The following is a 40,927-nucleotide window of genomic DNA, read 5'->3' as shown; positions in this document are numbered from 1 at the left end:
GGGGGGGGGGGGGGGGGGGGGGGGGGGGGGGGGGGGGGGGGGGGGGGGGGGGGGCCGGGGGGGGGGGGGGGGGCGGGGGGGGGGGGGGGGGCCGGGGTCATACGCCTGGCCGGAGGCGGATGCGGGGCCGCCGAATACGGGGCCGCCGGATACGGGGGCAGGGCCAGAAGCGAGGCCGGGGCCGGAGCCGGATGCGGGGCCGAGGCCAGAAGCGGGGCTGGAGCCGGACACATGGGTGGGGCCGGAGCCGGAGCCGGAGTCAGGGGTGCGTTCGTGCTCGTCTCGGCCTGTCGAAGACACCTCGCGCAACGCAGCCCAGCGGGCCGCGCGGGAGTCCGGGTCCCAGACGGGCGGGAGCACGGGGGCGGCGGACTCATAGGCGTACGGATCGAGGGCGTCGTACGGAGCAACGACGCCGCTGCGACTGACGCTGGGGCCGGAGCCGACACTGGGGCTGGACCCAAGGCCGGAACCGACGCCGGCGCTGGCCCCAAGGCTCGTGCCGACGCCGGCGCTGGACCCAAGGCTCGTGCCGACGGCGCCGAGGGTGGACGTGGGGTCGGTCGGCGTCGGCCGCTCGGCCGGACGCCGCTTCGCTCTGGAGAGCCACGCAGCGAACCGGCGTGAGTGCTTCGGAAGGGGTTGAGACTGTGGCAAGAGGGTCGACGCCGTTGGCTGATCGGCGGCTCGGGACCCGGTTCGGGGCTCACCCCGCGCTCCCACCGGCGTCACATCCTGCCCGTGGCGCCCACCCGGGAACGCCTCGGCAGCTGCCGTCCGCCGGTCGCCGAGGAGCTCCCCACCCACGGTCGCCCTCGGCCCGCGCCGGAACCCCCCGGACGCCGCCGACCTCTTCCGCTGTCCAGGCCCCTCGGCCCCCGGCACCGCCGACCTCTTCCCCGGCCCGGTCCCCCTGGCCACAGGCACCGCCGACGCCTTCTTCCGCGCGCCCCCCTCGACCACATCCGCTCCCTTCCGGGCCCGCACCCGCCACCACCGCGCCACCAGCGCCACCGGCACACCCACCACGCCCACCCAGGCCCCGGCCGCGCCGCCCGCCTGCCACCACACCGGTCCGAAGTCGGCCAGAGCGGCGACGCCGAGGGAGCCGCCGGCGAGGAGGGTGAGGAGGGCGAAGGCCGCTGCGGAGACGAGGGCCGCAAGGAGGGCCGCGGCGGCCGTCCGTCGCGCGGACCACGGCGCCGTCCGGTCGGCGTCGGCCCGCGCGGCGATGAACCAGCCGACCGTCACGCCCGCGGCGAGGGGCACCGCACCCACCGCCCAGTACACCGGCGTACCCCCGCCCGCCGGGACGGCCGCGAGCAGGGGGAACGGGGGCAGGAGGACGGCCGGGGCGGCGGCGTACAGCGGGGCGGTGGTGTGTCCTGCGCCCAGCACGAAGCCGGGGCCGAGGGCGTAGGCCGCCGCCCACAGCGCCGCGTTCGGGATGAGGGCGAGACAGAGCAGCAGCACGGCGAAACGCCCGGACAGTCCCTCGGTGAGCTGGAGGAAGGAGTCACGGGCCGCGCCACCGTGCCAGACCAGGGACACGGCCACCAACAGTGCGCCGCCACCGGCCAGCACGAGCACGCCCGCCCCGCCGGCCCGTCCGGCGGCGGCCGCGAGGTGCCGTCGGCCCTCCGTCTCCGGGGCACGGAGGAACGCGGGCAGGGGCAACCGGGGGCGCCCGCGCGCCGCCCACACTCCCGTGCCCGCCGCGAGCGCCGCGAGCAGCGGTACACACAGCGTGGCCCACAGCCACGACGGCCGCAGCACACCACCCGAGGCGTACAACGTGACCGCCGCGCCGACGGTCGCGTAACCGATGACGAGCCCGGCCCACGTCGCACGGGCGCTCACCCCGGAACCGTCGCCCGCGTGGTCGCGGGCCGAACGGTGCAGCAGGACCGCCGGCAGGGCGAGCAGGAGGAGAGGGACGAGGCCGACCGGGGCGGGGTCGCCGGAGAGCGTGTCGGTGCGGACGAGTTCCACGCCGTGGGAGAGCAGCCACAGCGCCGCCGCCACGTGCAGCGCCCCGCCGGGCCCGCTGTCCGGGTACGGCGAACTGATCCACAGCACCGTCAGGAGGGCGACGAACGCCCCGAGTCCGAGCCCCGCCGCCAGGGCCCCGCCCAGCACCCCGTTCACGAGCTTGGACGACCGGCCGCGCGCCCGCCTCAGCAGCAGGGACAGCGGAGACCGTGGCGACGACGAGTACAGGGATGCCGTCGTCGCCATGGGCCTCATGGGCGCCCCGGATGCCGTGGGAGGTGCCGCCCGGCCGTGGTCGGCGGGGTGGTGGCCCGGCCCCGCGGTCGGGTCGGTCGGGTCGGTCGGGTCGGTCGCGTGTGTCACGTCGGCCATGCTCCCAACGACACGCGCTTTACCGGCGTAACGAAGGATTCGCGCACGTGTCGCTCAATATGTGCTTATGTGCTTTTTCGTACGAGGGTTGGTCCGTCGGGGGTCTGTACGGCGTGAGGCAATCCGGTGACCGAGGCGGGGGCCGGAGCCGGGGAAGGGGCCGGGACCGGGACCGGAGCCGGGGCGGAGGCCTCCGGCGAACCGTCCGTCCGGAGCGGGACCGAGTGGTACCAGCAGCCCCTCGGCGCGGACGACGGCGCCGACGATCCGGACCTGGCCCCGCCGCCCCTGACGCCCGGCCAGGCCTTCGACGCGCTCTACGCGTACTGCGCCCCCACCCTCGTACAGCAGACCTATCTGCTCACCGGGCGGCGCCTCCTCGCGCGCGAGGCGGTGGAGCGCGCCTTCCAGCTCGCCTGGCACCACTGGCCGGAGGTGGCCGTCGACCGCGACCCGGCGGGCTGGGTGCGGGCGGCGGCCCACGAGTACGCCCTCTCCCCCTGGCACCGCCTGCGCCCCCGCCCCCGCCAACGCCTCGAACCACAGCCGACCGACCCCACCGGCCGCGCGCTGCTGACCTCGCTCCTGGAACTACCGCCCCCGTACCGCCGCACCCTGCTCCTCTACGACGGTGTCGGCCTCGACCTGCCCGACACGGCCGCCGAGACGGAGGCGAGCACGCCCGCTGCGGCGGGCCGACTGCTCTACGCCCGCGCGGCCGTCACGGCGCGCCTCCCGGAGCCGGTCGCACCCGACGACCTCAACCGCCTCCTGGTCCGGCTCCCTTCCGACATCCACCCGGGCCCCACCAGACCGCTCGCCCTCCGCGCCCGAGCCGACCTACGCGCCCGCCGCTGGATTCACGCCGCCATCGCCTTCACCACTCTCCTCCTCACCACCACCGCCCTCACCCTCCACACCGCCCCCGACCACTACGAACCCCCGATCCCTCCAGGCGCCCCGGTCCACGGCATCCCCCCGAAAGCAGCCCCCGGCCCCCTCTCCCAGCCCCAACAAAAACTCCGAGCGAAACTCAGATCAGAAACAGCCACCGGCCCAGAACGCCTGCACCCGGAAGCCCGCTGAGCCTCGCACCCGTCGCGCCCCAACTGTGAGCAGTCGTGTTACGCCCCGCTCCTCCACCCACTCCAGTGGAGCGCGCCGCGCAACCGAGCCGCACCCGGAAACGCCAGCGGGCCCGCACCCCAGACAAGGGGTACGGGCCCACAAGAGGCTCAGCCGAGCAGAAGATCAGCCGCCGAGGATCTCGCGCGCGAGCTTCGCCGTCTCGGTAGGCGTCTTGCCCACCTTGACGCCCGCGGCCTCGAGGGCCTCCTTCTTCGCGGCGGCCGTACCGGAGGACCCGGAGACGATGGCACCGGCGTGGCCCATGGTCTTGCCCTCGGGCGCGGTGAAGCCGGCGACGTAACCGACGACCGGCTTCTTCACGTTCGCCTTGATGAAGTCGGCGGCCCGCTCCTCCGCGTCGCCACCGATCTCACCGATCATCACGATGAGGTCCGTGTCGGGGTCGGCCTCGAACGCGGCGAGCGCGTCGATGTGCGTCGTACCGATGACCGGGTCGCCACCGATGCCGACGGCCGACGAGAAGCCGAGGTCACGGAGCTCGTACATCATCTGGTACGTCAGCGTGCCGGACTTCGAGACGAGACCGATACGGCCCGGCTTGGTGATGTCACCGGGGATGATGCCGGCGTTCGACTGACCGGGGGTGATCAGACCCGGGCAGTTCGGGCCGATGATCCGGGTCTTGTTGCCCTGCGACACGGCGTACGCGTAGAACGCGGCGGAGTCGTGGACCGCGATGCCCTCGGTGATGACGACCGCGAGCGGGATCTCGGCGTCGATGGCCTCGACGACGGCGGCCTTGGCGAAGGCCGGCGGTACGAAGAGGACGGACACGTTGGCGCCCGTCTTCTCGATCGCCTCGGCGACGGTGCCGAAGACCGGGATCTCGGTGCCGTCGACGTCGACGGTCGTGCCCGCCTTACGGGGGTTCACGCCACCGACGATGTTCGAGCCGTCGGCCAGCATGAGCTTGGTGTGCTTCATGCCCGTGGCACCGGTCATGCCCTGGACGATGACCTTGGAGTCCTTGTTGAGGAAGATAGCCATGGCTGTTCTGTCCCTCGTCCCTTACTTCGCAGCCGCGAGCTCGGCGGCCTTGTCGGCCGCGCCGTCCATGGTGTCCACGCGCTGGACCAGCGGGTGGTTGGCGTCGGAGAGGATCTTGCGACCCAGCTCGGCGTTGTTGCCGTCGAGGCGGACGACGAGGGGCTTGGTGACTTCCTCGCCCTTGTCCGCGAGCAGCTGCAGCGCCTGCACGATGCCGTTGGCGACCTCGTCACAGGCGGTGATGCCACCGAAGACGTTGACGAACACGGACTTGACGTCCGGGTCGCCGAGGATGATCTCCAGGCCGTTCGCCATGACGGCGGCGGAGGCGCCACCGCCGATGTCGAGGAAGTTGGCGGGCTTGACGCCACCGTGCGCCTCACCGGCGTACGCGACGACGTCCAGGGTGCTCATGACGAGACCCGCGCCGTTGCCGATGATGCCGACCTCACCGTCGAGCTTGACGTAGTTGAGGTTCTTCTCCTTGGCCGCGGCCTCGAGGGGGTTCGCGGCCGCGTGGTCGACGAGCTCCTCGTGGTCGGGGTGGCGGAAGTCCGCGTTCTCGTCCAGGGAGACCTTGCCGTCGAGGGCGATGACGTCGCCGGAGGCGACCTTCGCCAGCGGGTTGACCTCGACGAGGAGGGCGTCCTCCTCGATGAAGGTCTTCCACAGCGTCACCAGGACGTTGACGATCTTGTCGGCGACCTCGGCCGGGAACTTCGCGGCCTCGACGATCTCGCGGGCCTTCTCGGGGGTCACACCCTCGTTTGCGTCGATCGGCGTCTTGGCGACGGCCTCGGGGCGGGTGGCCGCCACCTCCTCGATCTCCATGCCACCCTCGACGGAGGCGATGGAGAGGAAGGTGCGGTTGGTCCGGTCGAGGAGGTACGAGACGTAGTACTCCTCGACGATCTCCGGAGCGGTCTCGGCGATCATCACCTTGTGGACCGTGTGGCCCTTGATGTCCATGCCGAGGATGTCCGTCGCGCGAGCGACGGCCTCGTCCGGGGTCGCCGCCAGCTTCACGCCGCCGGCCTTGCCGCGGCCACCGACCTTCACCTGGGCCTTGACGACGGACTTGCCACCGAGACGCTCGGTGGCTGCGCGGGCCGCCTCAGGCGTGTCGATGACTTCACCGGCCAGCACCGGTACATCGTGCTTGGCGAAGAGGTCCCTCGCCTGGTACTCGAACAGGTCCACGCGCGTCCGTCCCTATCAGTGAGCTAGCGGTTCGTTGGATGCGTGGGCGTGCCGCGAAGGGCAACGTGACGTCCGCCGAGAGTCACAAGGGAGGCGCACACGATGTCCGAGCGCGCGGCATGTCCGTCTCGCAGGTTATCGCTGCTTCCGGGAGCCCCCTAAATCGCGGGTCACACCTGAGCGGTGATACCTGTCACATGATGCCGCACTCACTGGCACCGCGTGCCGCGCATGCGGGACCTCACCGGACGGGGGTACGTCCGGTGAGGTCCCTACGAGGCCCTTCACCGACTCCGAAGGGCCCCCGGCGGGTGATCTTCTCCCCATCGGAGACCACCCGCCACCATCCCCCGGCGTCCACCCGGACCAGGCCGACGGCTTTCGGCCGTCCGGGTTTCAGCCGGAGGATCGGTTGTCCGTTACCGCCCCTACGGGGGCAGAGCCCGCGCTCCGGCGGCTGTCACGGCGGAGCGGCGGATGTTCTGGTTCACGCGTGCGTCAGTTCCTTCGGGAATCCGGGTCATGGGGAGCCGGGTGGGGGCCGTGGCCGGTGACGCCGCCTGGCGTCGGTGGTCCTGGAGTCCGGGACCCCCGGCTGTGCACCCGGCGCCATCGCGCCGTCATTTCGACGAGGTCGCGGTTCCGGCTCCGAGGGGCTGCCGTCCGGACCTCCGGAAGCCGGGTCTCCGTAAGAGGGAGGGACCTCCGGACGGCGGGCAGACCTGATTCGCCCCCGCGCGCCAGATACGGCGGGGGAAGAAGCCCGGCCCTAGCCGGGGAACTCGGGGATGTCCCGGTGCCGGTCCCGGGTCCCGTCCGCGGCGTCGACCGCGGGGGCGCCGGGCACGAGGCTCAGCGGTGCCCGGTCGAGAGAGGCGAGGGCGTACGGCTCGGCGTGCCGCGGCCCGCCGTTGTCGACGGTGGAATGCCGGCCGAGGGCGCCCGTCGGAAGACCGTCGGGGTTCTGCTGCGCGGGCACCCGCACGATGGGCGGGTCCCCGGCACCGGCGTCCGGGTGCGGAGCCGTGACGACCACCGCACCGCCGACCACCGCACCGCCGACCACGGCATTCGGCCCGTACACGACGGAAGCCGGACCGGAAGCCCGCTCGCCGTCACTCCCACTGTCACCGTCCTCGATCGGGCCCGGCCTCTCGGCCCCCGCCCGACCCGACTCCTGCGGCGTCACATCGACGGGCAGCGTCTGCACCGGCAACGTGGTCCACCCGGGCAGTTCCGGCAACTCCGGAAGCCCCGGCACCCAGGGCAGCGACGGCATCCCGTTCACCGGCGGAAGCTGCGACGGCACCCCGGCCAGTCCTTCGGTGACCGACTCCACGAGATCGCCCACCGGCACCACGACGTGCTCGACGACCGGCCGCAACACCGGATCGGTGACCGGCCGCAACACCGGATCGACGACCGGCTGCACGACGTTCTCGACGACCGGCTGCACGACCTGCCCGGTGACCGGCTGCACGACCTGCCCGGTGACCGGCTGCACGACCTGCCCGGTGACCGGCCGTACTACGTGCTCGGTCACCGGCCGCGACACCGGGTCGGCCACCGGCTGTACGACGTCTTCGTCGACCGGTCGAGCAACCTGCTCGATGACCGGCCGTACGGCCCGTTCGGTGACCGGCGCGACCACGTGCCGCGCGACCGGCTCGACGACATGTTCGTCGACCGGCGGCACCGCGTGGCCGACCGCCCCGAGAACTTCGGTGACGGCAGCGGAGAGGGGCGGCGAAGTCGGCGCCCCGTCCGCAGCGCTCGCCCGCGCTCCGCAGAGAACGCCCAGCACGAACAGCCCGCCCGCCAACACCGCCACCCGCACCAGACGGCGCCCGGCGGCCCCGCGCACCACGCGCAGGACGGCACCGGCACCGGGAAGCGCGGCTGCTGAAGTCAAGACCGGGACGACCCTCCCGTGCGGCGGAACGGCGGAGTACGGGGCGAAGATGCGCGAAATGCGAACACCGGTGTGAAGGCTGTGAAGCGTTGCCGATCCTCGCACGGGACTCCCGCCGTCGCGCAAGCCCCATGTCACCGACGCGTTCTCATGTCCGCTTTTCAACCTCCCTTGTCCGGTTACAGACTGCCGCCACGGTCACAGCCCCCGTCACACGCGACCCGCCCGAGCCGCGCACCCCGGCACGGCCGAACGCTCCGCCCCCGCGCACACCTTCACGCACTGTCCGGTATCGGCAACGGCCGCTTCTCGATCGCCGCCGCCATCACCTCCGGGAAGAGGTCGGGTGTGCAGGCGAACGCCGGTGCGCCGAGGGCCGCGAGGGCCGCCGCGTGCTCGCGGTCGTACGCCGGCGCCCCTTCATCGGAGAGCGCGAGCAGCGTCACGAACTGCACCCCCGACGCCTTCATCGCCGCCACCCGCTTCAGCATCTCCTCGCGTATCCCGCCCTCGTAGAGGTCGCTGATCAGCACGACCACGGTGTCCGCGGGCCGGGTGATCTGCGACTGGCAGTACGCGAGCGCCCTGTTGATGTCCGTGCCGCCGCCGAGCTGGGTGCCGAAGAGGACGTCGACCGGGTCGTCGAGCTGGTCGGTGAGGTCGACGACGGCCGTGTCGAAGACGACGAGCCGGGTGCTGATGGACCGCATGGACGCCAGCACCGCCCCGAACACGGACGCGTAGACGACGGACGCCGCCATCGACCCCGACTGGTCGATGCAGAGGACGACCTCCTTCTTCACCGACTGCGAGGCCCGCCCGTACCCGATGAGCCGCTCGGGCACGACCGTCCGGTACTCCGGCAGGTAGTTCTTGAGGTTGGCCGCGATCGTGCGGTTCCAGTCGATGTCGTGGTGGCGCGGCCGGTTGACGCGGGCGCTGCGGTCGAGGGCGCCGGTGAGGGTGGCCCGGGTGCGGGTCGCGAGCCGCTTCTCCAGGTCCTCGACGACCTTCCGTACGACGGCTCGCGCGGTCTCCTTCGTCGTCTCCGGCATGGCCTTGTTGAGGGAGAGGAGGGTGCCGACGAGGTGGACGTCCGCCTCCACCGCCTCCAGCATCTCCGGCTCCAGCAGCAGCGCGGACAGTCCGAGCCGGTCGATGGCGTCCCGCTGCATGACCTGGACGACGGAGGAGGGGAAATACGTCCGGATGTCGCCGAGCCAGCGCGCCACGGACGGCGCCGACGCCCCGAGCCCCGCCGAACGGTCCTGCCCCGCCCGCGACTTGTCCCCCTTCCCGTACAGCGCGGTCAACGCCTGGTCCATCGCCGCGTCCCGCCCGCCGAGCGCACACCCGGTACCGTCCGCCGAGTCCCCGCCGAGCACGAGCCGCCACCGCCGCAACCGCTCGTCGACCACGTCCGGGTGCGGGCTCAGAGCCGATTCCGGCCTCGCCGCTTGCGTCGCCCCTGTCGCCCCGGTCGTCATCCGCGCACCCCCGTACGAGGCCGGGCCCAGAGCGGGATCACCGGCACGGTCGTCGTGGGTGCGGCGCCGGACCGGAACCCGTTCCGCTGCCCGCACCCGCCCCCGGCATCCACTGTCGCGGCGGCCTGCCTCGGCGCGCTCGGTCCGTCGGTCGTCGTCATCCCGCCACCCCCACAAGGTCGTTGTCGTCGGAGTTCTCCAGGCCGTTGTTCTTCTCCAGGCCGTTGTTCTCCAGGCCGTTGTTCTCCAGGCCGTTGTTCTCCAGGTCTCCGTCCAGCCCCAGCAGCAGCCGCACCACCGGCAGCACCGCGTCCGCGCGACCGATGTCGAGCCCGTCGGCGAAGCCCGGTATGCCGGACCCGCCGGCCGCCGCGCTCTCCCGTTGCCCCGGCCCGCGTCGCACCAGCTCACCGAGTGTCCGGCGCGCCCCCGGCTCGTACGCCGAGAACGTCCGCCGCAGCAACGGCAGTACGTCCGTGAACGCGTCCCCCGGCACCCCGGTCAGCCAGGCGTCCACCAGGCCGAGGAGCCGTTCGTCGTGCACGAGCAGCATTCCGCCGCCGGAGCCGCCGCCGACGAACCCCTCGATCCACGCCGCCGCGTCCGCCGGCGCCGTACCCGGCGACAGCACGAGCCCCATGAGCCGCGCCGCCTCGTCCTGCGCCAACTTCCCGTCGTCCAGCAGGAGTCGCACGGCTCGCCCCCGGATGACACCCGGCACCGTGTCCCGCCCGGAGAGGATGTGGAGCACCGTGTGCCAACGGCCCCGTATGCCGCCGTTCGGGCCGGTGTGCTCCCCCGTGACGGCGTCGCCGAGCAGTCCCACCGCCCCGTGCACGGCGTCCACATGGCGGCGCATCTCCTGTGCCGCCTCCGTGTCGAGCGCGGCGCAGGCGGGCGGCAGCCCGACGAAGACGCGCTCGGCGAGTCCGGCGGCGACCTCGGCCAGCGCCCGGGTGTCGGTGGCGCGGACGTCGCCGTAGCGGAGGGAGCGGACCAGGGCCGGCAGCGCCTGAGCGAGGTGGCCGACGTCGGCGTCGAGGGCGGCGCGGTCGGCGAGCACGCGCATCACCACGGGCAGGGCGTCGGGGAGTTCGGCGAGGAGGCAGCGCTCGGCGAGGCCGGTCACGTCGGCGAGCGAACGGGCCGTGACGGCGTCCGCCTCGGCCTTGGCGGTCGTCGCGGAGAGCACGGTGGTCCCCCAGACCCCGGCCTCGGCGACCCGCACCGACAGCTCCGGCTCCCAGCACAGCCGCCAGGTCTCCCGGAACGTGCCCGTGCTGCCGCGCGAGGCCGTCGGCTCGCCCCACTCGACGCCGAGCAGCCGCAACCGGTGCAGCAGACGGCTGCGCTCCGCGTCGTTCTCCTTCCGCAGGTCGAGCTCCAACTCCCGCTCCAGCGCCTCCGGCTTGAGCCGCAGCCGCCGCTGCAGCCGCGTGAGGTCCCGCTGCAACGGCACCGCCGGTGCCGACTCGGGCACCTCTCCCAGGACGTCGCCGACCACCAGCCGGTCGTGCACCAGCGACAGCGGGACGTCCGAGCCGTCGCACATCACCGCCCGTACGGCGTCGGTGGTCTCGGTCAGGCCCGGCAGCGGGCGCCCGCGCATCGCGGCGAGCGTCTCGGCCAGCCGTACCGCCTCGATGACATGCGCGGAGGAGACGATCCGGTCCTCCTCGCGCAGCAGCCCCGCCACCTTGGTCAGCCACCGCTCCACGGGACGGTCGGGCGCGCCGAACAGATGCCCGTACCAGCCCGGCGAGTCGATCCCCGCCCCGTAACCACTGGCCCGGGCGAGTCTCCGGTTCGTCCACGGCACCCAGGTCATGTCGGCCTTGACCTTGGGCAGCCCCTTCAGCAGTGCCCGGTCGGCGGCCACGGTCCGCTTCTCCCGCAGCGCGGGCACATGCCAGGCCCCGCACACGACGGCCACGCCGTCGTCCCCGAACTCCTTCTGCGCGGCCCGCATCTGCAGCCGCATGTACGCCTCGCGCACCGGATCCCGGTCGCGCCCCCCGGTCCCGAACACCTCCCGCAGCGCCCCCATGGCCTCCTCCAGCACGGCGAACGGCGCGAAGACGTCCCCGCCCGTCCCCCTGTGCTCGACCACGTCCTCCCACCACCGCTCGGCGTCGTCATAGCCGGCGGCTTCAGCGAGCGCGGCGAGCGGATCACCCCGAACAGCCTCTTCCGCGGCCCTCTCAGCCGAAACAGCCTCTTCGCCCGCTTCCCCGGGCGGGGCCACCTCCTGGGGCGCCGCCTCGCCCAAGCCTTCACCCAAGTCCTCGGTCGAGACCGCCCGGTCAGCCGATTCCCCTGCCCCGGTCGGCCCCTTGCCCGGTGCCGTTCCCTCGGTCGCCACCTGCGGCCGCGTGGTCCGCCCGTTCGGCTCGGTGGCGGCGGCCTCCTCCCTCCCCCGAGCCAGCGAGTGCGTGGCCGGCAGGTCGATGAAGCGGGCCGGAACGCTGTTGGCCAGGGCCCAGCGGATGGCCACCCACTCCGGGGAGAACTCGGCGAGGGGCCAGAAGGCGGAACGGCCGGGCTCGTCGACCGCGTGGGCGAGGAGGGCGACCGGGGGCCGCATGTCCTCGTCGGCGGCGAGCGGGATGAGCGCGTCCGCCTCCGGAGGCCCCTCGATCAGCACGACCCGGGGCCGGGCCGCGTCCAGCGCGGCCCGCACCGCCCGCGCCGACCCCGGCCCGTGATGCCGCACACCGAGCAACAACGCCCCACTACCGACCGCCCGCACCCCGCCGTCCGCCCCCGCCTCGACGTGCGCCGCCTCCGCGCCGCCGACCGCATCCGCCCCGCCGTACGTCTCCACCTCAGCGGGTGTCTTCAGCCTGCGATCCGCCTCGCCTTCGGCGTGCGACTCCACCCCGCCACGCACGCCCACCCCGCCACACGCCTCTGCTCCGGCCGCCCGGCCCGCCCCGTCGGCCGGAACGCCGCCGGCCTTCCCCGTCGCTCCCTCGCCTCGCCCCGTCACGCGCTCGCCTCGCGGCAGGCGCGGTAGAAGTCCGTCCAGCCCTCGCGCTCGCGAACGACCGCCTCCAGGTACTCCTGCCAGATGACGCGGTCGGCGGCCGGGTCGCGGACGACGGCGCCGAGGATGCCGGCGGCGACGTCGGAGGCGCGCAGGACGCCGTCGCCGAAGTGGGCGGCGAGAGCGAGCCCGTTGGTGACGACGGAGATCGCCTCGGCGGTGGACAGCGTGCCGCTGGGCGACTTCAGCTTCGTACGGCCGTCCGTCGTGATGCCGTCGCGCAGCTCGCGGAAGACCGTGACGACACGGCGGATCTCGTCGACGCCGTCGGGCACGGCCGGCAGGTCGAGGGAGCGGCCGAGCTGGTCGACGCGGCGCGAGACGATGTCGACCTCGGCGTCGGCGCTCTCCGGCAGCGGCAGCACGACGGTGTTGAAACGGCGGCGCAGGGCGCTCGACAGGTCGTTCACCCCGCGGTCGCGGTCGTTGGCCGTGGCGATGAGGTTGAAGCCCCGGACGGCCTGCACCTCCTGCCCCAACTCCGGTATCGGCAGCGTCTTCTCGGACAGGATCGTGATCAGTGTGTCCTGGACGTCGGCCGGGATGCGGGTCAGCTCTTCGACGCGGGCCGTCATGCCCTCCGACATGGCCCGCATGACGGGGCTGGGCACGAGGGCGTCGCGGCTCGGGCCGTGGGCGAGCAGCCGCGCGTAGTTCCAGCCGTAGCGGATCGCCTCCTCCGGTGTGCCCGCCGTGCCCTGCACGAGCAGTGTGGAGTCGCCGCTGACGGCCGCCGCCAGGTGCTCGGACACCCAGGTCTTGGCGGTACCGGGCACCCCGAGCAGGAGCAGGGCGCGGTCGGTGGCGAGGGTGGTGACGGCGACCTCGACGATACGGCGCGGCCCGACGTACTTCGGCGTGATCACCGTGCCGTCCGGGAGCGTCCCGCCGAGCAGATACGTGGCGACGGCCCACGGCGAGAGCTTCCAGCGGGCGGGCCTGGGCCGGTCGTCCTGGGCGGCCAGCGCGGTCAGTTCACCGGCGAAGGCGTGCTCGGCATGCGCCCGCAGCACCTCGCCGCCCGTACGCGCGTTCGCGGGCGCGGACTGGTTGTGGCTCGGGTCGACAGTGGTCGTTCCAACGGACGCAGGCATGGCTGAGTCCCCCTCCAGCTCGGCCGGTTCGGATCTGCTGACCACACTGCACCACGCCACTGACAATCCAGTCTGACCTGCGGAAATTGGATCGCGCAAGCCAATTGTCAGTGGTGGGATCTACCTTCAGAACATGACTCAGCAGGGGGTGCGCTGGACGGCTGAGCAGGTGCTGGCATTGGCACCTGACGCCACGTCGCGCAAAGCCGGAAGCAAACTCGGCGCGGCCGGGCCGTGGTCGGAAGCAGGCACTTCGGACGAGGGGACGGTGTGGGGACTATGCAAGGGCAGTGGCAGCAAGCCGTATCAAACAGTGATCGACGTCGCGGACTCCGCCGGGCCCGCCTACAAATGCAGTTGTCCGAGCAGGAAGTTCCCGTGCAAGCATGCGCTGGGGCTGCTGCTGCTCTGGGCGGGCGACGACACGGCGGTGCCGTCCGGGCAGGCACCGGACTGGGCGGAGCAGTGGCTTGCCGGCCGCCGCACGCGCGCAGCGGAGAGGACGACGAGGACGGACGCGGCATCTGGGGCCACGTCCGCTGACCCCGAGGCGGCGCGTCGCCGAGCGGAGCGGCGCGCCGACCGGATCACCGCGGGCGCGGCGGAGCTCGAACAGCGCCTGACCGACCTGTTCCGCGGCGGCCTGGCCGCCGCGGAACAGGCGGGGTACGCGCTGTGGGAGGAGACGGCGGCCCGCATGGTCGACGCCCAGGCCCCCGGACTGGCGGCGCGGGTACGGGAATTGGGTGCGATACCGGGCTCGGGCCCCGGCTGGCCGGTCCGCCTTCTCGAGGAGTGCGCCCTCCTCCATCTCCTCGACCAGGGCTGGCTGCGCCGCGATCGTCTCCCGGACGTCCTCGCGGCCACGGTCCGCTCCCGGATCGGCCTGCCCGGCTCCCCGGACGGCCCACCGGTCCGCGACCGCTGGCTGGCCCTCGCCCAGTACGACACGTCCGACTCCCGCCTCACCACCCGCCGCATCTGGCTCCACGGCACCGACTCGGGCCGCACGGCACTGCTCCTCTCCTACGGAGCCGCCGGCCGCGCCCCCGAGCTGTCGCTGCCGGTCGGGCTGACCTTCGAGGCGGAGGTCTCGGCATACCCGGGAGCGGGACAGCTACGGGCGGCCCTGGGCGAGCGATTCACCGCGCCCGAACCGATCGCCGTACGACCGCCGGGGATCACTCCGTCCGAAGCGGCGGCTCGATACGGCGCGGCCCTCCGGGACGACCCCTGGCTCGACTCCTACCCGGTCACCCTCACCCGCGTCATACCCACCCCGGCCGGCGACTCCTGGCAACTGGCCGACACCGAAAGCGACCTCGCCCTCCCCCTCACCCCCTCCGCCCTCTCCCGCCCCGGCCTGTGGCGCCTCATCGCTCTTTCCGGCGGCACACCCGTCACGGTCTTCGGCGAGTGCGGCCACCGCGGCTTCACACCGCTGACGGCGTGGGCGGAGCAGCCAGAGGGCGCACAGGGGGCGATCGGGCAGGCAGTGGCGCTGTGTTGAGGGGAGGCTGCCGCTGGGCAGGGGTCGCCACCGCGGCGGGCAGCGGCAACGGTGAGAGTGGCGGCAGCGGTGAGAGTGGCGGTCCGTCGCGTACGGCTGCCGCCTCCGCGTCCAGCTTGGCCACGGGGCCTCCTCACATCCTCGCTCCCACCGCACCAGTTCAGCTGCAGCAGACCGTCGCCGTTCGGAGGGACCCCTCATGACCAGCACTTCAGGCACTTCATCCGCTACGACGACCACGTCGGGGCTCTCCTGGGAAGAGTTGGTCACGACCGCGTTGCTCGGGACGGATCGTCGTACGCCGGCGGGGTCGGTCCCGGGCCGGGAGGCGCCCGTGGCGTTGTTGGACGCGGCGGCAGTGGAGACCGTGCGGCGCAGGGCGGGGATACGGCCGGTGCGGGCGGCGCCGCGGCCGGAAGCGGTGGCGTCGGATCGGCGGCCGCCTCTGCCGCCCGCCGCGACGCGGCGACTGACGACCTTGCTGGCCGACCGGCCCGGCACCGGTGGCGGGCGCCGTGGCGTGGCGCCCGATCTGATGGAACTGCTGCCCCAGTGGCTGGCGTCGGCCAACGCATACGGTTATGCGGCGCCTCCGGAGGTCCTGCCCGCGCTGCTGGACGCGGCGCGCGGCCGTACGGATCTGCGTCCCGCGGTCCTGGTCTTCGCGGGCACGCGGGCGCTGTGGCTGGCCCGGCTGAACACGGACTGGCGTTTCGCGCTGCGTGCCGCGCCCGGCGGTGGCGCGGTGCTGCCCGGTCCGGACGAGCCCGAGCGGATCCAACGGCTATGGCAGGAGGGCCTGTTCGCGGAGCGCGTCGCTCTGCTCACGGCGATACGGGCCCGGGACGCCGCCTCGGCACGCGAGTTGCTGGCGTCCACGTGGTCGACGGAGCGGGCCGAGGACCGGCTCATGTTCCTCGACACGCTCCGCACGGGACTGGAGGCGGTGGACGAACCCTTCCTGGAGGCCGCGTTGGCCGACCGCAGCAGGAATGTGCGGGCCACGGCCGCGGAGTTGCTGTCCGCCCTGCCCGACTCGGCGCTCGCGGGACGGATGGCGAAGCGGGCGACCGCGTGTGTGGCCGTCGACCACACGGGCAGCACGTCAACGGCTGCCGGAACACCCGTGATCGTGGTCGAGGCCCCGCACGAGTGCGACCCCGGCATGGAGCGGGACGGTGTGCTGCCCAAGTCTCCGGCCGGGCGGGGCGAACGGTCGTGGTGGCTGGGCCAGTTGGTGGAGGCGGCGCCGCTCGGGGCGTGGTCGCGACGGTTCGGGGGGCGTACGCCGGAGGAGATCGTGGCGCTGCCGGTCGCGGACGACTGGCAGGGGGAGCTGCACGGGGCGTGGTGCCGGGCGGCGGTGCGGCAGCGGGATCCCGGGTGGTCGCGGGCGTTGCTGGGGGCGCCTTCCACGCCGGAGGCCGGGGGGCCGGGGGCCGTGTCGCTGGCCGAGCGGGCGAAGCTGCTGGCGACGTTGGAGGGCGGGGAGCGGGCCGAGTGGGTGGCGGGGTTCATCGCCACGCACGGGTTGTCGGAGGCGTTTCAGCTGCTCGGGGTATGTGCGGCGCCGTGGGCTCCGCCGTTGGGGCGGGCCGTGGTGGACGCGCTCAATATCGCGCGGGACGCGGGGAGTTATCCATGGAGTTTCAGTGGGGTGATGGGGCTGGCCGAGCGGTGTCTGGACCCTGCGGAGGCGGTGCGGCTGGAGCCACTCACGGCGACGCCGGAAGATGCGGAGGACGCGGCGCCGGGTGCCGGTGGCTACTGGGCCGAGGCGTTTCAGCGGCTGGCGACGACGTTGCGGTTGCGGGCGACGATGCGGGCCGAGCTGGAACCGCCGGAAGCCGCCTGAGAGCTCGGGGGCGTGGGTTCGTGGGGGCGGTTACGGGTGGTGTGTGGTTGCTCGCGCAGTTCCCCGCGCTAAGAAAGAAGGGGCTGCGCCCCGTGCTTTTGTCTTTGGGGTGCGGGGAACTGCGCGACAAGCCCCCCGCACCCGCAGCCGAGGAACCCGGCGGCCTACGCCCCCGCCGGCTGTCGTACGTTCGCCCGCACCCAGTCCACGATCGACGCCATCGTCGCCCCCGGCGTGAAGATCTCGGCGACTCCCTTGTCCTTCAGAGGCGCGATGTCCGCTTCGGGGATGATGCCGCCGCCGAAGACGAGGATGTCCTCGGCGTCGCGCTCCTTGAGGAGTTCGATGACGGCGGCGAAGAGGGTGTTGTGGGCGCCGGACAGGATGGAGAGGCCGATCGCGTCGGCGTCCTCCTGGATCGCGGTGTCGACGATCTGCTCGGGGGTCTGATGGAGGCCGGTGTAGATGACCTCCATACCGGCGTCGCGCAGCGCCCGCGCGATCACCTTGGCCCCGCGATCGTGGCCGTCGAGTCCCGGCTTGGCCACCACCACGCGGATCGGACCGGCTGCCACACCCATCACTGCCTCCATGAAACGACTACACCAACCCGTAACAGAACACGGCCACACATGTCACGTGAACCACGCAAACCGAACACATCGCGGTTTCGGGCCCATAGAACACCTACCCACAACGCGCTCCCGGGAAGTGAACGCACGTTATCTTCAGCATCCCGCAACCGGCAGTTTCGCGGTGGAGAGCGAGGGGGAAATCACACGGTGGGACACGTTCGCCGCGCACTGCTCCCGGTTTCCGCGGCTCACGCGTCGCGGGGACCGAGGTGATCACGGAGGTGATCGCGGCATCCGGACCGTTTCCGGGCCGCAAGCCACAGGGCCCTCGTGGCGTGCGCGCCACGGGGAAGCGTGCGCAAAGAGAGTCGTCGGAAAGGTGACGCACCGACCCAACCGCCCGCGGGAGGCCGCGGTGACGGGGCGGATCGGCACCGCAGACGGCGGAGGGCAGGGCAGCGGGGAGTCAGGAGAGCCGGACCCCTCGTCGAGTGATCGGCGCCTCACGCGTCGTACACGCACCGCACGTCGCGCACGCACCGCGTCACGTCGCATCGCACCAGCCGTCCGCCATACGCACCCGCGGCTTTCCACTAGGGCATACGGGGGACAGAGGCGTCCACCCGTCTGCCGACGGGAGGTCGGGCATGAAGGTCACCAGGGCGCTCGCGCCCCTTCTTCCGCTCTACGAGCGATTTCTGCCCACCAGGCCGGCAGGCCTGTCCGTGACCCTCCTCAAGGCGACCGCCCTGGAGTTGGCGGTCCTCGCCGGGCATCTGCTGCTCTATCCGTCCGGGATGACGCAGGAGCGCCGGATCACACCCACGCTCCCTCCGCCCGACGCCCCCCGGCTCCCCACCGAGGAGAAGCCCCCGGTCGTCCTGCTGCACGGCTTCATCGACAACCGCTCGGTCTTCGTCCTGCTGCGCCGCTCCCTCGCGCAGCACGGCGGCCGGCACATCGAGTCGCTCAACTACTCGCCTCTCACCTGTGACATCCGCACCGCCGCCGAGTTGCTCGGTCGGCACATCGAGGACATCTGCGAGCGCACGGGCCAGGATCAGGTGGACGTCGTCGGGCACAGCCTCGGCGGACTGATAGCGCGGTACTACGTGCAGCGGCTCGGAGGTGACCACCGCGTCCGTACGCTCGTCACGCTCGGCACCCCACACGGCGGCACCCGGGTCGCGCCTCTGGCGGACGCGCACCCGATCGTCCGTCAGATGCGGCCGGGCTCGCAGGTGCTGGAGGAGTTGCGGGAGCCGGCTCCGGGCTGCCGCACCCACTTCGTGGCGTTCTGGAGCGACCTCGACCACGTGATGGATCCTCTGGAGACGGCCTGTGTCGACCACGCGGACCTGATGGCGCAGAACATCCGGGTCACCGGCATCGGCCACCTCGCCCTGCCTGTACACCCCGCCGTCGCCACCGGAATACGGCAGGCCCTCGACACCTCGCGGACGGGAGCCCGCACCACCGCCCGCCCCAGCGACCTGACCGTGGCGTGAGCCCGCAACCGCCGACGACCGCACAGTGACGCTCGACACAGGCCGGCGAAACAGGGGCATATAGCAATAAACGCGGCGCACACCCACGCGCCCCCTCCGCGCGCCCGATTCGCGACACCCTCCCCGACGGCGACAACGCGCCCCACCCTGGGTACACCGGCACCCGGCGAAACGCCTCACCCCCGTCGGCGCGGGCGTCCCACAGCCCCCACGCAGCGATCCACTATCGAACAAACTTCGAACGCAAAGCCAAAGTCATGCCCGCAGACCGCCGAAAGACGCTCGAATGCCCGTTTCCTGCGCGCGCGAAACCCGTTGAAGATTGTCGCGCCCGCATACCGCCGGGTACAGTCACCGCACTGCTCTGCCAGCCCCTGTCGTCGAGGCGAAAGAGAAGTTGGTGAACGATCGTCACCCGTCGGGGACCGCAACACCCCCGGCTCCGGCTCCGGAAGCCGACCCGGCGCACTACGCGTCGTACGGCCACCAGGAAGCCACCTACGGCGACTTCACCACGTACGGCGATTACTCCGCCACTGGTTTCGACTCCGGCACCGGCGCCCACGCGACCGCCACCGGTACCTTCGCGACCGACCCCCTCTTCGGCGACCTGCCGGGCAATGACACCGGCTCCGGCTCCTACGACGCCTCGCAGTGGTCGACGGGCAGCCACCAGACGCTGAACTACGACCCGTACGCCGCGCACCACCAGGCCGCGTACGACACGGGCAGTTACGAAACGACGTCCTGGTCGGCCGGTTACGAAAACCTCTCCCAGGTCCCGACGCAGTCGACGGGCCCCGATGCGAGCGGGCAGTGGGACGCGAACGGCTGGATGCAGGCCGAACAGTCCGACGAGGCGGACCAGTTGGGGCAGGCCGACCAGACCCAGCAGTGGGTCGGCACCCAGCACTTCGACACGGGCGCGTTCGACGCCACCCAGTGGAACAGCGACGGCACTCCGGTCGGCGACGAGCACGGCGACTCCGCCTCCGAGTCGTACGACGCACACGAGCACCCGCAGACCGTAGTGGTGGATCTCTCCGCCGAGGCCGTGGACTTCGCGCAGCAGGCGACCGCCACCTTCGAGCAGATCGCCCCGTACGACCAGGACCAACACCTCCCCGCGGACGGCGAGTTCGAGGCCGACGGCGCGGACCGCGCCTCGCTCCTCGACGGCGAGGAGGAGGTCACCCCGGCGGCCACCAGGAGCGCGAGTCCCGGCCGGGCGGCCACCCGCGCGGCCTCGCGATCGCGTCGGAAGGCTCCGGCCAAACGTTCCGCCCTGCTGACCGTGGCCGTTCCGTCGGCCTGCGTCATGGGTGTCGCGGGGATCGCGGCGGCCTCGGTCGGCGCCACGTCGGACGACACGGAGACGACGGCTTCCGTCAAGTCGGACGACGCCACCGCCGTGAAGCCGTCCACCGCCAACAACCAGCTCGACACCCAGCTGGCGAGCCTCTCCGCCGAGGCCGACGACTTCGCCGACCGGGCCAGCCGGACGCAGGAGCGCATCGACCTCAAGGCCCAGCAGGAGCTGGAGCAGAAGAAGGCGGCGGCCGACGCGGCCCGCAAGGAGCGACTGCGGCCGAAGTTTGCACTGCCGGTCGCCCGGCACGGACTCAGCGCCTACTACGGACAGTCCGGCGTCAACTGGATGTCCCTGCACACCGGCATAGACTTCCCCGTCTCGTACGGCACCCCGGTGATGGCCGCGACCGACGGCACCGTGCGCACCCAGTGGAACAGCGCCTACGGCAACATGGTCATCGTGACCGCCAAGGACGGCACCGAGACCTGGTACTGCCACCTCTCCACGTACAAGGTCGCCTCCGGTACGACCGTCAAGGCCGGCGACGCCATCGCCTACTCCGGCAACTCGGGCAACTCGACCGGCCCGCACCTGCACTTCGAGGTCCACCCGGCGGGCGGCTCCGCCATAGACCCCCTGCCGTGGCTGCGCAGCCACGGGCTGGACCCGACGTAACAGACCCCGTGACGGACAGCGAAACGAAGACCGGGCCCCTGCTCAGCAGGGGCCCGAGTCATTTCATCGCGGCCGTGACGCTCGCCGCGTAGAGCTCGCTACAGCTTCTCCACCGGCGCGTACCGCAGCAGCAGCCGCTTCGGCTTGGTGTCGCCGAAGTCGATCGTCGCCTCCGCGTTCGCGCCCGTGCCGTTGACGCCGACGACCGTGCCGAGGCCGAACTGGTCGTGGGTGACACGGTCGCCCACGGCGAGCGAGACCACCGGCTTCTCGTCGGTGCGGCGGGTCGCGAAGCCGGACCCGCCGGAGGCCGAGGAACGGGAGCGGGACGAGGACAGTGAGGACGCGATCCCGGCGGCCGGGCCCGAGGACACCGGGGCGGAGGCGCCCGTGCGCTTCCACTCCAGATGGGTGGCCGGGATCTCCTCCAGGAAGCGGGACGGCGGATTGTACGAGGGCTGGCCCCAGGCGCTGCGGAGCGTGGACCGGGTGAGGTAGAGCCGTTCACGCGCGCGGGTGATGCCGACGTACGCAAGACGACGCTCCTCCTCCAGCTCCTTGGTCTGACCGAGGGCGCGCATGTGCGGGAAGACGCCGTCCTCCATGCCGGTCAGGAAGACGACCGGGAACTCCAGGCCCTTCGCGGTGTGGAGGGTCATGAGCGTGATGACGCCTGAGCCGTCCTCCTCCTCGTCCGGGATCTGGTCGGAGTCGGCGACCAGTGCCACCCGCTCCAGGAAGGCGGGGAGCCCGGCGGGCGTCGCAGCCGCCGCCTCGCCCTCACCCTCTGCGGCCCCGGACTCCTGCTCGAACTCCAGGGCGACGGCGGCGAGTTCCTGGAGGTTCTCGATGCGGGTCTCGTCCTGCGGGTCGGTGGAGGCCTGCAACTCGGCCAGATAGCCGGTGCGTTCGAGGACCGCCTCCAGGATGGTCGCGGGTCCGGCGCCGGACTCGACGATGGTCCGCAGGTCCTCCATCAGCGTGGTGAACCGCTTGACGGCGTTCGTCGACCGAGCCGCCATGCCGTACGCCTCGTCGACACGCTTCAGCGCCTGCGGGAAGCTGATCTTCTCGCGCTGCGAGAGGGCGTCGATCATCGCCTCCGCGCGGTCACCGATGCCGCGCTTGGGCACGTTGAGGATACGGCGCAGCGGGACCGAATCCTCCGGGTTGGCCAGGACGCGCAGATATGCGAGGACGTCCCGGACTTCTTTGCGCTCGTAGAAACGGACGCCACCGACGACCTTGTAGGGCAGGCCGACGCGGATGAAGACCTCTTCGAAGACACGGGACTGGGCGTTCGTACGGTAGAAGACGGCGACGTCTCCGGCCTTCGCGTCGCCCGCGTCCGTCAGTCGGTCTATCTCGTCGGCGACGAACTGGGCCTCGTCGTGCTCGGTGTCGGCGACATAGCCGGTGATCTGCGCACCCGCGCCCGCGTTGGTCCACAGGTTCTTGGGGCGGCGGGACTCGTTGCGCTCGATGACCGCGTTGGCCGCGCTCAGGATGGTCTGGGTGGAGCGGTAGTTCTGCTCCAGCAGGATCGTCGTCGCGTCCGGGTAGTCCTCCTCGAACTGGAGGATGTTGCGGATGGTCGCGCCGCGGAAGGCGTAGATCGACTGGTCGGCGTCACCCACGACGCAGAGCTCGGCGGGGGGTACGTCCCACTCGGTGGGCGGAACGTCGACCGAGTGCTCGGAGGTGCCGACCAACTCTCTGACCAGGGCGTACTGGGCGTGGTTGGTGTCCTGGTACTCGTCGACGAGGACGTGGCGGAAGCGGCGGCGGTAGTGCTCGGCGACGTCCGGGAAGGCGCGCAGCAGATTGACCGTCGTCATGATCAGGTCGTCGAAGTCGAGCGCGTTCGCCTCGCGGAGACGGGACTGGTACATCGCGTAGGCCTGGGCGAGGGTCTTCTCGAAGCCGTCGGCGGCCTGGGCGGCGAAGTCCTCCTCGTCGATCAGCTCGTTCTTGAGGTTCGAGATCTTGGCGCTGAAGGACTTGGGCGGGAAACGCTTCGGATCGAGGTCCAGATCACGGCAGACGAGCGCCATCAGCCGCTTGCTGTCGGCGGCGTCGTAGATCGAGAAGGAGGACGTGAAGCCGAGCTTCTTCGACTCGCGCCGGAGGATCCGTACGCACGCGCTGTGGAAGGTCATGACCCACATCGCTTTGGCGCGCGGTCCGACGAGTTGCTCGACGCGCTCCTTCATCTCGCCCGCGGCCTTGTTGGTGAAGGTGATCGCGAGGATCTGGCCCGGGTGGACATTCCGCTCGCCGAGCAGGTGTGCGATGCGGTGGGTGAGCACACGGGTCTTGCCGGAGCCGGCGCCGGCCACGATGAGCAGGGGCGAGCCCGCGTGGACCACGGCCGCGCGCTGGTTCTCGTTCAGCCCGTCCAGGAGCGCCGCCGCGTCGAGGGCGGGGCGGGGGGCGCCGTCGCGGTAGTACGCGTCCCGGTCCGGTGGCACGTCGAACTTCCCGCCGAACAGATCGTCCGGAAGCGGCTCCGGTACGTGATCGTCCTCGGGTGGCGGCGGGGGTTCCTCCGCGCGGCCGCGCGGGGCCTGGAGGTCCGCCAGGAAGCTGTCGTCAAAGAGGCTGCTCATCGCTCTCCGAGTCTAGGCGCCCCCACTGACAGCGGGAGGCCACCCCGGGAAGTCCACCTTCACCACTCACCGCGATCACCCCACAACGATGAGCGATCGAGAATACCGCCTGCCGTGCCGAAGAGGCTAAGGTCACGAAAACGTATCGGGCATATCGACCATCAACCTTCACACGGGCCACACGAGTTGGCTAGCGTTTCGCTAGGCCGTACGACCCAACCGGCGAACGTCGCCGGGCCGCACGGCCTCCGCCGAGTCCGGTACGCCTCCCGTGGCAGCCGGAGCCGGGGACCCACCGACCTCTGGGGTGAATCGACCCGACCGCCGCAGGCGGCAAGGGTCGTAGGGCAAACCTTCCGAAGCTTGCGCCCGAACCCGACAGCTAACTCGGTAGGCGGACTACGGAAGGAGACGCCGAACCATGGCGCCGCACCGCAAGCCGCGTCCTGCCGGAACGCGCGTGGGCATACGCACCCCTGCTCTCGCCACGGCCGCCCTCACCTCCGTGGCCCTGCTCTCCCAGACGGCCACAGCCGCCCCGTCGACCGACGACAAGCCGAGCCTGGAGGAAGTCGAGAAGAAGGTCGACGACCTCTACCGCCAGGCCGGTTCGGCGACCGAGAGCTACAACGCGGCCAAGGAGAAAACGACCAAGCAGAAGAAGAAGGTCGACACCCTCCTCGACGACGTCGCCAAGCGTACGGAGAAGCTCAACGGGGCGCGGGAGGAACTGGGTTCGTTCGCCGCGGCCCAGTACCGCACGGGCGCGGCCGCCCCCAACCAGGCCTCGCTGCTCCTGGCGGACAACCCACAGGACTACTTCGACCAGAACCAGCTGATGGACCGGTTGACGGGCCGTCAGAAGGACACCGTCGACGCGTACGTCACCCAGCAGGCCGAGGCGACGGAGCAGCGCCAGGAGGCGAGCGACAGCCTCGAACAGCTCACCGAGTCACAGAACGCCCTCAAGACCAGCAAGGCCAAGGTCCAGGCGAAGCTCGCCGAGGCCCGCGAACTGCTCTCCACCCTCACCGCCGAGGAGAAGGCCCGGCTCGCCGCGATCGAACAGCGCGAGCAGGAGGAGGCCGACCGCAAGGCGGAGGAGCTCGCGCGACAGCAGGCGGCGCAGACGACGACCCAGGAGACCCAAGGAGCCCAGAGCACCCAGAGCACCCAGGGAACCCAGGGAACCCGGGAGGAGACCTCCACCGGCTCGGAGACGTCCACCGAGACCGCCGCTCCGGCCGAGGACTCCACCTACGCCTCGAAGGCCGCCAAGGCCCTGACCTTCGCCCGCGCACAGATCGGCAAGCCGTACGTCTGGGGCGCCACCGGCCCCGGCTCCTACGACTGCTCCGGCCTCACCCAGGCCGCCTGGAAGGCCGCCGGCGTCGACCTCCCCCGCATCACCTACGACCAGGCCACCGCCGGCACCACCGTCTCCCTCGCCAACGCCAGACCCGGTGACCTCGTCTTCTTCTACGACAACATCGGCCATGTCGGCCTCTACATCGGCAACGGCATGATGATCCACGCCCCGAAGCCGGGCGCGTACGTCCGCGAGGAGTCGGTGTTCTACGACGGGGAGTCGTCGATCCACAGCGTGGTGCGGCCGGCGTAACGGCACGGTTCGCGGAGGGGCGCGAGCCCTCAGGTCCAGAGCACCGCGATGAAGATGTTCGCGGTGGTCAGCGCGCCCACCAGGCCGAACAGCGGCTTCTCCACCGCCTCCTCGTCCCGTTTCACGTAGACCAGCCCAAGGATCACGATCAGCAGTGCCAGCTTGACGCCGATCTTGATGTTGTTGACGGGCTGGTCGTCGGCCTGGTTGAGGCCGACGAGGAGCACGCCCGTGACGAGCATGGTGAGGGCGCCGTGAAGCATGGCGGGGACGAAGCGGGCGGTGCCCTGGCCCATGGCCTTCATCTGGGTGAGGAAGCCGCCCAGGAGGGAGGCGATGCCGATGATGTGGAGGGCGACGAGGATGTGGATGAGTACGTCCATGCGCGGAGCCTAATGAGAGACCCGTACTCCGACGGGACCGGGGCGGGCACAGCAAGTTCACCGGGGGCACTGAGGGTGGCGCTTCGGGACGTCCGACGCTGTGATGATCTTGCGTATATGCGCCGCATAGCACCGCCGCACCCCCGACCGGTCCGAAATGGCCGCATCGGTCATCGCACAGCGTGAAGTCGGCGGCGCCAGGGCGGGATCACGGTCACATACGGTCACCTCATGGTCGGTGCACGCCACTTCCGTACAACGCGTTACCGTGCCGTCACAGCCAGGTTTAGCGTCCTCCCTCAGGTGACCGGCTCCCCACCGCCGCCCGGGCCAGGGGCGGCAGTCGGACACCACCGCCGAGAAGGTCCGGCGGCGTCCCGCTCCCCCTGTGCGGGCCGCCGCCGGACGCGTAACCGCTCCCCCCAGGCGGTCCGTACGGACAGACGATGTTCGTACTGCGGACGGCGGTCGTACGGAGAGGACGTGGACTCCACATGGCAGCGCACCGCAAGCCCAGACAGCGCTCACTCGGCGGCCATACGGTCCGCACGGCCGCGACGTTCGCCCTCGCGGGCGCGGCGACCGCGACCGGTTTCGACGGCACCGGGCACGCCGATCCACAGCTCACGCCTGACCAGGTCAAGGCGAAGGTGGACAAGCTGTACCAAGAGGCTGAGGTCGCCACCGAGAAGTACAACGGCGCGAAGGAGAAGGCCGACAAGGCGCAGGAGAACCTCGAAGAGCTGCGCGACCAGGCCGCCCGCCGCACCGAGCGGCTCAACTCGGCACGGGACAAGCTCGGTTCGCTGGCCGCGGCGCAGTACCGGGGTGGGGGCATGGACCCCTCCTGGCAGCTCGCGCTCTCCGCCGACCCGGACCAGTACCTGGACGGCGCCGCCCTCGCCGAGCGCGTCGGCAGCCGCCACTCGGCCGACGTGGCGAGCGTACGGAAGCAGTTGCTGGAGATCGAACGGCTGCGCGGGGCCGCCCGCGTCGAACTGGGTACGCTCAAGACCCGGCAGACGGAGCTGAAGCGGCACAAGAAGACCGTCACCTCCAAGCTGAGCGACGCGCGACAGCTGCTCGGCCGGCTCACCACCGAGGACAGCACGCGGTTGGACACCCCGGGCGGCACCGCGGGTCACACCTCGCGCTCCTCCGCCTCGTCCCGGCGCGGCCTCACCGGCCCGGTCTCCCCCGCCTCCGCCACCACCGACGCCCCCAACTCCCGCGCCGCTGCGGCCATCTCCTACGCCTACTCCAAGCTCGGCAGCCCCTACGTCTGGGGCGCTACCGGCCCCAACGCCTTCGACTGCTCCGGCCTCACCCTGGCGGCCTACCGCGCCGCCGGCGTCTCCCTCCCCCGCACCACCTACTCCCAGATCAACGCCGGCCGCCGCGTCGCCCGCTCCGAACTCCGCCCCGGCGACCTCGTCTTCTACTACTCCGGCATCAGCCACGTGGGCATCTACATCGGCAACGGCCAGATGATCCACGCCCCGAACCCGTCGGCCCCGGTACGCGTGGCACCTCTCGACGAGATGCCGTACGCGGGGGCCACGCGGGTGGCCTGAGCCGGGCGGCGCGGGCCGGGCGGCGCGGGCCGGGCGGCGCGGGCCGGGCGGCGCGGGCCGGGCGGCTTTTAGCCGGGCGGCTTTTAGCCGGGCGGCTTGAGCTGGCAGGATCGGGCCGCCTCCCTTGAGCTGGGCGGCTCGGGCCGGTCGGATTGGTCCCCTTACGCCACTCCCCATTGGCCCTGTTCGCAGCCCCCCTCCCGAACGAGGCTCACTCCTCATGAAGACCACTGCGTCCACATCCGCACCCCACCCCCTGCCCATATCCGGCTCCCTCGACGACATCGACATCGACAACTACGTCCACGGCTACTCCACCCACGAGTCCCGCCGCCTCGCCGACCAGGCCGACGCCCTCTCCGACCGCCTCCACCACGACACGACGTACCCGGCGGGCGCCAAGGTCCTGGAGGTCGGTTGCGGGGTCGGCGCCCAGACGGTCCACCTGGTCGTGGCGAGCCCCGAGGCGCGGTTCACGGCGGTGGACGTGTCGGCTGCCTCGTTGGCGCTGGCTCGTGCGCGGGTGACGGCTCAGGTGCCGGAGGCCCAGGTGACATGGCTCCAGACAGACCTCTTCGAACCCCCGTTCCCTGACGCCGAGTTCGACCACGTCTTCGTCTGCTTCGTCCTGGAACACCTCGCCTCCCCGCACCGGGCCCTCGCCGCCCTGCGCCGCGTCCTACGGCCGGGCGGCACCCTGACCGTGATCGAGGGCGACCACGGTTCGGCGTTCTTCCACCCCGACAGCCCGTACGCCCGTGCCGCCGTCGACTGTCTGGTCCAGCTCCAGTCCACAGGGGGCGGCAACGCCCTGGTAGGCCGCCAACTCCACCCCCTCCTCACAGCCTCGGGCTACGACCACATCACCGTCCACCCCCGCACGGTCTACACCGACCGCTCCCGCCCCGCCCTGGTGAAGGCCTTCACCCTCGACACCTTCACCGCCATGATCGAGTCCGTGCGCGAGGACGCCCTGGCCGCCGACCTGACGACACCCGTCGGACTGGGCCCGAGGCGTCGCCGACCTGCGCCGCACCGCTACGGACGCCACCGGCACGTTCCACTACACGTTCTTCAAGGCGGTGGCCCGACGACCGGCCGCCGAGTTCAGCCGGACCGACCTGGCCACCTGTGATGACCGACCTGGTCCGCCCTAGCCGAAATACGCCCCCGCCGCCGAGTTGATGCGGGACACCATGGCCAAGGCGACCGAGGTCGCCATGGTCTTTCCCCCGCTCCGCACCCGCCTGGACGCCTCCGCCGCCACCGAGCACAACGCCGCCCCAGACCGGACCTGCGAACTGGGCCTCAAGGCCCTCCTCGACGGCCTGGCGGCGAATCACACGGCTTCGGCGAGCTGACGCACCGGTGGCGAGCGGGGAGCGCCAACCCGCCCGCCCGTCGCCCTCAGGTCATCCCTCGGCCGGCATCAGCGGTGACCCGACGGCCGTACCAGCGACACATCGGCAGCCGTGGTGCCCCCTCGCTCAGACCAAGCGTCGTGCCGTCGCCCACCTCGTCAGCTCATGGCGGTTGGAAAGCTGCAACTTCCGCAACACGGCGGAGACATGGGACTCCACCGTCTTCACGGAGATGTAGAGCTGCTTGGCGATCTCCTTGTACGCATAGCCGCGGGCGATGAGGCGCAGCACCTCGCGCTCTCGCTGGGTGAGCCGGTCGAGGTCCTCGTCGACGGGCGGGGCGTCGGTGGAGGCGAAGGCGTCGAGGACGAAGCCGGCCAGGCGCGGGGAGAAGACCGCGTCGCCTTCCTGGACCCGGAAGATGGAGTCGACCAGGTCGGAGCCAGTGATCGTCTTGGTGACATAGCCTCGCGCACCGCCCCGGATCACGCCGATCACGTCCTCCGCCGCGTCCGACACGGACAGCGCGAGGAATCGCACGGGCTGCTCGGCGTCCGCCATCAACGCCGAACAGCGGCGCAGGACTTCGACCCCACCGCCGCCGGGCAGATGCACGTCCAGGAGCACCACCTCTGGCCGCGTACTCGTGATCACCGAGACCGCCTGGTCGACGTCGGGCGCCTCCCCGACGACCTCCACGCCCGTACGGTCCGTCTGGCCGATCTCGGCCTGCACTCCCGTACGGAACATGCGGTGGTCGTCCACCAGCACGACCCGGACGTGCCGCCCGGTCCCGGAGACACCCGCCCCGCTCGCGGCCCCGGAGGCAGCCGCCGCGGAGATTCCGGTCCCGGAGGAATCCTCGGTCCCGACGGACTTCCCGGCGGCAGCGGACTCCCCGCGCGCGGCGGTCACACCGGCATCGCCGGGCGCGGCGGTTTTTTCGGGCTCATCGGGCCGGCCGGACTCGCGGGGCACGCTCTCGGCAGGACCCGTGCCCCGCGCGGCCGGACTTCCCTGGTCCCCGTCCGGGCCAGTGCCCGAACCGCCCTGTGCGGCAAGGTCGTTCGCCCCGTTCGCGTCACTCATGACGTCGTCTCCGCCCTCTCCATCTCCAACTCGACCTCCGTGCCGCCGTCCGGTACGGCGCGGAGCCGTGCCGTGCCTCCGTTGCGCTCCATGCGGCCGATGATCGATTCTCTGACGCCCATGCGGTCGGCGGGTATCGCGTCGAGGTCGAAGCCTGGGCCGCGGTCACGGACGGACACGAAGACCGTCCTTCCCTCGACCTCGGCGAAGACCTGCACGGCGCCGCCCTCGCCACCGTACTTGGCGGCGTTCACCATCGCCTCGCGCGCGGCCTGCATCTGCGCGGTCAGTCCTTCGTCGAGGGGGCAGTCGCCGACGACGACCACCTCCATGGGGACGCCGTGCTTGTCCTCGACCTCCGCCGCGTTCCGCCGCACGGCCTCAGCGAGGGTGTCGGGCTCGTCGTCCTCGTCCTTTCCTGTGCCCTCGGGTTTGTACAGCCAGTTCCGCAGGTCTCGCTCCTGGGCGCGGGCGAGGCGGCGGACCTCGTTCGGGCTGTCCGCGTTGCGCTGTATCAGCGTCAGCGTGTGCAGCACCGAGTCGTGGACGTGAGCGGCGACTTCCGCGCGCTCCTGGGCGCGGATGCGCATCAGGCGTTCCTCGGAGAGGTCCTGGGTCATACGGACGAGGTACGGGCCGGCCAGCAGCGTTATGCCCACGAGGACCGCGAGCGCGGCCTGCAGCACCGAGCCGAGGTGGGCGGCCGAGCCCTGCAGGACGAATATCCCGGAGACGCCCGCGGTGACCAGCAGGACGCCGGCCACGGAGCGGAGCAGCGTGATCGTGCGCCGACGACGGCCGACCTCGGCCCAGCGGGCCCGCCGCGCGTTGTCCGCCTGGCGCCAGACCAGGGCGACACCCGCCGCGACGAGCACGGTCGGCCAGAGATACGCCCTCGCCGCTTCGCCGAGGTCCACATTGCCGACGAAGACCATGGCCACGACGACCATGAGGAGGAGGGCGACTATCTGGCCGCGGTCGGGTTTGCGGGCCACGAGCCTGCGGCGGCCGTCGGGGGAGGTCTCGGTGGCGATGGCCGGGGGCCGCTGGTTGTCGACGCCGCCCACTCCGAGCGGGACGAAGAACCAGAACGCCGCGTAGAGCAGGGCACCGAGACCATCCGCCAGGAAGAGACCGGCGAACACGAGCCGCAGCCAGGTCACAGGCAGGCCGAGATGTCCGGCGAGCCCTCGCGCGACGCCTCCGAGCCAGCGTCCGTCGCTGCTGCGGTAGAGCTTGCGCGGGGGCCGCGGAGTGTCGACTGGCAGTGCTGCGGCTTCCGGCATGCCATCGATGTTCACACGCACGGCGGATCGAGGCATCAGGGTCGACCCCCGAGACGCCCCTGATCTTCGGCCCCGCCGTGATCGAACACATCCCCCGGACCGATATCAGGGTTCGACCAGGGTCATCCCGACTGCCATCGGACCGGCTCGGCGGTCACGATGGACGCATGACGGATCACCAGCACGCGGCAGCGGATCCGGGCCCCGGCTCGAGTCCGGACGCCCTGCGGCCCACCAAGCCGCAGGAGGCCGTGCCCGCTCCGGGCACGGGGGCAGAGGAGCCGCGCGCGCACGGGGGCGCGGGCGCACACCCGCATGCGGACTCGGCGGCTCGGGCGGGCGCGGGCACACCCGCGGATCGATCGGCCGCCACCGACCCGCCAGGAGCTGAGGGCCGCCCCTCCCCGGGCGCGGCAGACCCGTCCGCCCCCGGCGCGACGGGGCAACCCACCCCCGACGATCCGGTCGGCGGTCCTGCCGCTCCGCACAAGTTCCGCCGTGACCGGCGGTACAAGATGCTGGGTGGTGTCTGTGCCGGGCTCGGGCGGCAGTGCGACATGGATCCGGTGATCTTCCGGGTGGTGCTCGCGGTGCTGTCCGCGACCGGCGGCTTCGGCCTCATCTTCTACGGTTTCGCCTGGCTGTTCGTGCCGTACGACGACGAGGAGGAGAACGAGGTACGCAAGCTGTTCACCGGCCGGGTCGACGGCCAGGCCCTCACAGCCGTGCTCTTCGCGCTGGTCGGCTGCGGCGTCTTCCTCACCATGCTGAGCAACACCACCGTCCTGACGTTCTCCGTGGTCGTCTCCCTGCTCCTGGCCGGCGCGGGGTACTGGTCGCAGCAGCGGGGCGCACCCGACCCCGATCCGCTCGCCGCGCAAGCCGTGGCCGACGCCCCGCCGGAGGCCCAGGCGCCGCCCGTGGCCACCGCGTACCCCTCCTGGTGGCGCGACCCGATAGTCAAGGACGGAACACATGTGGGCGGCACGGGCTATCTGTGGGGGCCGTGGGGGACCCGGGACCGGGACATAGCGGCTGCCGTCAACATCGCCCGAGGCGTGCCGCCCTCCCGCCAGGACATACGCGCCGTGCCCCCGCCGAAGCCGCGCGGTCCGCGCTGGACAGGCGGCTGGATCTTCCTGCTCGCACTGCTCGCCGGCGGCATCGGCACCGGCGCGACCTGGGAGGACCGCGCGCTGGCCGTCAGCCTGCAGACCGGCCTCGCCTGCGCGCTGACCGTGTTCGGCCTGGGCATAGCCCTGAGCGCCTTCCTCGGCCGTACGGGAGCGGGGTCGATCTTCCTGGCCCTGGTCACGGCGGGACTCCTGGCCTGCACCGCGGCGCTCCCGGCGAACATCACCACCGACTGGGTCCGTACGGCGTGGACACCGCGGAACGCGGAGAGCATGGCGGCCCGGTACGAGCTGGGGACCGGCGTGGGCACGCTGGACCTGTCCAAGGTGGATGTGCCGAAGGGAGAGACGCTGGCCACGAGCGTGGAGGTGGGCGCGGGCAAGGTGAAGGTGGTGGTTCCACCGGACGTCACGGTGCGGCTCGACGTCGAAGTGGGCCTCGGCGACATCCAGTTGCCGGGTGACGACAAGGAGGACGTGGACGTGGCACCGGACAAGAGCGATCGGCTGACGCTGTCCCCCGAAAAGGGCTCGGACAGGGGAGGCACGCTCACCATCGACCTCGAAGTCGGCTTGGGACAGGCGGAGGTGGCGCGTGCTACGTCATGAGTTCAGGCCGGGGAAGCTCGTCGCCGGCCTCATCATCAGCGCCGCCGGTGTCGTGTATCTCGGCGATGCGGGAGATGCCTGGGAGACACCATGGTTCGTCGTGATACCGCTCGTCGTCGGGGGGCTGTGTCTGGCGGGGGCGGTGGGTTTGCTGAATCACGCGATACGGGGACGCCGGACGTCTGGGCGGACGGGGCCAGCGGGGCCGGCGGGGGAGACCGGGTCGACGGGTGCGGTGGGGGCGACAGGTGCCGAGGGGGCGGCAGGACCGACAGGCTCAGCGGGATGACCGGGAGCGGCAGAGCAACGGGATGAGTGGGAGCGGCAGAGCAAGCAGGACGGGCGGGAGCGGCCAGGCGGGGGCGGATGCGCAGGATCGGCCGGGCCGGGCCGGGTAGTAGGGCGGCGTAGGTAAGGCAGGCAGGGCGGCGCCCTGGGCGAGCCGGGGTCCGGCCCGGGTGGGTGGGGGTGGCCTGCTAGGACGCAGTAAGTGCGGGTGGTTGTCGGAGTCTGCCGCTGACCGGCCGGCTCTGCTGCGCAGGCTGAGGCGAGCCTTGGGGGCGGTCACGGCCGGGGTCACCGGCGCTGCCGGGGCTGACCTCGATCTGGAGCGTGACCCGGAGCGGCGGGGCGCCAGGGGGCGGCCCGGACGCACGGCCCAGGCGTGCTCAGCCGGGATCGTTGGTCGCCGTGACCGAGCCGTCGTGGCTGCGCTGTGATGAATGGGGGTGGTGAGCTGTGGTCGGGCGCGTGGCACTCAGCGGTAGGCGCCCGCACGGTGCCTGCTGCCGCCGAGGCGGCGGGAGCGGATGGCGGCGTCCACGGAGAGGACCGGGGCGCCGGCGAGGATCAGGGGGATCCAGGCCATGAAGTAGGGGAGGTCGTTGCCGTAGTAGTACGGGGATGCCGACCAGCTGACTGTCAGCCAGAGGCTGAGGGAGATCAGGGCACCGCCGAAGGCGGCTAGGCGGGTGAGGAGGCCGAGGAGGGCGCCGATGCCGACGGCGAGTTCGCCGATGGCGATGGCGTAGCCGAAGCCGACGGGGTTGTTCAGGGCCATGTCGATCACGGCTGGGATGGCGGAGGAGTCTCTGGCGGCGCTCATCATGTCGCCGATGGAGCCGGACCCGGAGTCCGCCATGAACGCGCTGTCGGTGAGTTTGTCCAGGCCGGCGTAGATGAAGGTGACGGCGAGGAAGACGCGTAGGGGCAGCAGGGCGTAGCGGGTGGCTGTGTCCCGCCAGTCGGGGCCGCCGTCTGGGTAGGGGGTGTGGGAGTCCGTGCGAATGTCGTGAGTCATGGTCTGCGCCGCCTCTTGTCCGCCGTGCCGTTGACCCCTCAACAGACGATACGTTCGGAAGGGTGGGGGTGCTCAAGGGTTCGGGCGCGTTTTTCCGGGTCGGGGTGCCTTGTCGGGGGGCGGGCTGTGGCCTCGGGCGCCTTTTTCTCGCCCTCGCCGCCCTTACCCGTCCCATCCCCAGGGGCTGTGCCCCTTCGACCCCGCCCCGCCCCGCGCGCACGCTCCCACCGCACCCTCACGGGGCTCCGCCCCGAACCCCGCCAGGGGCACTGAGCCCCCTGGACCCCGCCAGATTTATCGGCCCCTGCCGAATTGTGTGACCCCGCCAGACCCATAGGGGCTTCGCCAAAGCCGCCCGAACTCAGGCTCAGGCCGCCCGAACTCAGCGCGCCCAAGCCCAGACCGTCCGGCTCAGTTCAGGCTCAGCCCGCTCGGGCTCGGATCGGACGGGCTCGGATCGGACGGGCTCAGGCCTTCCGAGCGCAGTCCGCCGCCCGGACCCGGGCCTCCCGAACTCAGGCGTCGGGCGAGCTGAGGGGCCGAGACCACCGTCGCATGGCGGTTGCTCAGTCCGCTGAGACCTCGATCGTGTAGCGGTTGGTTTCGACGCCGGCTGCTGTGACGACCTGGACGTCGACCTTGCCGGGTTCGACGTCGGCGGGGACGGGGGCCGTGAGGACGGCGTCGGTGGGGTTGCTGAAGCCGCCGGCGACGGGGACCAGGGGGACGTGGACGTGGACGGGGCCGATGCGGACGACCATGCGGGAGAGGTGGTCGGCGGTCTGGGCGCCGGGTGGGACGAAGCCGGCGCCGCGGATCTCGATGTCGTCGCCGTTGCGGATGGGAGCGTCAAGGTCGCCGGCCTCGCGTGCGCGGATGACGGAGAGGATGACGGGGCGGCCGCCCTCGGCGTACTTGCCGGCCACATAGGTGGCAGCGGAGACCAGGACGAGGAGGGCCAGGCCCCAGGGGAGGTCGGGGAGTTGGTCGGGGCGTCGGGCCAGGCGGACCGCCGCGAAGGCGAGGGCGACTGCGCAGATGATCACGTACTGGATGTCCGTGAAGCTGCCTCGGCCCGAGTCGTCGGTGAGGAGGTCGGCGGCGCGAGGGCGGTGGGCGCGGACCTTCTGGAGGCGCTGGGCGAGGACTCGGAGGCCGACGACACGGCGGACCAGGACCGCGATACCGCAGACGACGGCGAGGACGGTCACGATGCCGGCGCCGCGGGCCAGGTCGAGGCCGGCGATGAGGGCGTCGCGTTCGCGGTGGTCGGAGGCGGCGGCCAGGCGGCCGACGAGGACGAGGATCGCGAAGACGACGAAGAGCACCCAACCGGCCGCGATCGCACGGGAGGTGGAGAGACGGTTGTCCTCGCCGATGACCGGGGCGAGGACGCCGCCGCGTGCCCGGTGCAGATATCCGGCGCCGGTCAGCACCGCGCCCACCAGCAGGGCGGCGAGCAGACCGGCGGTGCGGGCGACCGTCCAGCCCGCGCCGATCGCGGTGAGGGACTGGACGAGGAGGAGGGTCACGACGGCGACCCAGACGACGATCGCCGTGCGCAGCCACAGACGGGCGAGCCAGGCCCCGCCCTCGACGCGACCGCGCTCGGCGACGAGGGCCGCGGACTGGGTGAGTTCGTCGGAGACCCACTGCCGGGAGGCGGACGCGGAGTGCGCGACGGCCGCCGGCAGCCCCTGCCCGGACGCGAACTCCTCCCGCTTCAGCAGGAACTCGGCGACCGCGCGCCGGTGTCCCGCGCGCGCCCCGTGTGGGCAGTCCCCGCACGTGCACCCGCCTTCATGGGCGCCCGCGCCCATGCCCCCTCTCGCCTCCTGCACCGCCATGCCCGAGCCCGCCTTCCCGCGCCGCGTCCGCGTCCGCGTCCCTCGGCATTCGCCGCCATCGACATTGCCGTCATCGACATTGCCGTCATCGCAATCGCCGGCGTCGGCGCCGTCATCGGCACCTTCATGGACGCCTTCATCGTCGTCGCGGGACGTCGTACGTACGTCCGCTCACTGCCACAGCCGTGCGGCCGTACAAGTGCCCTGCGATGAGAGCGAATTGTGCCGTACGGAACACGGCCCGCGTCCGGCAGGTCCACTCCGCGCAAGAGAAGGGCGGGGTGAAGTCCCGGTGCCCGTGTTGACCCGGCTGCGAGAATCCTCCTATGGCCGAGATCATCCAGCGGGACGGGACCTGGGCCTTCGACGGCAGCACGGTCCGGATCACGCCGGGCCTGCACCGTTCCGTGGCGCTGTTCCGGCAGACGTACGGGGAGGTAGCCGTGCCCCTGGAGGCGGTGTCCGGTGTCGTCTACGAGCCCGAACGCAAGCGCGGGCGGCTCCGGTTGCGGCTCCGTGAGGCCAGTGATCCGCTGCTCCAGGCCACCGGAGGGCGGCTGCCGGACGCGGCCGACCCGTACCGGCTGACGGTCGATCTCGACCGTTCGGGGGTCGCCGAGTACGTGGCCGAGGAGATACGGCAGTCGATGCTGCTGGAGCAGACGCCGAAGGAGCCCGCCAAAACCTATCTCCTGCCCGGGCCGCCCGTGCCGGTGTCCGTGCGGTCCAGCGACGGCACGGTCTCCTTCGACGGTACGCAGGTACGGATCGACTGGAACGACACGTCCGACCGGGTCAAGCGCGCGACCGGCCCGCGGATCTCGACGTCGGCGAACTGGTGCAGGTCGAGTGGCTGCCCAACTCCGGTTACGAGGACGGGTTCCTGCGGTTCGTGACGCGTGAGACCGTCTTCTCCAAGCTGCCGCCGGAGCGGGACCCCTTCGCCCTCGACCTGTGGGGCAGCACCCGCCGCGACCTGCTCACGGCCCTCGTCGCCACGGCGGTCACGGCACGGCTTCCCCATCCGTCGACTCGGGCGACCGACCATGTGGACCGGTCCCGGCCGGCCGAGACCGCCACCGCCCCGCCGTCGGCCGCCGACCACCACGACGTCCTCCTCCGCCGCCTCCGTGAGCTGGGCGAACTCCACCGCGACGGCGTCCTCACGGACGAGGAGTTCGCGACGACCAAGGCGGCGGTACTCCGCGGCTTCTGAGCGACATCAGCGCCCCGATGGGGCGCGGGGAACGCGCGACCAGCCACGACCAGCCCGCAGCCGAAGAACGGGCGCGGAGGTCAGCTCAAAAGGTCCGGCTCGCTCCTGCTGATGTCCTGCCACAGCGGCTGATAGTTGATCCACGCCACCAGATCGCCGCCCGCCTGCTCCCGCGTCGCCACAGCCAGCCGGTGTTCGATCAACAGCGGGCGCCCCGCCGCCTTCGCGGTGAGCTGCACCTGGGCCGAGCGTTCCATCGACAGGAACCACCAGGCCGCCGCGTCGACCGAGTCGCCGACCGTCAGCAGACCATGGTTGCGCAGCACGAGCGCCTTGCGGCTGCCGAGCACGCCGGCGATGCGGCGGCCCTCGTCCGCGTCCACCGCGACGCCCGTGTAGTGGTCGTAGAGCGCTTGGTCCTCGTAGAACGCGCAGGACTCCTGGGTGATCGGGTCGAGCAGGTCGCCGAGCGCGGCCAGTGCGCGGCCGTGCACGGAGTGACAGTGGGCGACCGCGACGACGTCGGGGCGGGTGGCGTGCACCTGGGCGTGGACGGTGAAGGCCGCCTGGTTCACGTGGTAGCGGCCCTCGATCACCTGCCCGTCCTGGTTGGTGAGGACCAGGTCACTCACCGTGACGTGCTTGAACGGCATCCCGAACGGATTGACCCAGAAACAGTCGCTGAACTCCGGGTCGCGCGCGGTGATGTGCCCCGAGACGCCCTCCTCGAACCCCAGTCGCCCGAAGATCCGCAGGGCCCCGGCCAGCCGTTCCTTGCGGTGCCGCCGCTCGTCCTCCACCGACTCGTGCATCGGCGGCATGGCGAACCGGAGCCGGTCGGTGGGTAGGGGCAGGGGCGGTGTGGGCCCGTGCATGTGTCCTCCAGAATGACTTCCTTTACGAAGCGGAAGTTACCGTCGGTCCCCCGCGCAGAACAGGTCCGTCCCGTGAAGAGAGTGCGCAACCGTTACGCAAGTCACAGAAGCGCGTCAGGTGGCGCACCGCTCGCTCGGGTCGATCCGTTGTCGAACCGTTCGTCGTACGTCGCTCGGGGTAACCGGACAGTGGTTGTCGGGTATCCGCGCGAGACTCGACGTATGCCGGAGAATCTTTCGAACTGGGGCGCGTTCGTCGCCGCCGAACCCGAGCTCGCACAGACTGTCGAGGCGCGCTTCGGGGCCTTCACCCATCACATCCTCGCCACCCTCCGCCGGGACGGCTCCCCGCGTACGACCGGGCTGGAGGTCCGGTTCGTGAACGGGGAGCTGTGGCTGGGGATGATGCCGGACTCGCTCAAGGCGCTCGATCTGCGCCGCGACCCCCGCTTCGCGCTGCAGGCCAACCCCGGCCCCGGCACGGAGATGGGCGGTGGTGACGTGCGGGTGAGCGGGCGGGCGGTCGAGGTCGACGATCCCGCGGTCAAGGCGGCCTACGGCGAAGAGGTGGAACCGCCTGAGCCGTTCCACCTCTTCCGCACCGAGCTGACGGAGGTCGTACGGACCCACGTCGAGGACGACAAGTATCTGGTCGTCCAGGTCTGGAAGCCCGGAGAACCGGTGCGCACCCTCAAGCGGACCTGAGCCTCAAGGGCTCACTCCCACTCGATCGTCCCCGGGGGCTTGCTGGTCACGTCGAGGACCACGCGGTTGACGTCCGCGACCTCGTTGGTGATGCGGGTCGAGATCTTCGCGAGGACCTCGTACGGCAGTCGCGACCAGTCGGCGGTCATGGCGTCCTCGGAGGACACCGGGCGCAGGACGATGGGGTGGCCGTAGGTGCGGCCGTCGCCCTGGACGCCGACGCTGCGGACGTCCGCGAGGAGGACCACCGGGCATTGCCAGATGTCGCGGTCGAGGCCGGCGGCCGTCAGCTCCTCGCGGGCGATGGCGTCGGCCTCGCGGAGCAGGTCGAGCCGGTCCTTGGTGACCTCGCCGACGATACGGATGCCGAGGCCGGGGCCGGGGAACGGCTGGCGCTGGACGATCTCCTCCGGAAGCCCCAGCTCCTGGCCGACCATCCGGACCTCGTCCTTGAAGAGCTGGCGGAGCGGCTCGATCAGCTTGAACTCGAGGTCTTCCGGCAGGCCGCCCACGTTGTGGTGGGACTTGATGTTGGCCGTGCCGGTGCCGCCGCCGGACTCGACGACGTCCGGGTAGAGCGTGCCCTGGACGAGGAAGGCCACCTCGGGGCCCTCGTCGGCGATGATCTCCGCCTGGGCCTGCTCGAAAACGCGGATGAACTCGCGGCCGATGATCTTCCGCTTCTGCTCGGGGTCGGAAACCCCGGCGAGCGCCTTCAGGAACCGCTCCTCCGCGTCGACGACCTTCAGCTGTACGCCGGTCGCGGCGACGAAGTCCTTCTCGACCTGCTCGGTCTCGTTCTTGCGCATCAGACCGTGGTCGACGTACACGCAGGTCAGCTGGGAGCCGATGGCCTTCTGCACGAGGGCCGCGGCGACCGCGGAGTCCACGCCGCCGGAGAGGCCGCAGATCGCGCGCTTGTCGCCGACCAGCTCGCGGATGGCCTCGACCTGCTCCTCGATGACGTTGCCGGTGGTCCAGCTCGGGGTGATGCCCGCGCCCCGGTAGAGGAAGTGCTCCAGGACCTGCTGGCCGTGCGTGGAGTGCATGACCTCCGGGTGGTACTGGACGCCGTACAGCTTCTTCTCGTCGTTCTCGAAGGCGGCAACCGGTACGACGTCGGTGGAGGCCGTGACCGTGAAGCCCTCGGGGGCGGCGGAGCAGGCGTCGCCGTGGGACATCCAGACCGACTGCTCGTCGGGGGTGCCCTCGAAGAGGGTGGAGCCAGACCCTACGCGCGTGACGTGGAGGGGCGTACGGCCGTACTCGCGCGCGCCCGTGTTGTCGACCGTGCCGCCGAGGGTCGTGGCCATCAGCTGGAAGCCGTAGCACATGCCGAAGACGGGGACGCCGGCCTCGAAGAGCGCGCGGTCCAGGCGAGGGGCGCCCTCGGCGTACACCGAGGAGGGGCCGCCGGAGAGGATGATCGCCGCCGGGTTCTTGGCGAGCATCTCCGCGACCGGCATGGTGCTCGGCACGATCTCGCTGTAGACCCGGGCCTCGCGGACCCGTCGGGCGATGAGCTGGGCGTACTGGGCGCCGAAGTCGACGACCAGGACGGTGTCGGGGACGGCGGCAGCGGGGTTCGCTGATGACACGGGGTGCCTTCCGGCGGTTGGGCGGGGGGCTGTGTTGCCGAGTCTACCGGGGTGCGCGCTCGTGAGGCGGGCCACTGGGGACTCCGCCCCCGCACCCCCGACCGCCGCCCACCTACCACCCGGCTCGCTGGGAGGAGAAGGCACCGGACTCGGCTGCAGGAGCCCGTGCGGAAAGTCACCGCAGCCGGAGGAGACGGCACGGAAGGCCCTTGGGCCGGAAGGAGCGATACGGCAAGGCATCGCGGGCCGAAGGGCGGCGCAGCAGGGCGCCGCGGACGGCATGGGCAGGGGCAGCACGGGCAGGGGCGGCACGGCAAGCGGCGCGCAGGCGGAGGCACCGCACGGCAAGCGGCGCAGGCAGAAGAACGGCACGGGCAGGGGCGACACGGGCAGGGGCGGCACGGACAGGGACGGCACAGCAAGCGGCGCGCAGGCGGAGGAACCACACGACGAGCGCCGCAGGCAGGGGCGGCACGGACAGGGGCGGCACAGCGAGCGGCTCGCAGGCGAGGAACCACACGACGAGCGCCGCAGGCAGACGAACGGCACGGACAGGGGCAGCACCGGCAGGGACGGCACAGCAAGCGGCGCGCAGGCGGAGGAACCACACGGCAAGCGCCGCAGGCAGAAGAACCGCACGGGCAGGGGCAGCACCGGCAGGGACGGCACAGCAAGCGGCGCGCAGGCGGAGGAACCACACGACGAGCGCCGCAGGCAGGGGCGGCACGGACAGGGGCAGCACAGCGAGCGGCTCGCAGGCGGAGGAACCACACGGCAAGCGGCGCGGGCAGAAGAACGGCACGGCAAGCGGCGCGGCAGGCGGAGGCACCGCACGGCAAGCGCCGCAGGCGGCAGGGGAAAGGCATCGCAGTCGGGGGAGCCGGCTCGGAACGGGGCTGTGGTGCGGCGTGGCATACTGGGCCGCATGCTTACGCACTCGACCTTCGTCTTTACCTATGGCGCCCGGCCCACCGGCTGCCATGGTCGTGTTGCTTGAGCTACTGACTAGCGACTTCCCCAGGCGCCCCGGGCCGACAAGGTCCGGGG

At 71.7% G+C, this 40,927-nt stretch carries 27 protein-coding genes, 1 pseudogene and 1 riboswitch; of the genes and pseudogenes, 12 read left to right on the top strand and 16 right to left on the bottom strand.

The genetic code is table 11. The features are described from left to right. Positions 1-2,364 (bottom strand): DUF6350 family protein (locus ACFU53_RS21950; RefSeq protein WP_383994844.1); only part of this gene is annotated, 2,364 nt, incomplete at its 3' end. 126 nt (positions 2,365-2,490) lie between these two features. Here ACFU53_RS21950 and ACFU53_RS21945 point away from each other — a divergent pair. Further along, positions 2,491-3,450 carry an RNA polymerase sigma factor gene (locus tag ACFU53_RS21945; RefSeq protein ID WP_383994841.1) on the top strand — a complete coding sequence of 320 codons (960 nt, stop codon included), beginning with the start codon at positions 2,491-2,493 and terminating at the stop codon, positions 3,448-3,450. Between the two features lie 165 nt (positions 3,451-3,615). On the opposite strand, the gene sucD is transcribed toward ACFU53_RS21945, so the two are convergent. From sucD to ACFU53_RS21915, 6 genes are all read right to left on the bottom strand, one after another. Continuing rightward, positions 3,616-4,500 carry a succinate--CoA ligase subunit alpha gene (sucD, locus tag ACFU53_RS21940; protein ID WP_383994838.1) on the bottom strand — a complete coding sequence of 295 codons (885 nt, stop codon included), beginning with the start codon at positions 4,498-4,500 and terminating at the stop codon, positions 3,616-3,618. 21 nt (positions 4,501-4,521) lie between these two features. Then, a complete protein-coding gene (sucC, locus tag ACFU53_RS21935) occupies positions 4,522-5,700 on the bottom strand; it encodes an ADP-forming succinate--CoA ligase subunit beta (protein WP_383994835.1) in 1,179 nt (392 codons plus the stop codon). Positions 5,701-6,469: 769 nt separating this feature from the next. Further along, positions 6,470-7,612, bottom strand: a complete 1,143-nt coding sequence (locus tag ACFU53_RS21930; protein WP_383994832.1) for a hypothetical protein — start codon at positions 7,610-7,612, stop codon at positions 6,470-6,472. A 275-nt stretch (positions 7,613-7,887) separates the two neighbouring features. After that, positions 7,888-9,099, bottom strand: a complete 1,212-nt coding sequence (locus ACFU53_RS21925) for a VWA domain-containing protein (protein WP_383994829.1) — start codon at positions 9,097-9,099, stop codon at positions 7,888-7,890. Positions 9,100-9,256: 157 nt separating this feature from the next. Continuing rightward, positions 9,257-11,848: a DUF5682 family protein gene (locus ACFU53_RS21920; protein WP_383994850.1), complete on the bottom strand. Its 2,592-nt coding sequence runs from the start codon at positions 11,846-11,848 to the stop codon at positions 9,257-9,259. Between the two features lie 236 nt (positions 11,849-12,084). After that, positions 12,085-13,239: an AAA family ATPase gene (locus ACFU53_RS21915; RefSeq protein WP_383994826.1), complete on the bottom strand. Its 1,155-nt coding sequence runs from the start codon at positions 13,237-13,239 to the stop codon at positions 12,085-12,087. 133 nt (positions 13,240-13,372) lie between these two features. Here ACFU53_RS21915 and ACFU53_RS21910 point away from each other — a divergent pair, with 133 nt between their 5' ends. Next, a complete protein-coding gene (locus ACFU53_RS21910; protein ID WP_383994823.1) occupies positions 13,373-14,749 on the top strand; it encodes an SWIM zinc finger family protein in 1,377 nt (458 codons plus the stop codon). A gap of 199 nt (positions 14,750-14,948) precedes the next feature. Then, positions 14,949-16,604: a DUF5691 domain-containing protein gene (locus ACFU53_RS21905; protein WP_383994820.1), complete on the top strand. Its 1,656-nt coding sequence runs from the start codon at positions 14,949-14,951 to the stop codon at positions 16,602-16,604. Between the two features lie 164 nt (positions 16,605-16,768). Here ACFU53_RS21905 and ACFU53_RS21900 read toward each other — a convergent pair whose 3' ends face one another. Next, positions 16,769-17,185 carry a cobalamin B12-binding domain-containing protein gene (locus ACFU53_RS21900; RefSeq protein WP_383994817.1) on the bottom strand — a complete coding sequence of 139 codons (417 nt, stop codon included), beginning with the start codon at positions 17,183-17,185 and terminating at the stop codon, positions 16,769-16,771. Positions 17,186-17,826: 641 nt separating this feature from the next. Between ACFU53_RS21900 and ACFU53_RS21895 the strand changes: the two genes are divergently transcribed. Both ACFU53_RS21895 and ACFU53_RS21890 read left to right on the top strand, forming a co-directional pair. Continuing rightward, positions 17,827-18,687 carry a lipase family alpha/beta hydrolase gene (locus tag ACFU53_RS21895; RefSeq protein WP_383994814.1) on the top strand — a complete coding sequence of 287 codons (861 nt, stop codon included), beginning with the start codon at positions 17,827-17,829 and terminating at the stop codon, positions 18,685-18,687. Between the two features lie 400 nt (positions 18,688-19,087). Continuing rightward, on the top strand, positions 19,088-20,674 hold the full coding sequence (locus ACFU53_RS21890; RefSeq protein WP_383994811.1) for a M23 family metallopeptidase: 1,587 nt from the start codon (positions 19,088-19,090) through the stop codon (positions 20,672-20,674). A gap of 98 nt (positions 20,675-20,772) precedes the next feature. Here the strand turns inward: ACFU53_RS21890 and pcrA are convergent, their stop codons facing one another. Beyond that, on the bottom strand, positions 20,773-23,283 hold the full coding sequence (pcrA, locus tag ACFU53_RS21885) for a DNA helicase PcrA (RefSeq protein WP_383994808.1): 2,511 nt from the start codon (positions 23,281-23,283) through the stop codon (positions 20,773-20,775). A 239-nt stretch (positions 23,284-23,522) separates the two neighbouring features. After that, positions 23,523-23,696, top strand: a riboswitch (cyclic di-AMP (ydaO/yuaA leader). An 8-nt stretch (positions 23,697-23,704) separates the two neighbouring features. On the opposite strand from pcrA, the gene ACFU53_RS21880 reads away from it, so the two are divergent. After that, entirely contained in the window at positions 23,705-24,904 is a 1,200-nt protein-coding gene (locus ACFU53_RS21880) for an NlpC/P60 family protein (protein WP_383994805.1), read from the top strand. 29 nt (positions 24,905-24,933) lie between these two features. Here the strand turns inward: ACFU53_RS21880 and ACFU53_RS21875 are convergent, their stop codons facing one another. After that, positions 24,934-25,287, bottom strand: coding sequence for a hypothetical protein (locus tag ACFU53_RS21875; RefSeq protein ID WP_383994803.1), 354 nt, complete (start codon positions 25,285-25,287; stop codon positions 24,934-24,936). A gap of 494 nt (positions 25,288-25,781) precedes the next feature. On the opposite strand from ACFU53_RS21875, the gene ACFU53_RS21870 reads away from it, so the two are divergent. From ACFU53_RS21870 to ACFU53_RS21860, 3 genes are all read left to right on the top strand, one after another. Beyond that, positions 25,782-26,861 (top strand): NlpC/P60 family protein, encoded by a 1,080-nt coding sequence (locus tag ACFU53_RS21870; RefSeq protein WP_383994800.1) that lies wholly within the window; start codon positions 25,782-25,784, stop codon positions 26,859-26,861. A gap of 220 nt (positions 26,862-27,081) precedes the next feature. Continuing rightward, positions 27,082-27,996, top strand: coding sequence for an L-histidine N(alpha)-methyltransferase (locus tag ACFU53_RS21865; RefSeq protein ID WP_383994796.1), 915 nt, complete (start codon positions 27,082-27,084; stop codon positions 27,994-27,996). 61 nt (positions 27,997-28,057) lie between these two features. Then, positions 28,058-28,222, top strand: a complete 165-nt coding sequence (locus tag ACFU53_RS21860; protein WP_383994793.1) for a hypothetical protein — start codon at positions 28,058-28,060, stop codon at positions 28,220-28,222. Positions 28,223-28,348: 126 nt separating this feature from the next. On the opposite strand, the gene ACFU53_RS21855 is transcribed toward ACFU53_RS21860, so the two are convergent. Continuing rightward, positions 28,349-29,065 (bottom strand): LuxR C-terminal-related transcriptional regulator, encoded by a 717-nt coding sequence (locus ACFU53_RS21855; RefSeq protein ID WP_383994847.1) that lies wholly within the window; start codon positions 29,063-29,065, stop codon positions 28,349-28,351. A gap of 242 nt (positions 29,066-29,307) precedes the next feature. Then, a complete protein-coding gene (locus ACFU53_RS21850) occupies positions 29,308-30,597 on the bottom strand; it encodes a PspC domain-containing protein (RefSeq protein ID WP_383994791.1) in 1,290 nt (429 codons plus the stop codon). A gap of 167 nt (positions 30,598-30,764) precedes the next feature. Here ACFU53_RS21850 and ACFU53_RS21845 point away from each other — a divergent pair, with 167 nt between their 5' ends. Beyond that, entirely contained in the window at positions 30,765-32,339 is a 1,575-nt protein-coding gene (locus tag ACFU53_RS21845; protein ID WP_383994788.1) for a PspC domain-containing protein, read from the top strand. 757 nt (positions 32,340-33,096) lie between these two features. Here the strand turns inward: ACFU53_RS21845 and ACFU53_RS21840 are convergent. Together ACFU53_RS21840 and ACFU53_RS21835 are read right to left on the bottom strand one after the other, a co-directional pair. After that, positions 33,097-33,639 carry a DoxX family protein gene (locus ACFU53_RS21840; RefSeq protein ID WP_383994785.1) on the bottom strand — a complete coding sequence of 181 codons (543 nt, stop codon included), beginning with the start codon at positions 33,637-33,639 and terminating at the stop codon, positions 33,097-33,099. A gap of 566 nt (positions 33,640-34,205) precedes the next feature. Further along, positions 34,206-35,486, bottom strand: coding sequence for a hypothetical protein (locus ACFU53_RS21835; RefSeq protein ID WP_383994783.1), 1,281 nt, complete (start codon positions 35,484-35,486; stop codon positions 34,206-34,208). 326 nt (positions 35,487-35,812) lie between these two features. Between ACFU53_RS21835 and ACFU53_RS21830 the strand changes: the two are divergent. After that, a pseudogene (locus ACFU53_RS21830) lies at positions 35,813-36,702 on the top strand (DUF4429 domain-containing protein). 80 nt (positions 36,703-36,782) lie between these two features. On the opposite strand, the gene ACFU53_RS21825 reads toward ACFU53_RS21830, so the two are convergent. Beyond that, entirely contained in the window at positions 36,783-37,577 is a 795-nt protein-coding gene (locus ACFU53_RS21825; RefSeq protein WP_383994780.1) for a class II aldolase/adducin family protein, read from the bottom strand. A 222-nt stretch (positions 37,578-37,799) separates the two neighbouring features. On the opposite strand from ACFU53_RS21825, the gene ACFU53_RS21820 reads away from it, so the two are divergent. Further along, positions 37,800-38,282 carry a pyridoxamine 5'-phosphate oxidase family protein gene (locus ACFU53_RS21820; protein ID WP_383994777.1) on the top strand — a complete coding sequence of 161 codons (483 nt, stop codon included), beginning with the start codon at positions 37,800-37,802 and terminating at the stop codon, positions 38,280-38,282. Positions 38,283-38,293: 11 nt separating this feature from the next. Here ACFU53_RS21820 and guaA read toward each other — a convergent pair whose 3' ends face one another. Continuing rightward, positions 38,294-39,880 (bottom strand): glutamine-hydrolyzing GMP synthase, encoded by a 1,587-nt coding sequence (gene guaA, locus ACFU53_RS21815; RefSeq protein ID WP_383994775.1) that lies wholly within the window; start codon positions 39,878-39,880, stop codon positions 38,294-38,296. Positions 39,881-40,927: the final 1,047 nt, after the last annotated feature.

This window comes from Streptomyces sp. NPDC057474 (assembly GCF_042802555.1).
In the GTDB taxonomy this organism is placed as follows: domain Bacteria; phylum Actinomycetota; class Actinomycetes; order Streptomycetales; family Streptomycetaceae; genus Streptomyces.
Note: the sequence above shows the minus strand (reverse complement) of the source record. Positions and strands in the feature narration are given on the sequence as shown.

What these genes read in the sequence shown, in the direction of transcription:
- ACFU53_RS21900 (WP_383994817.1), bottom strand. Translation starts at nt 17,185, where the DNA reads ATGGGTGTGGCAGCCGGTCCGATCCGCGTGGTGGTGGCCAAGCCGGGA.
- ACFU53_RS21845 (WP_383994788.1), top strand. Translation starts at nt 30,765, where the DNA reads ATGACGGATCACCAGCACGCGGCAGCGGATCCGGGCCCCGGCTCGAGT.
- ACFU53_RS21880 (WP_383994805.1), top strand. Translation starts at nt 23,705, where the DNA reads ATGGCGCCGCACCGCAAGCCGCGTCCTGCCGGAACGCGCGTGGGCATA.
- ACFU53_RS21825 (WP_383994780.1), bottom strand. Translation starts at nt 37,577, where the DNA reads ATGCACGGGCCCACACCGCCCCTGCCCCTACCCACCGACCGGCTCCGG.
- ACFU53_RS21865 (WP_383994796.1), top strand. Translation starts at nt 27,082, where the DNA reads ATGAAGACCACTGCGTCCACATCCGCACCCCACCCCCTGCCCATATCC.
- sucD (WP_383994838.1), bottom strand. Translation starts at nt 4,500, where the DNA reads ATGGCTATCTTCCTCAACAAGGACTCCAAGGTCATCGTCCAGGGCATG.
- ACFU53_RS21820 (WP_383994777.1), top strand. Translation starts at nt 37,800, where the DNA reads ATGCCGGAGAATCTTTCGAACTGGGGCGCGTTCGTCGCCGCCGAACCC.
- ACFU53_RS21840 (WP_383994785.1), bottom strand. Translation starts at nt 33,639, where the DNA reads ATGACTCACGACATTCGCACGGACTCCCACACCCCCTACCCAGACGGC.
- ACFU53_RS21870 (WP_383994800.1), top strand. Translation starts at nt 25,782, where the DNA reads ATGGCAGCGCACCGCAAGCCCAGACAGCGCTCACTCGGCGGCCATACG.
- ACFU53_RS21915 (WP_383994826.1), bottom strand. Translation starts at nt 13,239, where the DNA reads ATGCCTGCGTCCGTTGGAACGACCACTGTCGACCCGAGCCACAACCAG.
- ACFU53_RS21835 (WP_383994783.1), bottom strand. Translation starts at nt 35,486, where the DNA reads ATGGCGGTGCAGGAGGCGAGAGGGGGCATGGGCGCGGGCGCCCATGAA.
- ACFU53_RS21925 (WP_383994829.1), bottom strand. Translation starts at nt 9,099, where the DNA reads ATGACGACCGGGGCGACAGGGGCGACGCAAGCGGCGAGGCCGGAATCG.
- ACFU53_RS21910 (WP_383994823.1), top strand. Translation starts at nt 13,373, where the DNA reads ATGACTCAGCAGGGGGTGCGCTGGACGGCTGAGCAGGTGCTGGCATTG.
- ACFU53_RS21875 (WP_383994803.1), bottom strand. Translation starts at nt 25,287, where the DNA reads ATGGACGTACTCATCCACATCCTCGTCGCCCTCCACATCATCGGCATC.
- ACFU53_RS21860 (WP_383994793.1), top strand. Translation starts at nt 28,058, where the DNA reads ATGGCCAAGGCGACCGAGGTCGCCATGGTCTTTCCCCCGCTCCGCACC.
- ACFU53_RS21895 (WP_383994814.1), top strand. Translation starts at nt 17,827, where the DNA reads ATGAAGGTCACCAGGGCGCTCGCGCCCCTTCTTCCGCTCTACGAGCGA.
- ACFU53_RS21905 (WP_383994820.1), top strand. Translation starts at nt 14,949, where the DNA reads ATGACCAGCACTTCAGGCACTTCATCCGCTACGACGACCACGTCGGGG.
- pcrA (WP_383994808.1), bottom strand. Translation starts at nt 23,283, where the DNA reads ATGAGCAGCCTCTTTGACGACAGCTTCCTGGCGGACCTCCAGGCCCCG.
- ACFU53_RS21850 (WP_383994791.1), bottom strand. Translation starts at nt 30,597, where the DNA reads ATGCCGGAAGCCGCAGCACTGCCAGTCGACACTCCGCGGCCCCCGCGC.